This window comes from Arthrobacter sp. AG367 (assembly GCF_007828995.1).
Classification (GTDB): Bacteria; Actinomycetota; Actinomycetes; order Actinomycetales; family Micrococcaceae; genus Arthrobacter.
The window spans coordinates 1-53,686 of the sequence record NZ_VIVE01000014.1 but is presented as its reverse complement, the minus strand read 5'-3'; the positions used below and the strand labels follow the sequence as shown (position 1 = coordinate 53,686).

The window sequence follows — 53,686 nt, the reverse complement described above, 5'->3', positions numbered from 1 at the left end:
CCACCGAATTTCGTTGGTGCGGAAATGCTGAACGCTCCCGTCGCGGCAAGAGCGTTGAACACTTCATCCGGCACCCGGCGTGCCTGATCGCCTTCGCGGCCCTTGGCGATGAGCATCGGCCGCAAACCATCAATCTGCTCGATGATCGACTCGATCTCGGGACGAATACCTGCATTAGACATCTAGAACACTCCTGCTAAGACACTGAACTGGGACACACCGTGGCGTTCATCACAACCTAACAGTATTGCCACCAAGTGTCAATGAATACTGAACAGCCTTGGTACATCACATGGAGGCTCGGGGTGTCGTTCTGCCTGTGGTTCACAGTGAAGATGGGACATTTGCGGTCGCATCCGGCAAGTCTCTTGCGAAGCCACTACGGTAGGCTGAGTACCTGGACTGAACAGTGCTGAAGCAGGAGTAAGCACTACTCGCGCAAAAAACAGCAACGAGGGTGGCGTGACAAACGAACTAGGCGAGGGGATCCGCGCACAGCGGGAACGCAAGGGACTCAGCCTGAGGGCCGTTGCGTCATCGGTCGGAATTTCGGCGAGCATGCTGTCGCAAGTGGAAACGGGAAAGTTGCATCCGTCTGTCGCGACGCTGTACCAGATTGCGTCGTACTTGGATGTTTCAGTTGATGCCCTCCTGGGGCTTAACGGCGCTTCGGAGCATGCAGCGGAACATGCAGCCCAAGGGCATGAGACGTCGCTGCAAGTGGCGGTCGTGCGAGCAGGCGCTGGCCCTCAGGTCAGGCGAGCGAATGGGGTCGTTTGGGAGCGTCTGGCTGCCCAACCGGGCTGGAATGTGGAGTCGATACTGGTGACATACGAGCCAGGCGGCCCGGGTGCGTCGGGCAGGAAAATGACGCGCCACAATGGCGTTGAGTCAGGATATCTGTTGGAGGGCGAGCTGACTTTATATTTGGGGTTTGAACAAACAACCCTCCGGCCCGGTGATTCGTTCAGCTTTGACGCCACAGGCCCTCACCTCTTTGTCAATGAAAGCTCGGAACAAGCCAAAGGAGTCTGGTTTATTGCCGGAGGGCGGGAACCGGGAGGATTAACTCCAACTGACACTTCCCGCACAGACGCGAGCCGCAAGGATCCCCTTCGGGTGCTCCGTACGGGAATATAGGCTCGGGAGCAGTAACGGGCTGGAGCTCCCGGTATCGGCTCTGGCTTAGCGGACTTCAGTGTGAGGCAGGCTGGGGTGTACTAATGCTCGTTGGTACACCCCAGCGAAACTACTGTCGCCGCGTTACTTCGGCAATGGCGCTCCAGTCTCCCTCTCTCAGCTCAGGACGGGCAAGAGCCTCTTCGAAGACGCCGATGAGCGCCGGAAGTGTGGCCAAGTCCAGGTTTGTAGATCTGGCCAGTTCTTCAGCCAATGCTAGGTCCTTCCGCCCCAAGGCGACCGTGAAACCGGGCGGTGAGTACCGTTGTTCCGCAATCAGGGAGCCATAGCCGGAGTAAACGACTCCACCGAACAACGTCGAGGACAGCAGGTCTACAAAGATAGATGGATTGACGCCAACCCGCTCCGCCATTGCAATCGACTCTCCCAGCGCCTGGAGCGCATGGATGATGTTGTAGTTCACAGCGATCTTGACCGCATTCGCAATAGAAGGTTTGGTGCCGAGCTGCCAAACGCGTTTACCCAACACTTCCAAGTACGGGGTAACATCACTGACCGCTTTCGGGTCCCCTGCCGCCAGAATTTGCAGTTGGCCGGCAGCAGCGACTTCGGGGCGCCCCAGAACCGGCGCAGCGACGTACTTGGCCCCGGAGGCCTCGAAGCTATGCGATAGGCGGTCGGACAGGGTGGGGCTGATTGATGCCATGACCACGTGGGAGTTGGCTCCGCAGGCCCTTATGGCTTCATTCGTGAGGACATCTTCGACTGCAGCGTCGTTTGCCAACATCGAAAAAGACACTTCAGCGGAAAGCGCCTCCGACGGGCTGGAAGCCACTCGGGCGCCCAGATCGATCAGGGCTTCAGCCCGCTCCGGCGAACGGTTCCACACGAGCACGTCATGACCGGCGTCTATCAGTCGCTTGGCCATGTCGCCGCCCATGTTGCCCAAGCCGATAAAGCCTAGAGTTGTCATTCTTCCCCGCGTCCCCAAACAGTGTTTTTGTGCGACTGGGGGTCACGCTCGAGATTCAACGGCCCGTCGATCGTGTAGTACTTCTTTCCGGCCACGATTAAGTCTTCTGCGGGGAACTTTGTGATGACCTCACAACCGTTTGCAGTGACGACGACCTCTTCTTCGATCCGGGCGGCACCCCAGCCATCTGCGGACGGCCAGTACGTTTCCAGGGCGAACACCATTCCCTCTTCGATAAGTTCGGGATGCTCGAGCGACGTGAGACGCGAGAAGATGGGCTTCTCCCATATGGAGAGACCGACGCCGTGTCCGTACTGGAGGGCGAAGGCTGCCATTTCGTCTGGGAATCCAAATTCCTCTGCCTTGGGCCACACTTTGACGATGTCAGCAGTTGTTGCACCCGGCCTGACCAATGCAATTGCCCTGTCCATGTATTCCCGGGCGCGCTTGTATGCGTCGCGTTGGGCACTGCTTGCAGAGCCTACGGCGAATGTCCGGTAGTAGCACGTGCGATAGCCGTTATAGCTGTGAAGTATGTCGAAGAATGCGGGGTCACCAGGCCGGATCAGCCGGTCCGAAAACACATGCGGATGGGGCGCGCACCTCTCACCCGATATTGCGTTAACACCCTCGACGTACTCGGACCCCAGATCATAGAGGGTCTTAGCAACAAGGCCTACGGCTTCGTTCTCGCGAACGCCGGGCCGCAGGAAGCGATACAACTCCTCGTAGGCCGCATCGACCATTGATGCCGCTTGGGTAAGGAGTCGGATTTCGTCGTTCGTTTTGATCCGACGGGCCTCCATGAAGACCTGCTGCCCATCGATAACGTTGATACCTTCCCTCTGCAAAGCCATGAGGACCGGCATCTCAATGACATCGACGCCCAGAGGCTCGTTAGCTAGGCCAAATTTCTCCAGTTCACGCTTAATCTTCTTGGCCACATCTTCTGCCATCTTGGCATCGGGAGGAAAAGCGCCGCGGAGTGTCGAAAGTCCTGCACGCGCACCGCTCTCCAAGCGGGGCCTGACCGCACCGTGGTGCGGCGCATGAGGATTGGCGTCCATTTCCGACGTCGTCACATCAAGCCAGGGGTTGTACAGGGCATGATGCTTGGCCGCCGAGCCGAAGTCCCAAACAATAGGGTCGGTGTTCCGCGTCAGCAGGGAGAACCGGATCAGCTTATCCATGGCCCACGTACCGATATGGGTCGCGCTCATGTAGCGAATGTTAGAGAAGTCAAAGGCCAGTACTGCGCCAAGCTCCGACCGATCAAGTTCCGCCTTCAAACGCGCCAAGCGTTCGCTTCTGAGTCTGTCGAAATTGACCCGCTCTTCCCAGTCGATGGCGTTCGTTCCCGTTGTGCCGGTATTCCTCATCGAAACCTTCCTCCAAGTCGGTGTTCACTGCTGTTCAGTTAAGCTTAACACGGTGGTGTGTATTCTGTAGGAAACCCCAACCGACTTTTCGGAGAAGCAAATGTCCACTGAACAAAGTATCGGTACCCGACTCCGGCAGGCACGCCAGGCCCGCGGAGTCAGCCTGCGCAGCGTTGCGCACGATTTAGGGGTTTCAGCAAGTTTGATTTCCCAGGTGGAAACTGGAAAAAGCAAGCCATCCGTTGCAACGCTGTATGCCTTTGCCAACCTCCTCGGTGTATCGCTGGACGACGTTCTTGGCTTGGACGCCGGCGTCCTCCCAGGTCCGCAGGAGAGTGCACTCGGGAAGGTTCCCGAGGTGCAACGTTCCGCCGAAAACCCTGCCATAGAAATGGAAAACGGTGTCCGTTGGGAACGTCTGGCTGGCGGCACAGGAGGTCCTGCTGAATCTTTACTTGTGACCTACGCTCCAGGAGCCTCGAGTTCACCGGATGGTCAGCTGATGCGGCATCCTGGCGTTGAGTATGCGTATGTTCTTGAAGGAGTCATCACGCTGCAGTTGGAAGATGGCGTCTACGAATTGGGTCCGGGAGACTCTCTGCAGTTCGACTCCATGCGTTCGCATATGTTTGCCAACAGGGGAACGGCAATTGCCCGTGGCATATGGTTTGTTGTAGGGCGACAGAGCGGCGGAAACTTGACTGCAAAAGACAGAAGCCGTGCCGGTCTCCGGAGCTCCCCCGTCGATGTTCTGCAACGCATTGACTCGATGGGCCACGATGACGAGATCTGAAAAAGTCTCCCCGTTCGGTGTGGGCGTCGAGAACCGTCATCATGCCCCACGCGGCTGAATCCAAGATGGATATCTACTTGGGTTTGAACTTCGTCATATAACGGCTCCCCGCCTCCCTGTACAGAAAAGCAAGTGTCCGCCCGCTCTTCGCCAAGAAGTACAGCTGCGGACGGACAGCCGCCATCCCCCAATCCCATGTTCGGATACTCCCCGTACCGATGAATTCGGACACCTGGCTGGAGCCAGGGGAAATTTAGACGGCTGCTATCGCATCGATCTCGATTGTCGCGCCATTGTAGAGTGAGTGAACTCCAATGACAGTGCTGGCAGATGGTTCCTCAACCTTCACGATTGCGTCCCGAGTCTTACGCCAGATCATGAGCTTTTCCTGATCAAGTTCCGTGATGTAAACGTTCACTCGCACAAGGTCTTCATACGTGGCGCCGCCAGCCTTGAGCACCCGCTCAAGCTCGGCATAGGTCAGTTCAATTGCCCGTGCGAAGTCTTGGGGGACTGAACCGTCCTCTTCAAATCCGACTTGGCCGGAAATGAAAAGCAGATCACCTGACTTGACCCTGACGGAGTCTGAAATACCGGGGACTACGGGCGCGGGAGTATGTGAAATACGGGCGTTCGACACAAGCGTCTCCTAGAAGTTTCGATGTTCGCGCGTTCTGCGCTTTCTGAGTACAGCACACCTGAACAGTCGAGTACAAGCGAACAAGGAGTTGCGCACGCTAAGGGCGAAGGAGCAACCCAATTCCGTGCAAAAATCGCGTGTCCGAAACGGAAAACGAGCACGGCACCACCTCCCCCTGTTCCATCTGGGCGCTCGTAGTGTCAAGTCACACTTGACACTGGCGGGTGGGCTAGCTGTAGCCTACGTCACATGCTGTAACCGTGTGGCGCCCGCAGAAACATAGACGCCTTGGCGCTGATGTTTGTGGGAAGCGCGGGCTAGCAGTTGGGTCACCATACGATTACCTACGCTGTCATGGCGTCGCGTCGGCCTTTAGTAGGTGTTTCCCTGTTCAAGTTGTCGGTACGGACTGAAGGTGTTTGCAATTGACTAAGAAGGAAAACAAGGGCCAGGCCCTGGGCCGGCGGCCGGTTCTCGCAGCCCTAGGCGCCGGCAGCCTGGCCGCGCTCATGGCACCTGCGGCCGGTGCTGCTACCGACTCAAAGGCAAGAAGGAGTTCGGGGCTAGATGGAGAGCACATCTTTCTCGACTACACGCAGGAATCACTCGATGCCGCCTACAACCAACTGCATTATGCTCCTAACGGGCTGAGTGTTGTCGCACGGTACTCCGAATTGAGCAAAGACGTGCGGGCGTCCCGTAGCTTCACAACGCATTCGTATGGACAATCTGCAGAGGAAACCTTAGATTACTTTCCTGCTGCATCTGCCGGTGCGCCAATCTGTATTTTCATTCACGGTGGTGAGTGGCGCAGCGGTACTAAGGAAATGTACTCATTCCTCGCTCCAAGGTTTGTCGATTCTGGTATCAGCTTTGTCACCTTGGACTTTGCGTCCATACCAAAAGCCCGAATACCCGATATGGCGGAGCAGGTTTCTACCGCCGTCGAATGGGTCTTCCAAAACAGTCGACAGCTCGGAGGGGACCCAAATCGCATTTTCATAGCCGGTCACAGCTCGGGTGCCCACTTGGCGGCAGTGCTCGCAACAAGTGATTGGCGTGGGTCGAGTGTTCCACGTGATGTTATCAAGGGAACGCTTTGTCTGGGCGGAATGTACGACCTCTACCCGGTCTTGCTGAGTTATCGCCGTGACTACGTTGTGCTTTCTGATAAAGAACGCGACAGTCTTTCACCAGCGCTCCATCTGGACTCCATACGTCGCCCGGTCCTGGTCGCGTGTGGCACCAAAGAGACTCCAGAATTTCAACGACACGCTTCTTCGTTTGCTGCAGCTCTGCGGCAAAAAGCATTCGATTTCGTTCAGGTCCAGGACTCGGACCATTTCGAAGCCCTTCTGCAGCTTGCGGATCCCGGATCATCGCTTGCCCGCTCAGCTGTGGATCTTATCCTCACCCAGGCCTGAGGCCCCGGTGTGCACGGACGCTATGGCGTTCCGTTGCTTCTCTAAATATCCCTGTAAACAGTTAGTCCTGATCTAAGGAGTCTTCACGGTGACCCAACTAGGTGGAAACAACCCGTCAATCCCCGCCGGCCTCAAAACAGACTATTCAATCTGGTCCTTGGAATTTTGCCATGCCGATATGCCCCACGATTTCTTCGGCGGAGCCGGACTCTTCAGCAACAAGGGCATAGTCCGGATTCCGATGCTTTACACACTCCTGGTCGGAGGTGAGGTGGGGGGCAAGCAGCACGTAGCCCTTGTCGACTGCGGATTCCGTAACGACTACTGGCTTGACCGCTACGCCTTCTCCAACTGGGAGAGCCCGAAAGACGTGTTGGCGCGGGTAGGCTTCACGCCGGAAGACGTCGACGTCATCCTCGTGTCGCACATGCACTTTGACCACATGGGGAACTTTGAAGCTTTTCCGAATGCGCAGCTCTACGTCCAGTTTGAAGAATACGTCGGTTGGTCGATGGCTGTTAACAACGCAAACCAGATGATGTCTGAGGAAGAAAAAGCGTGGGTCTTCTCCTCCTTTGATCCTCAGGATCTTGCCAAGGCAGCAAAAGGCATCGCCGACGGAAGAATCCGCTTTGTGGAAGGAGATGCAGAACTGCTCCCGGGTGTCACTGCGCGCTTGGCCAAGGACTCCCATACTTTTGGGTCGCAATGGTTCAAGATTGAGACCCAGAACGGTCCGTACGTCGCAGCTGGCGACACCGTCTACTGGTACTCGAATATCGAGAAAATGTGGGCACCCGGCTACGGGCAAGGCAACTCTTTTAACCTCATCAACCTCTACCGCACCCTGCAGCAGGAACTGAAAAGGGAAACCAGCCGTATCATCCCGGGCCATGACCCTGAGATTGCCCTTCGGCACACGTCCTGGCTGACGGACAGCGGCAACTCAATTACCGAGGTGAATCTGCGGGAAAATGATCGCTCCAGGCTTCCCGACCACGCGGCCAGGTTGCTGGGCTAGGCACGAAGCACCAAGCAACAGGACAAGGGGTGGACAGCCGCCGAAACCACGTGAGGACCTTGGGCACCAGAATGCAGTGCCCACCTTCCCGATTCAAACGCTGGTAGAACTCCATGCACGGTTACTGCGGTTGCGAGAGGACCGCAGTAACCGTGCCTCATTGCCAGGTAGGCGCAGAAGAATGACTATGGAAATATTGATCGAAGGTTCTTCGGAATAGTCTCTGCTGAATTTCCACAGGGAAAGCGGCGGCCCCTGGCCGGGAACGGTATTGGCGGCGAGACAAACCGAGAGTTTACCGACCATGACTGTGAAGACGAGAGGGCGACGTTGAGTCTCCGTGATGAGTCGAGCCAGCCCTGGATGGGCCACTGGTGACTCTGGTCACGCTGAGAAGGCCGGCTTGCCTGAAACGCGTAGTAGCACAGGAACCGGTCTTCTGAGCGCGGCGTGGCCGGTCTCTCACTCTTGCCCGGAGTATATGTCCCTGTTGCAATGAGTGTTCTGAGTTCCGGGCTGACCTCAGATCCTTTGGTTTGCTGCTGATTGCTCAGCGTCTGCCGTTATGCGAGCTGTGGTAGCAGAGCAGGAAGGCGGGGGCGGAAAAGCCTCTTAGGGGCTCCAGAGTCGGAGTTCGCTGTCTCGCTCGTACGCCTTTCCTTCCGGGAAGGAGACAAGCTCAAACTGCATACCCCATGGCGAGAGGAAGTAGACCCAACGTTGTCCCCGGCTGGGTCCGGAACTTGATGTTGGTTCCCCCAGGACCTTTATGTCGCGGGCCTTGAGGTAGGTGACTGCGGCATCCAGGTCATTCACGTAGAAGGCTACGTGATGACCACCAATGTCACTGTTTCGCGGTTGCTCTTTGCGCTGGTCGGGGGAGAGGTAGCTGAAGACCTCGAAGTTGGCTCCATTGAAGCAGCGGTAAAATCGTATCTCTACCATTTCGGCCTGCGGGTGGACGTTGAGCTTGCTCATCATCAGCTCAGGGTCCTTGGGAAATGGGCCAAGGGAATAGACATGGTCGCAGCCGATGATGTCCACAAAAAACTCGTGGGCCTGTTCCATATCCGGAACAGTGAAGCCTATGTGGTCGGTTCCCCTTATGCCGGGGAGCCCTTGTTTTGCTGCTGCGGTCGGGTACGGGGCGGCGTGGTCGTTCATAGCTCTCCGAGGGTTGCGACTAACGGTTGAAAATTTCGGGGTGGTCCAGCAGGGATATTCGCGTTTTGCGGATGTGCATGGCCAGGAGTTCCTCCGCAGTGCGGACATCACGCCTTCTGATGGCTGCGAGGAGCATCCGGTGCTCCAGATGGGTTTCTTCCAGCCCCTCAGGCCCAATCAGTTGGACGTAAGCGCGGCGGTAATGCTGGGTTGTGTTCCAAAGACGTTCCACCATCTCCAGAAGCGTTGGCATGTTCGCTTCCTGAAAGGTGAGCAGATGGAACTCTCGATCGAGCTCGACGAAGTCCTCAATGTCCTCGCAGCTTTCCATGTCATTGGCAAGACGAGCGAGCCTATCGATGCAATCGAGTGGGATTCTGTCGATGGCTTGCCCTAATGCAAGGGGCTCCACGCGCTCACGGATGAGATACGTCTCCTGGCACTCGGCAAGATTCATGGAACTGACCCACGCGCCTGTGGAGGCAACGAGGGCCACCAGCCCCCGAGACTCTAGTATGCGCAGGGCTTCCCTAATCGGCAATCGGCTGACGCCGAAGTCTTCTGCAATTTGTTCCTGACGAATCCGTGTCCCGGGCAGAAGGCTTCCGCTGAGGATCTTGCGGCTTAGCTCGTTAGCGATCCTCAAGCTGGCTGCCCCTGACTGTTTTGACATAGCGCGTCCCGTGGTCATAGTTCCAGCATACGAACAAACAGGCATTGGATCCATTCGGGGGCCAAACTAGCCAATCTAGGCTGACTTTGAGTTTGCATTGGATCCATTCGCCATCTACTGTGAAACAAAGCACAAGAACAGGCACGATCCACACGGGAGCCGCAAATGTCGACCAGTACGCCCTTGACCTTTTCAACAGACTGCACGGAGTTGCGTGCCACGCGCGAGGACTGGGACGCAGCACCTCCTGAGCTTCTGGAGTCCATGCTGGTGCAGATGAGTGCTATCCGAATTTTTGAGGAGGCTGTGCTCCAGCTCGCCGGAGAAGGGCTGGTTCACGGTCCGGCACACTCCAGCATTGGCCAAGAGGGCGCGGCAGTTGGATCCGTTCTCGCGCTCCGAGGCAGCGACGGCGTCAACGGCACCCACCGAGGCCACCACCAATTCCTGGCCAAAGGTCTTGCTTACCTGTGCCCCGACGGCATGTCGATCGTGGATGGCATAAAGACCGACGAGATCAAGGACTTCATCCACAAGACCATGTCCGAGATATTGGGCCTCAAAGCCGGCTTCAGCGGTGGACGCGGGGGATCGATGCACTTGCAATGGCTAGAGGCAGGCGCACTCGGTACCAATGCGATTGTGGGCGGGGGAGTGCCCCTCGCAGCCGGGAACGCCTGGGCGCAACGCCACGACGCAGAAGCTTCGGCGGAGGGGCCGAAGGATGGAATGGACGTCACCGTGACCTACTTTGGCGACGGCGCGTCCAATATCGGGTCCACCCTCGAAACGATGAACCTTGCCGCCGCCTGGCGTCTGCCCCTCTGCTTTTACATCGAAAATAATCTCTACGCTGTCTCAACCCACGTTGCTGATGTGACCGGTGAACCCCGGCTTGCAGCGCGAGGCCCCGGCTTCGGGATCAAGTCCTGGCGTGTCGACGGCATGGATCCCCTCTCCGTCTATTTGGCCCAAACCGCGGCTGTGGAATACATGCGCGCCGGCAAGGGAGCAACCCTCATCGAGGCCGAGACCTACCGGTACTTCCATCAAAACGGACCCTTCCCCGGCAGCGCCTTTGGTTACCGGAGCAAAGACGAAGAGAAACAGTGGCGGGACCGGGACCCCTTGGCCAAGGTTTCAGGGGAGATGATCCGCCGGGGACTCCTCACTGAGGAGCAGCTGGCTGACCTGACAGCGCAGATCACCGAGCTCATCACGCAAACCGTTGATGCCATCACCGAGAAAGACCCAAACAGTAACAAAGGTGCCCGCCGGATCCGTCCTGCATTCTGGCCTGATCCAGCCACGGTAGACGCTGGCATCAGGAGCGAACAGCCCCTTACCGGCACTGAGCTTGCCGAACCGCCCCTGTCGAATGCTGTTGAGCGGCGCTTCGTGGATGCGATAGCAGATGTACTGGACCGACGAATGGCTACCGACCCAGGTGTGCTCGTTTTGGGCGAAGACGTACACCGGCTCAAGGGTGGCACGAACGGTGCGACCCGAGGACTGAAGGACACATACCCGGACCGCGTGCTCGGCACGCCGATCAGCGAAAACGCCTTCGCCGGTCTCGCCGGCGGCCTCTCTATGACCGGCCGCTACAAGCCGGTCGTTGAATTCATGTACTCCGACTTCCTGTGGGTCGCTGCCGACCAGATTTTCAATCAGATAGGCAAGGCCCGCCACATGTTTGGCGGTCACTCGACAATGCCCGTCGTCCTACGGTCCAAGGTAGCCATGGGGTCCGGCTACGGATCGCAGCACTCCATGGATCCTGCCGGTATTTTTGCCAACAACCCCGGCTGGCGGATTGTGGCGCCTTCCACTCCGCGCGACTACATCGGGCTGATGAACAGCGCCCTGGAACTCGATGACCCTGTGCTCGTTCTCGAACACGTTGACCTGTACGGGGTCAAGGGAGAGATCCCTGAGGGGGACCTCGATTACCAGTTACCCATCGGCAAGGCTGCAGTGCGACGGGCAGGCGAGGGTGTCACCGTTCTCAGCTACCTGAACATGGTGGACGTTTCCCTGCAAGCTGCTGAGCAGCGTCCCGATCTGGATCCCGAGATCATTGATTTGCGCTGGCTCGATCGCGCCTCCTTGGACTGGGAGACAATCGGAGCATCTATTCAGAAGACCAACAACGTGCTGATCGTCGAGCAGGGGGCCCGGGGGACGTCGTACGGCGGATGGTTGGCCGATGAGATCCAGCGCAGGTTCTTTGACTACCTCGACCAGCCTATCCAGCGGGTTACGGGCAAAGAAGCCGCACCGAGCATCTCAAAAGTCCTCGAAGCTGCAGCCAACGCCGATCTTAACGATGTCCTTGCTGGCTTCGACGAAGTAGCCCGCAACCTCGGACACTCCTGACTGAATCCATCGAAGGACACTTAACATGGCAACAATCATCACCATGCCTGCCGTCGTGGCAGACGCGACTGAGGCTGCTCTCCAGGACTGGCTCGTAGCGGTGGGGGACACCATCGCCACCGGGCAACCCATAGCCGAAATTGAAACCGAGAAGGCAACGGTCGAAATGCAGTCAGAGGCTGCCGGTACTGTGGGTAGGCTTCTCATCGAACCGGGAACGTCGGTGAGTGTCGGAGAACCCATAGCAGTTCTCGTCGAAGCTGGCGAGGATGAAGCCTCAATCGACGAACAGATTGCAACCGCCGGAGGCGTCAGCAGCGCTGCAAACGTCCCAGTCCCCGAAGACACAGAGGCTCCAACCACGCACCGGGACACGCGTTCCACCGCATCGGACTCCACCGAGGCCCAATCCGAACCTGCTGAAGGCACGAAAACCCGCATTTTCGGATCACCGTTAGCCCGCAAGCTGGCCAAGGACCTGGGCATCGAGCTTTCCGTGCTCAATGGTTCGGGACCGAACGGGCGGATCCTGCGAGCAGATGTCGAGTCTGCTTTCGAAGTGCAAGCGGCGAAAGCAGAGTCCACCCCGGTCGCTGGGAAACCAGAAGCCATGCCTTCTTCGGTAAAGCCACAGTCATCACCTACCGTGCAGGAGTCCTTTACGGATGCACCACTCTCCGGGATGCGCAAGGCCATTGCACGAAGGCTCACCGAATCTAAGACCACAGTGCCTCACTTCTACGTCTCAATCGACGTTGAAATGGAAGCCTTGCTGGATCTGCGAAAGCGAATCAATGCTGACATGTCAGCCAGCGGACAGAAAGTGACGGTCAATGACCTGATTCTTAAAGCCCTCGCCGGCGCTCTCATCGACGTCCCGGACGCTAACGCGTCCTGGCAGGGAACGAGCATTCGCCGCTATTCCACAGTCGATGTCTCCGTGGCTATCGCCACCGGGGATGGGCTGCTCACGCCAGTCGTCCGCGGTCTAGAAAACCTCTCCATAAGTTCTCTTGGCAGGGTAATGGGCGATTTCAAAGAACGCGCCGCATCCGGTCGTATTCGGCAGCAGGAACTTGAGGGTGGTTCATTCAGCCTTACCAATCTCGGGATGTTCGGCACACGGGAGTTTTCTGCCATCCTCAACCCGCCCCAGGCCGGAATTCTGGCGGTCGGTGCTGCGGAACAGCGGCCGGTAGTGCGCGAGGGACAGCTGGCAGTCGGCACGGTGATGACCTGCACGTTGTCTGCTGATCATCGAGTCATTGACGGCGCCGTCGCAGCACAGCTGCTGGCCTCGTTCAAGCGGCGCATTGAGAATCCCTTGAACATTCTTCTTTAGAAGAAGCCCATGTCCGGTGTATTCCGCACTCCCAACACGAATCGGTTTAGATCCGCAATAAAGCAAGTCGTGAAGATCTGCCAACCCAGAAGGACGACCGAAGCATGAGCCAAGTGATACTCGCAGAACCCATCGAGCTCTCCTACTTGTCTCCAGGAGACCAGGTCTTCGTATCGCGCCGAGGCCGGGTGTGCTTCAGCGGGACAGTTGAGGAGCTCTCCAGCAAGCTCGAGGTTGTATGGATCCGGGAAAGCGAAATGGGTGAACGGAAACTGTTCTGCCCACCCGAGTACGTGTTCCACAGGACTGACAACTCGCCTCGCCGCCAGCCAGGTCCTGCACCTCAGATCTAACTCGGACACCAGCCGACAAACCCTCTACTGACTCCGCCTTGAAGGCCCCTATTATCATGATTGGAACTCCATGACATCTGCTCTCGTGGAAACCGCTTTGCTCGATTCTGTCCCTACCCGACTGCTGATCAATGGGCAGTGGGTGGACGCGTCCGACGGTGGCACGTTCGATGTGTACGACCCCGCAACCGGGCAGGTGCTCGCCACCCTCGCCTCCGCCACCAGCGAGGATGCGGTCGCCGCGTTGGACGCGGCCGACGCTGCCCAGGCGTCCTGGGCGCGGACCGCGCCGCGTGTGCGGGCCGAGATCCTCCGCCGCGCCTTTGACCTGGTCACCGAACGGGCCGAGGACTTCGCTCTGCTCATGACCCTGGAAATGGGCAAACCGCTGGCCGAAGCCCGCGGCGAGGTGGCCTACGGTGCCGAGTTCCTGCGCTGGTTTTCTGAGGAAGCCGTGCGTGATTACGGCCGTTACATCACGACCCCCGAGGGCAAGAACAAGATCCTGGTCCAGCACAAGCCCGTCGGGCCCTGCCTTCTGATCACGCCGTGGAACTTCCCCCTCGCGATGGCTACCCGTAAGGTCGCCCCGGCGGTCGCCGCGGGCTGCACCATGGTTTTGAAGCCGGCCAAGCTCACACCGCTGACTGCGCAGTACTTTGCTCAGACCATGCTCGACGCCGGGCTGCCCGCCGGCGTCCTGAACGTTGTCTCCTCCTCCTCTGCGTCCGGGATCTCCGGGCCGCTGCTGAAGGATTCCCGGCTGCGGAAGGTTTCCTTCACCGGCTCTACCCCGGTCGGCAAGCGCCTCATGGCCGACGCGGCGCAGAACGTGCTGCGGACCTCGATGGAGCTCGGCGGGAACGCCCCGTTCATCGTTTTCGAAGACTCAGACCTTGATGCCGCCGTCGAAGGGGCCATGGCCGCCAAGATGCGGAACATGGGCGAGGCATGCACCGCGGCCAACCGGTTCCTTGTCCACGAATCCGTCGCGCAGGAGTTCACGGCCAAGTTCGCCGCCGCGATGGGAGCGTTGAATACTGGCCGCGGCACCGAGCCTGCCACCCAGGTCGGGCCTTTGATTGATTCCGGTGCCCGCGACGACGTTCATGCGCTGGTGGCGGCCGCCGTCGACGCCGGAGCAGTAGCCGTCACCGGTGGCGCACCTGTGGACGGGCCAGGCTACTTTTATCAGCCCACCGTCCTAGCCGACGTCCCCAACGACGCGGCAATCCTGAGCCAGGAAATCTTCGGGCCTGTCGCCCCCGTCACGACCTTCCAAACCGAGGAAGAGGCCATCCGGTTGGCTAACGCGTCCGAGTACGGGCTCGCTTCCTACCTCTACAGCAAGGATTTCAACCGCCTCCTCCGGGTGGCCGAGCAGATCGAGTTCGGCATGGTCGGATTTAACGCCGGCGTCATTTCCAACGCAGCAGCACCCTTCGGCGGCGTCAAACAATCAGGCCTCGGCCGCGAAGGCGGCGCCGAAGGCATCGCCGAATACACAACCACTCAATACATCGGGATCGCCGACCCTCATGCGGTCTAACGCAGAACACTAAGTCGCTTTTCAACTAAGAAGGAGAAATACCATGGCAGAAGTAAGCATCATCGGTACTGGCAACATGGGACAGGCCATTGCCGACATCGTCGCCAAGGGCGGCCATGGTGTGCAGTTCATAGCACACGCGGACAAAGACAAGACGATTACAGGCGACATCGCGGTCCTCGCCGTACCGTACCCGGCCCTGTCCGAAATCATTAGCAGCCGAGCGGATCAGCTGGCCGGCAAGGTGGTTGTCGACATCACGAACCCAGTGAACTTTGAGACGTTTGACTCCCTCACAGTGCCTTCCGACAGCTCCGCCACCGCGGAATTAGCAGCAGCACTACCTGACTCCCACGTGGTGAAGGCGTTCAATACCAATTTCGCCGCAACACTGACCTCAGGCCTGGTAGGGGGCGTGCCCACTACCGTCTTCATTGCTGGTGACAATACTGAGGCTAAATCCAGTGTGTCTGATGTGATTACTGCCGGCGGCCTTACTGCAGTTGATGCCGGTTCCCTAGCCCGGGCCAGGGAACTGGAAGCTATGGGTTTCCAGCAAATCGCCCTGGCCGCCAGCGAGAAGATTTCGTGGTCCGCAGGATTCGCGCTCCTCTCCTAAACGGCTTCCACCACCCACGCTGCAGGAACTATCCCCTTCACCAGCCCGCTAGAGCCGCCGCTTGTGGTGGTCCGAGGTGGATCGGTTCGGCGCTTTGGCGCCATTCTCTTGGGCAACCCGGGAACGCCAAGACCGCTCGACGTGAGGAGCGCCGCCGTCTCTAGGCGGCGATGCAGAGATACCCAATTCGGTTCGTCCGGATCCCGGCTCGGTGCGGCAGATACTCGTCTATCCGCCGCACCGATGCGACCTGGAGAGAAGGAACCGGCAGCCAGGGTCTCTTAGCGGCATCCGCCGTGCCGGTATGCACGGTTTAGAGAGCCTTTCTCGGCACAAGCTGTCGTCCTTCGACACGGTTGACCGTGCTGGTAGCCGCTCATGGGCTACCGCCCGGATGCAGGTGTTGGCGGCATTTACGCCTGGCTTCCGGGTTCCGGCCCTTTTATCGGTCCTCTCAGTTGTCTGAGTAGCCAGTCCTCCTCGACCCGCGTTGTTCGGTACTTGTGGGAGCCACGAATACATACTTACGCCGGTGAAGTCGGGATTCGACAAGGACAGTCCCGAGTTCGTCGGCCACTTGCTGACGAAAGGGTCATTGATAATGGCAGGTTCAACTGCGGGTAAGACGCTCGCTGAAAAGGTTTGGGCGGCACATGTGGTGCGCCAAGGTGAGGGCGAAGGTGCCAATGCCCAGCCGGACCTTCTTTTCATCGACCTGCACCTTGTCCACGAGGTCACGTCACCGCAGGCGTTCGAAGGCCTGCGCCTGGCGGGGCGTAAGCTGCGCCGCCCGGACCTGACCATCGCCACGGAGGACCACAACACCCCCACGTTGGACATCGACAAGCCGATCGCCGACCTGACCAGCCGCACGCAGATCCAGACCCTGCGCAACAACTGCGCCGAGTTTGGTGTGCGTCTGCACTCTCTTGGGGATGCAGAGCAGGGCATCGTCCACGTGGTGGGTCCGCAGCTGGGCCTCACCCAGCCGGGCATGACAATTGTCTGCGGTGACTCGCACACCTCCACCCACGGTGCCTTCGGGGCCGTGGCTTTTGGCATCGGCGCATCCGAGGTGGAGCACGTGATGGCCACCCAAACGGTCTCGCTGAAGCCGTTCAAGACCATGGCCATCAACGTTGAAGGCACGCTGCGTCCGGGTGTCACCGCGAAGGACATCATCCTGGCCGTCATCGCCAAGATCGGCACCGGCGGCGGTCAGGGCTACGTCCTGGAGTACCGCGGCTCGGCCATCCGTGCACTGTCCATGGACGCGCGCATGACCATCTGCAACATGTCCATCGAGGCCGGCGCCCGCGCCGGCATGGTGGCGCCGGATGAGACCACCTATGAGTACATGAAGGGCCGTCCGCACGCGCCGCAGGGCGCTGACTGGGACGCCGCCGTCGAGTACTGGAATACGCTGCGGACCGACGACGACGCCACCTTCGACGTGCAGGTGGACCTTGATGCCGACACGCTGGAGCCCTTTGTCACCTGGGGCACCAACCCGGGCCAGGGTGTGTCCTTGTCTGAGTGCGTGCCGTCTCCGGAGGACTTCGGCGACGAGAATGCCAAGGCTGCCGCCGAGCGCGCCCTGCAGTACATGGGCCTCGAAGCCGGCACACCCATGAAGGACATCCGGGTGGACACCGTCTTCCTGGGTTCCTGCACCAACTCCAGGATGGAAGACCTGCGGGCCGCTGCGGACATCATCCGCGGGCGCCAGAAGGACCCCGACATCCGCATGCTGGTGGTCCCGGGCTCAGCACGCGTCCGCCTGGAAGCCGAGGCCGAGGGCCTGGACAAGGTTTTCAAGGATTTCGGTGCCGAGTGGCGTTTTGCCGGCTGCTCCATGTGCCTGGGCATGAACCCGGACCAGCTGGAAGTGGGGGAGCGCTGCGCCTCCACCTCCAACCGCAACTTCGAAGGGCGCCAGGGCAAGGGCGGGCGCACCCACCTGGTCTCACCGGTGGTGGCCGCAGCCACCGCCATCCGCGGGACCCTGAGTTCGCCCTCCGACCTTGATCCGGACCCGGTGGTCGAGTCTGCCGGAGCCCCCATCCGCACCGACGCAGCCTAGGACACGCCATGGAAAAGTTCACCATCCACACCGGAATCGGCGTCCCGCTGCGCCAGAGCAACGTCGACACCGACCAGATCATCCCCGCGGTCTACCTCAAGCGCATCACCCGCACCGGGTTCGAGGACGCCCTGTTCTCTGCCTGGCGCAAGGACCCGTCCTTCATCCTCAACCAGGAACCGTTCAACGCCGGGTCCGTCCTGGTGGCAGGTCCGGACTTCGGCACCGGCTCCTCCCGCGAACACGCGGTATGGGCGCTGAAGGACTACGGCTTCAAAACCGTGCTCTCGTCCCGCTTCGCCGACATCTTCCGCGGCAACTCCGGCAAGCAGGGCCTGCTCGCCGCCCAGGTGGCGCAGGACGACATCGAACTGATCTGGAAAGAGCTCGAAAACGCTCCCGGCACCCAGGTCACCGTGGACCTCGTCTCCAAAACCGTGGTTTGCGGCAACATCGTCGCGCCCTTCGACGTCGACGATTACACCCGCTGGCGCCTGCTCGAAGGCCTGGACGATATCGGGCTGACGCTCCAGCACGAGGCGGACATCACTGCCTACGAAGCCACGCGGCCCGCCTTCAAGCCCCTTACCATCCCCGGGAAGAGCTGACCCACAGCGGAACGCGGAACAAACGCAGGACTTCCCTGGGCGGGTCTTCCGAAAGGAGACAGCTCCCCAAGAAACCTAAGATTCCGATTTCTTGGGGAGCTGTTCGCGGTGGTAGCGGCGTCTACCTCGGCAGAATCAAGGCTTCCTAGCCTTGACCAGTTCCTAGCCGTTGAAGTGTGAGAGGTCCAAGTCATCGGCGAAGACGTCGTCAGATGTTTCCAGAAGACTCAAGGCTTCCTCCGATCCTTCGATCAGATCAGTCTCTCCCACCTCCAAAACGGTGAACTTCACGCCATGCCGGTCTGCAAACATCTTGGCGCGCTTGCGGTAGAGAGGCATGCCGTGCTCATTGAGCAGGCCGTCATGAACTGGAATTGCTTGGCGGGGCCGGACGGCAGTGATGAAGTCAACCATCTCCGCCATCTTGTTCCAGGGGGCATTGATCGGGACCAGAAGTGTGTCCGGGGCCGGGCCGGAAGGGACGATGAAACTGTCTCCGGGGTGATAAACAAGGCCATCAACGATGTAGCCCGTATTGTCGACGACCGGGATGTAGCCGTGGATGACCGCGTGCTGTCCCCCCACGGTCCGAACTGAGAACCCTGCTGAATCGAACTTTTCGCCTGCGCCTGTCGGAATGATTCGGGACGGGTCGACGCCTGCCTTCGGGGCGGCTGCGGCCAACCGGGCGGCCGGTACTTTCGGAGCCCTTACCGTGACCGCCGGATTGGCTGTCAGGTACTCAAGGACAGGCTCTTCATACAGGTGGTCCGGGTGCTGATGCGTGACGAGGATGTGTTCGGCTCCCTCGAGGGCTGCAGGCACATCGGTGTAGTTTCCGGGGTCGATAACGATTCGCCTGCCGTCCTTTTCTAAACGGACGCAAGCGTGGCCAAACTTGGTCAGGGCAATCTTGATAGTCATTGGCACACCTTATCTTCGAATGGCCCTGTTTGTTAAGCAGCAACGAACAACGTTAAGAAAACTAGGGCTGTGACAACTTGTAGCTCGAGCTTGTCCAAGCATGAAAAGGCCCTTCTTATGCAGGAGGTTTCAGCGGACAGGGCTTCCATTGAGCGCAGTGCGCTGGTATCACTGTTGTACAGTGCAGATGAACTGCCGCATCGGCCCTGCTCTGAGTCTTTCCGCTTCAGCCCGACTGTCCCCGGAAACCCCCGCCTCAATGTCAAACAGCGATGGGGCGAGGTAAAGCGGGAGCGGCAGAAGCAAGTCAGTCTGCTCATGCTCAAATTGCCCGTAACGCACTTACCAAGTCCAAGGTGAAACTCTATGGCCCTGCTCAATGACCTGCTCAGCTCCCTTTCTGCCGGCAACATCGAAATCGTCGATCTGACCAACAAACTTTCGGCGACCACCCCTGGCCTGACATTGCCCGAACCCTACGCCAGCCCACACCCGTTTGAACTGGAAGAGCTTGCGGCCTATGACGACCGCGGCCCCGTCTGGAAGCAGCACAACATCCATGTCGGCGAGCACACCGGCACCCATCTGGACGTACCGATTCACTGGATTACAGGTCGTGATGGCTCCGACGTTTCAGAGTTACCACTGGGGCGCCTCATAGGGCCGGCAGTCGTCCTGGATTTCAGCGCTGAGGCTTCGGCGAACTCCGATTTTTTGTTGGAAACCTCGCATGTGAAGGCTTGGGAAGAAAAGCATGGAGAGATCCCGGACAATGCGTGGCTGCTACTCCGCACCGGATGGGATTCCTACGCCCAAGATCAGGACAAGTTCCTTAACGCTGACGAGACGGGCCCTCACACCCCGGGTATCTCGGCCGAGTGTGCCAAGTGGCTGGCTGAAGAAACTAAAATTTCCGGAGTCGGAGTGGAGACTCTCGGCATCGATGCGGGCCAAGCGCATGGGATGGACCCGGAGATGCCCATGCACTATTACCTGCTCGGAAACGATAAGTACGGAATCACTTCCCTCCAGAATCTAGCCAAACTGCCCAGCACCGGTGCTGTCATCGTTGTGTCCCCCTTGCCGATTGTCGGTGGCACAGGAAGTCCGGCTCGGGTTTATGCGCTGGTAGATCGCAACTGATTCAGGGCTTCCCACTTCACCCCTGTTCCATTGTTCAAGATTCGGTCATCCTCTGAGCAATGGGGCAGGGGTCACTTATAAGCAGGGCGGTATTCGAGGTGCACCAAAGCGGCAACCGCCGTAAAGGACCTTCGGGGCTCTGTTGAGGGGATATCCGGCTGATGCATGGAATCCAGAGTCGGCGAAGCAAGTCCCGGACTGACACATAGACTGCTGGCGTTCAGTATTGATTGACATTTTGCGCCCACCCTGTAATCCTTTAGCGAACGGTCCTGATGTAGTCCAGGTCACAAATCAGGAGCATCGGATCAGTGTCGTGGCGGATAAGCATAGTCCGGTCCCCTTTACGAGGCGAAGTCAAGGCGTTCAACAGAACTGTACGGAGGAATCCGCGTACAGGACAAAGTTGCTCAAACGTTGCGTGACGAGCGCTCGGCAGGGAAAACGTTCCAGCAGGACACTAGGTGTGCCGAGATGCTCGCTGCACTGGGGTGCTGGTCAGCCGGACCTTTAGCCAGGAGAACCCCGGCCGGCAGGCCAGTGTCCACCGGTTCCTCCACAACTGTGAGCAGCCGTGAATACCGCAGTCTCAAGAGCCTCACAACCGCGGTGGCTCCTCATGTAAACCGAAATGCGGATCCAACTCACTGTTGGAACCGTCAATGATTGCCCATCAAGACTTCAGCCGCTGAGAACGCCGCCCCGTCCCCGAAAGGGCGGGCTTCTGCGGTTGACCGCTCCAATCCCTGACAGTTTTACGAAGATCGGAATTTCAATGAAAAAGTTCACCGCCCCGAACGGGAGCACAAAGATCATCCTGGCGGGCGCTATCGGGGCATCTTTGATTCTCAGCGGATGCGCGTCCACAGGTGCCTCCAAGACCGGCAGCGCGGCGGGCAAGGATCTCTGTTCCGCAGGCGCCATCACCATCGGTTCGGCGAAGGCGCTCAGCGGTGGTTTCTCGTTTTACGATGCTGCCGGCAACAACGCCGAGCAGATGGCCGTTGACGAGGTCAACGCAAAGGGTGGCATCAATGGTTGCCCGGTCAAGTTGGTGACGAAGGATACAAAGTCCGATCCCGCTGTCGGAAGCCAGGTAGCTCGCGACCTCATCCGGGACGGTGGGCAGGTTCTGCTGCCACCGGCCGACTCGGGCCTTGGGACTCCTGCAGCCATGGCGGCCCAAAGCCAAGGAATCTTCAGCATGGCCGGTGCTTCCGGTGATGACTACGCCCCAGGCGTAGGAAAACTTTTCGCCACTGGGGGCAGTATGGCCGGCCAGAACGGCAAGACCGCTGCTGCTTTCGCCAAGGAGCAGGGATACGACTCCGTTTACTACGCCACATTGGACGCCTTCCAGTACTTCACAGTTAACGAAGACTCGTTCAAGAAGGACGCCGGGCTCAAGGATCTGGGTCGATCGGTGCTCAAGCCCGGACAAACCGACTTTGCTGCGGTCGTGAGCGACATCAAACGCTCTGTTAGCTCAGGCGCCAAGCCCGTGATCTTCCTCGCGTCAATGTACCCGGATGCCCCAACGTTGATCACCCAGCTGCGCAAGGCCGGGGTGGACACCCCGGTGATTGGCAACGCTACGTGGTCCACGCGCAACCTGCTCAAGGCACTCGACGGCAATACCCAGGGCGTCTTCTATTCCGGCGGGGCGTACACAGAGGGCGATGATGCCAGCCCAGCAGCGCTTGAATTCGTCAAAAACTACAAGGCCAAGACGGGGAACTACCCTGAAAACCACCAGGCGCAGGAAACCTACTGGTCTGTGTGGGCCCTCTTTGACGCAATCAAGACGGCCAATTCCGTTGACGGAGCAGCAATCGAAAAGGCACTCTTCGCTCAAAAGGATCTGGAGCTCCCGATGCGCACCATCAAGAAGTGGGAAAACGGTCAAAGCCTGGGAAGCACGGTCATTGTCGGATTCACCCCTTCAGGACAGTTCCAGCAGGTGAAGACCTACAACTTGACCGGCGAGGGATGAGGACATGTTGAAGGAAGCCCAACCCGTGGTGTCGATCCGCGGAGTTGAGATGTCCTTTGGGCATCTCAAGGCGCTTGCAGGCGTCAGCTTGGACCTGGAACAGGGGGCATGTACAGGCCTGATCGGACCCAACGGATCCGGGAAAAGTACCTTGGTCAACTGTTTGTCCGGTCTGCTTTCGCCATCCGCTGGCAGCATTGTCTTCGAGGGAAAGGACATTACAGGTTCCTCGTTGCGGTCCCGGGCCAAGACAGGATTGGCCAGGAACTTCCAGAACCTTCGGTTGTTCGACGACCTGACAGTGCGTGAAAACATCGCCATGTCGGCAGGACTTGCAGGTGGCTGGAAGCGGGCCTCTGAAAAGTCCGTGGCAGAAGTCGGTGCGCGATTCGGGCTGGAAGCCGATCTCGATGCCCGCGTTGGCGATCTTTCATGGGGCCACCGGCGCCGGGTGGAGCTTGCCCGGGTCTTGAACGGGGAGCCACGTTATGTGCTCCTGGATGAGCCTGGAGCCGGCCTGGACCTGTCCGAGCGCAGGCGGTTGCCGGGCATCATTGCCGAGTTGACGGCGCACGGCGTAGGCACCCTCTTGGTGGACCACGATATGGCCCTTATTTCAGATGTGTGCCAGCGGGTGCTGGTCCTTCGCCAGGGCCAGCTAATTTTCGACGGACCTCCGGCTGACGCGTTTCGTGACGCTGCTGTTCTGGAGTGCTATTTGGGAGAAAGACATGTCAGTGCTTAAGGCAGTGGACCTGGTCGCCGGCTACGGAGCCGGAGACAAGGTGCTCCACGAAGTGAGCTTGACCCTTGCCGCCGGGCAAGTAACCGCCCTGACCGGGGTCAACGGGGCAGGCAAGAGTACGCTTGCGTCCGCGCTGGCGGGCCGTTTGATCCCCTCGTCGGGAAAGATCAGGCTGGACGACACCGATGTAACCCGCATGTCGATCCAGGAACGTTCACGGCGCGGGATTGTTCTTTGTCCTCAGGGGCGTGAAGTCTTCGCGGGTCTTACCGTCGCCGAGAACATTCGTCTGGGTGCTTTGACCCGGCCTTCGTCAGCAAGGAAGGCCGCGGTGGAATCCATCTTTGAGATGATCCCCGTTCTGGCCCAGTTCCGAAGCAGCCGCGCAGGGGGCCTCTCCGGCGGGCAGCAGCAGTTGGTAGCCCTTGGAAGGGCACTGGCAGCGGGCCCCCGGGTTCTGATCGTTGATGAGCCCTCGATGGGCCTGGCACCGGCCGTGGTTGATTCCGTATACGACCTCCTCGGGGAGTTGAAGGAGACGGGCGTGGCGCTGTTAGTGATCGAGGAATCTCCGCTGCGCCTTGTCGATCTCGCCGATCACGTTGTGGTTTTGCGCGGCGGGGAAGTTACTACGTCAGGTGGGTCTGAGCTTCTTCGCGACGAAGGAATCCTTACCGCAGCACTGTTGGGAGAGGGGGCGATGGCAAAGTGATTCAGCTCTTGCAAGCACTCTTTGACGGTATCTCCCAAGGCGGCGTATTCGCCGTTCTCGCGGTGGGCGTGGCGTTGGTTAGTTCTGTCATGTCATTCCCGAACTTCGCCCACGGTTGGTTGGTCATGTGGACCGCGTCACTGACAGTCTCACTTAGCACAACCGTTCCGCTGGCACTCGCTTTGGCCATCGCAACGGTCATAGTTATTGCCATCACCGTGGTGGCCGGCCGGCTGACATTCCTGACAGGCAATTCGGCCAGCAGTGAAGTCCTGATGCTGAAGTCGCTGGCCCTTGGCCTTGTTCTTCAAGCAGCTGCCATCCTCTTCTTCGGTGACGCGCCGCGGCTGTTCCCCTCGCCGGCGTGGTTCGGGGGAGTGAATACCCTGGGCGAGCTCCGGATCAGTACGGCGAGCCTTACGAGCCTTGCCGTGGCAATTGTGGCGGTCGGAGGGCTTATAGCCTTGCTCCGTGGAACAGATCTGGGTCTGAAAATGCGGGCTACTGCGCAGAACAGGTCAACCGCGGAACTGGTGGGCGTCCGATCCCAGCGTGTGGTGACGACGGCACTGGTGATCGCCGGGGTCATGGCGGGTATAGCGGCCTTCCTCTGGTACGCGAAAGCAGGAAACGTGTCGCCAAGGACAGGCATGGAAATCACGATGGTTGCCTTTGTCGCCCTTGTACTGGGTGGGTTGCGGAGTGTCGGAGGCGCGGTTCTGGGTGGTCTTTTGCTCGGCCTGGTCAATGCCTTCATGGCCACCTACCTGCCCAGCCAGATGCAGGGACTAACCCAGGGATTCACCTACGCCCTGCTGATCGTCGTCCTTATTCTTCGGCCCGACGGACTTCTCCAACGCAAGGTGGTGCTTACCAAATGAAACTCCCCTTTACTCTCGCCCAGGACCGCATCCAGACCCGCCGGGGCTTTGGCGCTGCAGTCGCGGGCCCCACCTCCATAGCCGTTGTGGTGGTCGTCATCGCCATACTAATCAATGAATTTAGCTTGGGACGGTTTGAAGACGTCTTGCTCTCAGCAATGGTCTTTGCGTGTTTGACGGTATCGTTGCAGGCCCTCATGGGCAACACCGGGCTCATCTTCTTCGGTCAGTTCGCATTTGTTGCGGTCGGAGCCTACGTTTCCGGTGTTCTCACGGTCCCGGCCTCCGCCCGTGGAACTCTGCTCCCGGACCTTCCTGACTGGCTGTCAGGCATCGAATTGGGATTCTGGGCAAGCGTCGTGGCTGGGGCATTGGCAGCAGGTGTCGTGGCACTCATCGCCAGCCCCGTGCTGGTCCGGGTTTCCGGGCTTGCCGCGGCAGTCGTCAGTCTCGGGCTCATGTTCATCGTTTCGGACCTTTTGCGTGAAACTCCTTCGATAACCCGCGGGGCGCAGGTCTTTTCCGGCGTTCCCTATGACACCACCCTGCTGACGGCAGGGATCGTGTTGACGGTAACCACTCTGGCTGCTGCGGCTTTCAAGTTCTCCCGCTGGGGCCTTGAGGCACGGGGCGGGCGCGATGATTCGGTGGCTGCCGAATCCTCCGGGCTCTCCATGGCGCGCGTTAGGACTCCCGCCTTGTTGCTTGGCGGCTTGCTTTCCGGAGCGGCTGGAGCTGTCTGGGCACATTACCTCACCGCGTTTTCGCCCGTTACTTTCGGTATCGACCCGGCAGTAGTTGTGGTCATCATGGCCGTCATCGGCGGGGTGAACAGCGTCAGCGGCGCTTTGGTCGGTGCAACCATCATTGCCGTATGGCAGGAACTTGCCCGCCAGGTTGAGGGGGGCTTGGTGGTCTTCGGCCTTCAGCTTCCAAGGATGCCCGAATTCAGTGCACTGACACTGGGCGTCGGACTCATCGTCGTACTGGCGATTCGTCCACGCGGACTCCTGGCATCGCGTGAACTGCAGTGGTTCCGGCCCCGGGCTCCCCAACGAGCCGCGGCAATTGAGGAGCCGGCACGCGAATCAAGCGCTGAAGCCGAACCAACTGAGGTCCGTGCCTAGCTACGCGGCCAAACCGATCAACCGGTCTCTTCATCAGGACCACATTCAAGAGAACCAGGAGGGGCCATGGGCCTTTTTAAGCACAAGGCGATAGAAACGGTCGAAGAAGCCAATCGTCGAGCCAAGAAGATCCTGCCAAAAGACGTGTACACCGCACTCCTGGCAGGAAGCGACAGCGGGGCCACCATGCGGGGAAATCTCTCTGCCTTCGAGGAGATAGGCCTTATCCCACGAGTCGGGGTTGAACTCCCATCTAAACTCGACATGAAGACGAGTTTCATGGGGCAACCCATCGAGCTGCCGGTTGTCATAGCGCCAGCGGCAGCTCAAGCCATGCACCCGGATGCAGAACTTGGTGTAGCACGGGCAGCTCGCCGGGCTGGTACAGCGATCGGTCTCAGCAACTTCGCGTCCTTGCCGTTTGAGGACGTGGCACGGGAGAACGCCAATGCATTTGCCCACGTTTACCTTTCCGGTGATCGCGACATCGTCGCCGGTCGTGTCGAGCGATTCCGCAAGGCCGGGGCAAAGGGGCTGATTTTCACCCTTGACCTATCAGGCGGCCGCACTGCCTTCCAGCCCAGGGATTGGGGGTCACCTGTGTATCCGGATGGCCTTGACTTGGCTGCCATGATCCGCTACGCGCCCATGGCACTTGGGAATCCCTCGTGGTTCTTCCGTTATCTCCGCCGGGGCATGATCCCGGGGCTGGACGCTCCAAATATGAGCAAGGGCGACGGCGTTGTGCCTACTCTCGTCGGCGGATTGTATGAATGGATGGCAACTCCGGTCCCCACTTGGGATGACGTGGCGTGGCTCCGCGAATTGTGGGGTGGCCCTTTCATGGTCAAAGGCATTCTGACCCCGGACGACGCCCGCCGAGCCGTGGACGCCGGAGCTACTGCTATTGGCGTATCCAATCACGGCGGCAACAACCTTGACACAACGCCTTCTCCGCTGAGGTTCTTGCCGGGAGTCGTCAAGGCGGTAGGGGACCAGGCTGAGGTTACTTTCGACAGTGGCATCCGGCGCGGAGCCGATGTCGTAAAGGCTCTCGCGCTGGGGGCACAATCTGTGATGATCGGCCGTCCATGGTTCTACGGGCTTTCGGCAGACGGTGAACGAGGCGTCTACGAAGTTCTGGAATCTTTCAGGATCACCATTGAACGCACACTCGTGGGACTTGGCAAGTCCTCCATCCACGACCTGAGTGCAGATGACTTGGTGGTTCCCCCCGAGTATTTCCTCAACCTAGGCTCATCGAGGTCCGCAGGGATAGTCCGAGGCGAGGCAGCTGCCTGAATCGGGCATCCAGCTGCCGTGTTATCGCAGCCACCCTGCCCGAGGTAATCAAAGGTCTGCGGCAGCTCCGTTCTTCGGCGCTGCCGCAGCATCTTCTGGCTAGAACCCGATATTGGAGTCTTGGAGAGACATGAGGAGAACAGCGTTCGGCTCGTTCCGTAACCAAAGCGACTTGAGCGTTGTGGCAAACCTGCCGACGACGCCACCGGACGTGCGCATCATGTACGATCCCCATCCTCTGACTTTCGGAGATCTTCGTCTGCCAGATACAGAGAACCGCGAACCGTTGCATCCTCTGGTCATTTTGATACACGGAGGAGCTTGGGAGTCAAGCTTCAGCTTGGGTTATATGGAGCAGCTGGCAGAGTTATTCACGCAGGCGGGTATTGCCACTTGGAATATCGAGTTCAGGCGTCTTAACAACCCAGGCGGTGGATACCCAGGAACCTTCCTCGACGTGGGCAGAGGAATCGACTACGCCACCCAACTCGCGCAGGACTACCCCATCGACCTGAACCATGTAGTGTTGCTGGGCCATTCCTCCGGGGGGCATCTGGCCACGTGGGCTGCGGGGAGGAAGAGAATTCCGAAAGGCAGCGAACTCTTCGTGCAAAACCCCCTGAATGTCTCTGGCGTTGTGGACCTCGCCGGCGTCCTGGACCTCGGGTGTGCCTATCGCGCCGGGCGCGAGGATGTGCGGCAGATCCTCGGGGCCGCTGATTTGGACGAAATCATGGATAAAGCCCGGACCGCATCCTCTATTAGCCTGTTGCCGATGGGCGTTCCGCAGACGCTCATCATTGGCTCGAAGGATAATCCGTGGAGGCTCGAGAGCCACGGGCGGTACCACGATATCGGCACAGGCGCAGGGGACAAGATCGATCTCGTGACTCTCGAGGGAGCCAACCACTTTGACGTGCTGGACCCGTCCGGCCCCGCATGGACTGAAATCGTCCAGGCCGTTTTCAACTACTTGGGAATGCGTGTCAGCCCGGACGTCCTCGGCCTTGGCGCACGCACCCATACAACTGGAGCCCCAGCTTCGCGCCCTGAGGTACGGACCCAAGCCCCAATTGTTTAGTTATACTGAACACGTAGATATAACGTGCGTCCGGCGTTGACCGGAACCGGCAGGGTGGATACACCCACAGCAATTCATACCCCCAGGAGATCCCCTTGTCTTACCCACCCCAATCCACGGCCAAGGACGAAGAATCCAAAGCAGAGCCAAATGGGCCCGGGTCACCCGCCGAGGGCGGCGTCCGCGAAAGCGACCGCTGGAACCGCAGGGTCCTTTGGCTCCTGATCGGCCTGACCTTTGGAACTGGAATCGTGGACGCCCTGGGCTACCTGGCCCTTAACCACGTCTTCATCGGCAACATGACAGGGAACATCGTCATCTTGGGGATGGCACTGGTGGGTGCGGACAAGCTGCCTGTCTTGGGGCCCCTGCTCGCCATGCTCTGCTTCAGCTTGGGGGCCTCCTTCGCCGGGATTGCTTTGAGGGCTAAACCCTCCACTTGGCCGGGAACTGCCACCGTCATCCTGCTTTTGGCGGGCTCTCTGGTTGTTTCCATGGGGGCCCTTTCCCTCGTCGTGCAGGATCGCCCGGATACTTCGGCGCAGCTGGTCATGTCATCGCTGTCGGCGGTGGCCATGGGCATGCAGGCTTACGTGGCACGAAAGCTTGCGGTCCGTGACGTCACAACCGTAGTGGTCACGTCAACACTTACGGCATTCGCCGGAGAGCTTTTCGTTCGCCCCACTAAGAAGAGCCTGATGAACCGACGCGCGGCTGCGATTTTAGCCATGTTGCTTGGCGCAGCCGTTGGAGCAGGGATGGTCCATTTGAGTACCGGATTCGCCTTGCTCTGTGCCGGACTGATCATTGTTGTGGTGTCCCTTCTTGGCCACTTTGCAACGAAGTCCGCTCTTGTCCCCGCGAATTCCAGCCGTTGAGCCAAGGAACTCCCGTGCTGACGCAGCACTCAGCAGTCCATTCCCCACGTACCCGGGTGAGCACGATGCTTCCTGCAATTGACACACCTTCCGAGCGCGTTGTCGTGGCGGTCATCCTGACCTGGCGCGGACGGATCGCCCTCTTCAGGCGATCACAGCATTTGCCGCACGACGGCGGGCGTTGGCACTGCATTACCGGATTCGTCGAAGCCGGCGTCAAGCCCTCGGATCAGGCCCTCGACGAGCTCGCAGAGGAGACCGGCCTCCGGACGGAGGATATTATTTCTCTCCATCCGGGGGAGGCGCTGACCATACATGACAATTCGGGACAGCCATGGCTGGTTCACACCTACATAGCCGAGACGAGCATGCGCCGGCTTACTTTGAACTGGGAGCATGACTGTTATCGCTGGACCCAAGCCAATAAGTCGCGACGCTTCGCTAATCGAGTCCAATGGCTGGACCTCATCATTGAAGCTACCTCCGGTCAGCACGGGTCGGGCCGTCAATGATGTCCTGACCCGCCAGCTGACCGCGGCTTCGACGCCCTCAGCTGGCGGGGTTCAGCGTCGAGTTCTGTTTCGAGAATCTCTACGAGCTGATCGAGGACTTCGTCTGCATTGTGCTCCTTTGAACGCAGCCCGACGACTTCGCCGTGGGGAAATTTCCATTCCCGTCATTGGTTTCTCCGGAAATTCGCCGCGGCATTATTGACGCGGACGCCTTGCGGTGGCCGCGGCACCTTGTGCAGATGCCAAGTGACAACAAACATGAACCCAAATTAAGGGTCCCGTGGAACCCGGCCTCGCCTGGGGCTGCCAGTGACATATTCAGCCCAATGTGGTGCGGTCAGCGGAGGGAGTTAAGTCTGTCCAGCATCGGGCAGGTAGAGGGTTCAGCACGAGAAAGATCATCCGAACTTGGTTCACTGTGTTCAGGGGAGCTGAACAGCACGTTGCATGTTAGGCAAATGGTGGATAGGCTTTGTTTAGCAGGCATTAAGCCTGAAAGGATTGTTACTCTCAAAAGAGGCAAGACCTGAGGTACACGGTGACGTGTGGCTCAGGTCTTTTTTTATGCCCTTGAGCCGGTAATGGACAGAAAGGACTGTCATGGCTTCTCTTGATCACAAGTCACTGGCTGCAGAAATCTTGAAAGAGGTGGGCGGCCAGGAGAACATCGCCAGCGCAACCCACTGCGCTACCCGCCTCCGGTTGAAACTCCACGACGAAAGCAAAGCCAATACAGCCGCCGTCAAACAGTTGCCCGGAGTCATCACCGTGATGAAGGCCGGCGGCCAGTACCAGGTGGTCATCGGTAATGACGTACCGACGGTGTTCGCCGAAATCGGAAAGATTAGCAAGATCGGTCAGGACGCAGACGCGACGGTAACTTCGTCCCAGGGCAACCTGTTCAACCGCTTTATCGACTTGGTGTCCTCGATCTTCTCGCCGATCCTTTGGCCGCTGGCCGGTTCCGGACTGCTGAAGGCGTTCCTCAGCATGGCCGCTACCTTTGGCTGGGTTGCAAACACGAATCAGACGTTCGTGATCTTGTCTGCAGCGGCGGACGCATTGTTCTATTTCCTGCCGATGTTCTTGGCTGTCACTGCCGCGCGGAGGTTCAGGACGAACCAGTTTACGTCCATGGCCATCGCCGGCGCTCTTGTTTACCCGAGCATTGTGAAGCTTGGCGACGCTTCGGAGCCGGTGGCTTTCGCTGGGATTCCTGTGGCGATGATGCACTATGCCAGTTCGGTGATTCCGATCATCGTGGCCGTGTGGCTTCAGGGCTACGTGGAGCGTTTCCTGCAGAAGGTTCTGCCCTCGGCGTTCCGTAACTTCCTGACGCCCTTGTTGTCGATCGCTGTCATGGTCCCGCTGATTCTTCTTACAGTCGGGCCCCTCACCATCTTCGCTTCGCAAGGAATTTCCGGTGGAATTGCCGGGCTGTTTGGTTCCGTCCCGTGGCTGGCTGGCGCCCTAATGGGAGGCTTGTGGCAGGTCTTTGTGCTCTTCGGCATGCATTGGGGGTTCATCCCGATTGTGACCAACGAGTTGGCTACTTCCGGTCATTCCCTGGTGATGGGTCCTCTGGTCCCGGCCGTCTTGGCGCAGGCCGCCGCGATGGCAGCGGTCGCGGTCCGTACCCGCAGCGCGAAGCGCCGCCAGGTGGCCGCGCCTGCCGCGTTCTCCGGCTTCCTGGCCGGCGTAACCGAGCCCGGTATCTACGGTGTGAACCTGCCACTGAAGAAGCCGTTCTACTTCGGCATCGTCGGCGGTGCCGTCGGCGGCGCGATCGCGGCGATCGGCGGAAGCGCGGCGAGCACCTTCGTTTTCATGTCCGTTCTGGCGCTGCCGGCCTACGCGTCCGTGGGCAGCTTCGCGATGCTGCTTGCCGGCACCGGAGTGGCCATCGCCATCGCCTTCGTGCTCACCTTTGTGTTCGGTCCCCGCGAGCAGCCCGATAACGACGCGGCACCGGTAGCCGCCGACGCGCCCTCCCAAGGTGCAACCCCAGCTGCCGGAACCGTTAAGGTCCTTGCCCCCGTGTCCGGCGCCGTAGTCGCCCTGTCCGAGGTGCAGGACAAGGTCTTCGCTTCGGGCGCCATGGGTAGCGGCATCGGCGTCGTTCCCGAGGATGACAAGGTTTACGCCCCCGTTTCCGGCACCGTGCATGCCGTCATGAAGACCGGCCATGCCTACGGCATCAAGACCGATGAGGGCGTCGAGGTCCTGGTGCATATCGGCATCGACACCGTCCAGATGGACGGCGAGGGTTTCGAAGCCGCCGTCACCCGGGGCCAGCGCGTGGAAGCCGGCCAGTTGCTGGCCACCGCGGACCGCGCACGAATCGCGGCAGCGGGCTATGACAACACCACGCTCATGGTGGTCACCAACACCAAGAACCTCACCGCCGTCGTTCCCGTGGGCGACGGACACATCACCCACGGGGTCCCGGCGCTCGACGTCGAACTCTGAAGAAGCTCTACGAAAGGACACACAGCATGAGCCAACCTACGGCCAAGCCTGCCACAGGACCCTTCCCCGACGGGTTCCTCTGGGGCGGCGCCACCGCCGCGAACCAGCTGGAAGGCGCGTATGCCGAAGGCGGCAAGGGCCTGTCCATCCAGGACGTCATGCCCCATGGCATCATGACCCCGCCCACGGAAGGACCGACGCAGGAGAACCTCAAGCAGGTTGCCATCGACTTCTACCACCGCTACGCGGAGGACATCGCGCTCTTCGCCGAAATGGGCTTCAAGGTGTTCCGCTTCTCCATCGCGTGGAGCCGCATCTTCCCCAACGGGGACGACGCCGAGCCGAACGAGGAAGGCCTGGCGTTCTATGCCCGTGTGCTGGATGAGTTGGAGAAGCACGGCATCGAACCGCTAGTGACCATCAGCCATTACGAAACCCCGCTGAACCTGGCCCGCACGTACGGCGGATGGACCAACCGTGCACTGATCGGCTTTTACGAACACTACTGCCGGGTGCTCTTTGAACGTTTCGGCAGCCGGGTGAAGTACTGGCTGACGTTCAACGAGATCAACTCGATCACCCATGAACCGTTCATCTCCGGCGGCATCCCCGTCCCTCGGGCCGAACTGACGGAACAGGACCTGTATCAGGCCGTTCACCATGAGCTGGTCGCCTCCGCCCGGGCCACCCGCTTGGCCCATGAACTGATACCGGACGCCCGGATCGGCTGCATGATCGTCGCCGTGCCTGTGTACCCTCTCACGCCGTCCCCGGACGATGTCGTCAAGGCCATGGACCTCGCCCACGCCAGCTACGCCTTCGGTGACATCCACTGCCGGGGCGCCTACCCCGGCTACCTGCTGCGCCACTTCAGGGACAACGGCATCGAACTGGACATCACGGACCAGGACCGGGAAGACCTGACCCACACCGTGGACTTCGTCTCCTTCAGCTACTACATGAGCATCTGCGAATCGGCCGATCCCCGGGCGGAGAAGGGTCCGGGCAACATCATAGGCGGTGTGCCGAACCCGACACTTGAGGCCTCGGAGTGGGGCTGGCAGATCGACCCCCAGGGCCTGCGTGTGATCATTAATGACTACTGGGAACGCTGGCAGAAACCACTCTTCATCGTCGAGAACGGCATCGGCGCCAAGGACGTCCTGGTGGAGGCTGAGGGATCTCTGACCGTGGAGGACGACTACCGCATCGACTACATGAACGACCATCTCGTTCAGGTCCGCGAAGCCATCGCAGACGGCGCCGAGGTCCTGGGATACACCTCATGGGGCTGCATCGACATCGTCAGCGCTACCACGGCGCAGCTGAGCAAGCGTTACGGTTTCATCTATGTGGACAGGAACGACGACGGCACGGGTACCTTGGAGCGGTACCGGAAGAAGTCCTTTGGCTGGTACCGGGACGTCATCGCGAGCAACGGTGCAGTAGTGGACAACGGCGTAACAGTCGCCTGATCTCCAACAGGACGGGGCATCCTGCCCCGTCCTGTTGTTCACTTACAGAGGCAGGAGTTACAACGACGTGGAAATTCTGCGCGTCTTCAACAACAACGTCGTTCTTTCACGGGATCGGAACGGCCGGGAGGTGATACTCACCGGACGGGGCTTGGGTTTTCAAGCGAAGGCAGGCCAGGTCGTGGACCCGGCGAAGGTGCTGCGCACCTTCGTACCGGAGGACGGCCGGGATCCTGACAATCTCGGTGCCATGGTTGCGGCCATTCCTCCTGAACACCTCCTGCTCGCGGAACAAGCACTCGAAGCCGGCCGCGACGAGATGCACATTCCCGGAAGCACGGTACTCTCGGTGGCATTGGCCGATCATCTCAGCTTCGCGATCAAGCGGCGCCGGATGGGCCTGGATTTCGACTACCCTCTCCGGACAGAGGTGTCGCATCTCTACCCGCTGGAACTGCGGGCGGCGCAACGCATACTCCAGTTCGTGAATTCACGGCTGGATGAGCCGCTGGATGACAATGAGGAGGTGGCTATCGCCCTGCATTTGGTCAATGCTGGCTTCGCCACGGGAGACCTCTCTTACACGTACCAGATGACGGGACTCTTCACCCAACTCTTCGAGGTGCTGGAACAGGCCTACGGGCGCGGCTTCGACCGGAATACGGTCAATGCTGCCCGTTTCATCACCCACTTGCGCTACTTCTTTGTTCGCGCCAATTCCGGAAGACAGATCGAAGAGAGCGCCGGCAAACTCCGTGCCGCAATCAATGACTCCTACCCGGATGCCTACGCCACTGCCCTTAAGCTTCAGACTGTCCTGGAGCTCAGGCTGGGAGAGCCCCTCACCGCCGACGAAGTCACGTACCTGACTCTCCATGTGGCGCGGATGGTTAACGAAAACCGTCTCTGAGCCAGGTATCCACTCAGCAGCCGCGGTGGTGGAGTTCCGGCCAGGTCGCACGACCGGAACTCCGGAGCCGGCCCCAGGATCACCGAAATTGGCAGGCCGCGGCTCCCCGCATGCGTCAGCCCGCGTACAGCTCAGGACGCGGACGCAGCGTCACCGAAACTGCAGCGCCGGTTTCCAGTGAGTCTATGCAGGAATCCGTGACTGCCGCTGCAGCATAGCCGTCCCAAGCATTCGGTCCCGTCACTACTCCCCGGACGGCGTCTTCTGCCCAAGCGGAGAGCTCACGGCGGTAGGAGTCGCCAAATCGCACTGTGAAGTCCTTCTCGCGAACACCCGACTGCTGAAAATCAAGGCTGACCGCAACCGGGAGGTCGTTCGTCAGGCGGGCAACACCCCTGCGGCCAACAACGTCACAGCCTATCTCGTAGCCGTAGCCCGCACGAAGGAAGACCTCCGTGTCCACGATGACTCCGCCAGCGGTGCGGAAGGTGAAGAACTGGGGGTCCAGCCAATCCTGCACACCGGTTCGTCCGCCTACACCGACTACCTTGACTTCGACGACCTCGTCGTCGAGCAGCCACCTGGTGCTGTCCACCTCATGGACCACCGCTTCTGTGGTGTGCATGGTTGAGGTGAAAAATTGCGGCACGTCAGCGGCTCGATGAACGCAGTGCAAGGCAACGACTTCGCCGAGCTTCCCAGTGTCGACGGCAGCCTTGAGATCTACGAACGCGTTATCAAAGCGACGCATGAAACCGACCTGTACAAAGCGGCGGCCAGCAGCGATTTCAGCATCGAGGATCTGCTCACAGTCTGCGCCTGTCAGCGCCAGAGGCTTCTCGCAGAACACGGGTTTCCGATTTTCGATACAAGCCAGGACCAACTTCAGGTGGGTGGACGCACTTGAAGCAATCACCACCGCGTCAACCTCGTCTGAGGTGATCAACTCATCTGCGCTGCTCATGACGCGCACGCTGCCGGGTAAGCCATCGGCAATCAACTTGGCCCGTTCGGTATCAATATCGAAAACCGCGACCAACTCGCCTGCAGCGACCGATTGGGCGATCGTCGCTACCTGCGCAGATCCCACCATCCCCAGTCCTATGGCCCCAATGCGGAGTCTGTTCATATTCCTTCTCCATTCGATTGCGTGATGAACCGCTACTGATTTCGTACCCGGTGCCATCCCCGGAACCTTTGCCATTGAAGCCGCGGAGCGACCGGGGTAACGTGAATAGCCGAAACGCCCGTAAAGTGCAACTGCACGGACCCGCCTTGTGGACGGCCAGAATTCACTATAGCTTTACATGTGTCGCGCCGCACAGTGTGGAGACGGGATGTCGCGTCGGAGCATACGGTGCTCATGTTGACCGCGCCTACCCAGTTAGAAAGCTCAGAAGGAAGGCTGAAGAACGGTGCTCCAGCCTCCTGCTGGCTTTCTGAAAGTCGGGTCCGTATAGGCCGGCTGGTCATGGGGGTTTAGAAATACTAAATAGGCTTTCGGACGTTAACCGAGGATTCAGCAAGGAGACCCATATGACTGTCCACCCCGACGCCCGGAGATTCCTTGAGATTGTCTCGGACGCGCCTCCTCTGGACACTCAGACAGCGGAACAGAACCGTGCAGATCTGGATAAGGCGATTCCGCTGACCGGGACGAAGACGGAAGTGTTTGTGGTGGAGGACCTGTCCATTGAGGACATCCCAGTGAGGGTCTATCGTCCGGTCGAAGGGAACCACCCGCTGCCGGCGGTGGTCTATTTTCACGGCGGGGGCTGGGTCATGGGGGATATAGAACTCGCTGACACCGCCGCCCGCGACCTGGCGACGGGATCGAAGGCTGTTTTGATCAGCGTCGACTACCGTAAGGCACCAGAAGACGTTTTTCCGGCGGCATTGGAGGATGCGGTCGCCATTGTGTCGGCGGTTCTAGATGGACGATCCGGGTTCAATATTGACACACAGCGCGTGGCTGTAGCTGGTGACAGCGCCGGCGGAAACCTCACGGCGGTTGTGGCGCAGGAGTTACGCGGCCACCACCCCTCGTTGGTGCATCAAGTTCTGATATACCCGGTCACTGATCTGGCCGCTGGCGACAACGACAGCCGCAGGGATTACGGCGATGACCACTTTTTGACCACCCGTGATCTGGAGTACTTTTACTCGACTTACGCCCATGGCGCGAATCGCACGGACCCGCGACTCTCGCCGCTGCGAAACGCTGACCTGAGTAATTTGCCCCCGGCTACGGTAATCACAGCGGAGTGTGATCCGCTGCGGGATGAAGGGGAGGCCTACGCGCGTGCCATGGCTGAAGCTGGGACACCCGTGACATCAGTTCGGTTCAACGGCCAAGTACACCCCTTCTTCTACCTTGCAGGAGTGATTGGCGACGCCCACGTGGCGCGAAGGTTCGTCGGGTCACAATTGGCCGCAGCCTTTTCACTCGTTGATTAGCCTTTGCACTGACGCAGGCCCGCGGCGATGCATTGGGACCACAAACCCTTTGTTGCCTCACCTTGTTTGAAACTCATTGACTCATGCACCTGAAGGGGAGAAATGGACCTGGTCATCGCTCTTGGAGCGGGCGTCATTGTCGGTCTCGTATACGCAGTCTTGCAGGTGCGTAGCCCTGCTCCACCACCAGTAGCGCTTTTGGGTCTCGCTGGGATGCTCATGGGATACGGAGCATTGGAATGGTGGCTGGCTTGAAAAAGCTTGGAAAGTTTATGGGATCCTTCGCGGCCGGAGTAGTGGCCGGCGCCGTCTACTTTGCACTCCACACGCCAACACCTGCCCCACCTTGGCCAGCCCTTGCCGGATTACTTGGGATACTTTCGGGCGAAGCAGCGGGCCGATTTGTAATCAAAAACTTCCGCGGCAGTAAGCAGTATTCAAACCGGAGTCAGCACACTGTCTAGTCGTCTTCTTCGTGTCCCCGCGCCAGCAATTCCTAGAGTCCCCGATGGTGTGCTTGCTCTAGTACTCGTAGCTGCACTTGATTTCTGTGATCCAAGAAATTCCAGATGCATTGACGGCGGACGGGCTTCCCGGAGGAAGCAATGCAGAAGCGTCCGCCGAGACTCCACCTTTGAAGCAGCCTTACATGGGATTCAATGTCCCGAATTCGCCTCTGATCCTGAGTAACGGGTGAAACAAGCCATTAGCCGCGTGCGAAAGACTTTTGAGACAAGGAATTTGAGCTGAGTTCAAAGAACAGGCACCTTCACAAGAACAAGGAGCATCAAAGTGCCCACCTCGGCCAGCGCGAACACAGAGAATCCCGTCTACGACTATGCGGTGATCGGAGGAGGCATCGTCGGTGTGGCCACCGCCTGGCAGCTGCTCCAGCGGTTCCCCAACGCCACAGTCGTATTGTTCGAGAAAGAGATCGGCCTCGCTAAGCACCAGACCGGTCACAACAGCGGGGTAATTCATGCTGGCATCTACTACGAGCCGGGTAGCCTGAAGGCGGAATTTTGCCGCATCGGGGCTGCTTGGACAAAACAGTTCGCCACCGCCCACGGCATCGCTTTCGAAGAATGCGGCAAGCTGCTCGTTGCAACTAATGCCATAGAAATGGAACGAATGGATGCCCTGGCAGAGCGAGCGAGAGTAAACGGGATCCGGGCACGCAAGCTGACCCAGATTGAACTAAGAGCAGAAGAACCCAACGTTTCCGGACTGGGTGCACTCCTGATCGAAGACACCGGGATCATCGACTACAGGGAGGTTACGGAGGCAGTAGCCAGAGAAGCAACAGAGCGGGGCGCGCGGATTCTGCTGAGGACCGAAGTCCGTTCGATTGACGAGCAGCAAGATTTCGTGGACGTCCGGACAAATCGGGGACTCTACCGGACCCGGAAAGTCATTGCCTGTGCCGGGCTCCAATCCGACCGTGTGGCCCGCATGGCCGGACTAGACAACGATTTCCAGATCATGCCATTTCGCGGGGAATACTACGATGTCGTCCCCGGGCAGCGTAGCCGCGTGCGTCGTCTGATCTACCCTATCCCGGACCCAGACCTCCCCTTCCTTGGGGTCCATCTCAGCCCCACGATCGATGGCGGCTTAACCGTCGGTCCCAACGCCGTGCTCGGGCTGGCGCGCGAGAAGTACGGCAAGTTCTCGGTGAGCCGTAGGGATGTGTGGGAAATGCTAACCTTCCCCGCCCTCTGGAAGGTAGCGATGGCCCATCTTCGTACTGGCGCCGCCGAAATCTGGAACTCAATCAATAAGCGGGCTTACCTGCAAAGGGCCCGAAAATATGCACCCAAACTGCGGATGTCTGACTTGGTCCCAAGGGAAGCAGGAATCAGGGCACAGGCGGTCATGCGCGACGGGAAATTTCAGCACGACTTCCTCATTCGACAGACGACCCGCACCGTCCATGTCCTAAACGCCCCCTCGCCTGCAGCTACATCGGCAATGCCTATCGCGCAGCACATTGTTCAAACGGCAGTCGACGGCGTCAAAGGGCAGGCTAACCAGCAGGCCAAATAGCTTTACTCCCTCGTCGTTGTGGAGCGAACGGGGACGACACGATCACAGGCAGCTGCATCCTCCGCTTTAGATGTAAGCCAGCCCGCATATCAAAGTCAGACCCGCCGAGATGTCTGGCGGAGACAGGGCTTTCTGCGTTGTCGCCCATATCTGAACTGTTGCCGTCTGCGCCCCTGCACACTTCCTGCTAAACAGGCACTCCGCTCGGGCCCGACGCATCACCGATGTCACGAGTACGGGGCACGTAGCCCAGTCAGCTGAACAAGAACGGCCATCGAAACGTCTTTGCGCCCGAAGGTGCGCGGGCGAGTCGAGCCTAGTACCCGAGGGCGCGTCAAACTCCGCTGACCTTCCGCCTCCTTGCCAGCCGGCAGCCTTGCGAGCCCTCCCGCTGATGGCACTAGCCCGCCGCCCGCAGGCAGTTTTTGTTAAAAGTACGCCCTCCGGGCTACAGAGCAGCGAACCCTTCCAAGTACGGCATACCGTAGCGTTCAGTATTACTTGACAGCGCGTTAAGTTCCACGTGTAATAGAGATCACGCTGATTACCTGCTGAACTTGTTCGACAGAGCATGACGCAATCGCCACAGGTACCGCTCCGACGAAGGAAAAGCAGATGAGCATCCACCACGCAGCAAACAAGAAACTCCTCGACCTTGCTAATTACTCGCTTTCCCAGCGCGAGCGGCGCATCGCTGAAGAACTACTTTTGAGCCTGGACTTGGGGTGGCCGCATGCAGAAGACCTTGCCGAAGCCAACGCGGCATCCATTGAAAGGTGCCCTGAGCAGACTCTCCTGACCACGGGTGCCACCACAATTGAATCCAGCCAACCATGGCTGGGTTATTGGTGAATAGCGCGAAGTTTCGACGGTGAACGCCACGCCTCTGCCCCCATACCGTGCGAAACTGCGGGCATTTAGTACTCGAAGAGCCCCGGTAAAGACGAAATAGCCTGACATGGCCAATGGGGCTCACCACGATCCTCCCGTTGGATATGCGCCTCCGGCTAAAAAACCGATAACAAAGATATGTAAAGCTGGCACTTCCGGCGACTAGATAGAAGCTCCAAAACGGGCCGCAAATACCATCACTTGCATGACCATAGGGACCAAACCATGTCGACCGCCGCGCCAATAATCATCGAAGTCCAGGACCGGGCGTCACGCGATGACCAATTAGAGCAGGCCACTAACCTGCTGAAAGACCTGGCAACAAGTTGCGGCATCCTCATCACACGGCACAGCTTCAGCACATACACTGCAGCATTGAGCGTGAACGTTGAGTACGGGCGCATCCAGGAAATGGATTTGCTGTGAAGACGGGGTTCCCCACGGCCGGCTTAGTGACACTGAAGCGCCGAAGGACTTCGTTCAGTCGGTTGCTCGCGCCCTTCGTATCCTCGATGTTGTTGCGGGCTCGAAAGAGCCAGTGCGGGCACAGTGGATCGCGAGCGAGGTGAACCTGCACCTCGCAACCACGTCGCACTTGCTGGCAACACTGGTCCATGTCGGCTACCTCGAACGTAACGAGCGCACCTACAAACTGGCTTCAGGAAGAATCCTCGAACTTAGCTCCCGATTGGAACAAGACTGGCGTCCCCTCGCATCTGTCACTGAGTCTTTTGAAGCGCGTGGTCGAGGCCACCGGTGAGAGTGCCCATCTTTCTGCTTGGCGTGATGACACCCGTAACTGTGGTCGCCGTTGAGCAAGGCAGCTAGCCTGTCCGTGTGGCGGACCTCAGGGTCGGTGTCTCCGGTCATATTCACGCGCGCGCTTCCGGAAAAGCTCTCCTCGCCTTTGGTCCGGAAGCACAACTGGAACGGGTTCGGCCGATAAACGGCCAACTCGCACGGCGAACCGAGCACACTATCACTTCGCTGCCTTACTTGCTGGCTGATCTCGAGTTGATCAGGTCTCGTGGTCACGCACTGGACCACCAAGAATACGTCCTGGATGTTTGCGCCATAGCAGTTCCAATTTTCGAAGGATCGCCGCGCCCCCGCACCGCCTTGTCGATTACAGTCCCCGTTCATCGCTTCACAAATCCGGAGCACTTTCAGCGATGCCTCGATGCGCTTGTGGAAGCCCGCGGCAGAGGGGAGTAGTCATGATCATGGCATCATCAATTGCTGTATGGCTGCTGTTAGCCGTCGTCTGCAAAAGGATCTGAGGTCGGCTGAGCATGGAACTCTTAGGGCCCTGACGAACGTCCGCCGGTTTCAGGAGGTCGACTGCCTTATGGTCAGAGCCGCGCCTCCGTTTTAGGCACTCGCCACCATGAGCCAGGAGGAGTACCGCCAGCGCTGCTGTCGCCAGTCGGAGATTGGGGCCGGCGGCGGCTGGGGGAGATGCACGTGGTCTCGTCGTATACCTTCGCCGCCGGCCCGGCTGTCCACGGTACGGCCGCAGGCCGAAAGGCGCCCGGGTAGCGGCTAACCCGATTTCCGCGAACGCATTTATCCGTCGGGTGGGCGTCAGCCGGTGGATCAAGGCCGTCCGCCTGACAGGGCGGAAATGGCCTGTGCCCGTTCCTGATTCGTTTCTGTTCGGGGCAAGCAAAAGGACGCGCCCCGTTCGCTGGGCGCGTCCTTCGCTGTGGTCTGGTCAGTCCTTCTTGAAGGCGTCCTTGACCTTCTCGCCGGCCTGCTTCAGATCGCCTTTGGCCTGGTCGTTCTGGCCCTTCGGTCCGCAGGCTCTCATCACCTGTGGCAGCGCCTGCCGCTTCCTTGCCCTTACCGCCGGCCTTCTCGGCGGCGTTTTCAATCTTGTCGCCCACTCCCATGGTGTTTCCTCCTCTGGTTGGCAACGTTCGCATGCGGCTACAAACATCATAAGCATGCTTAGGATCTTGTTTTCAAGTGCACGCCTGGTTCTTGTGCGTGGAATCATGCGTCAGCTGACTGGAGCGCCTCAGCATCACGGCAGAAGGTATCGCGACGGGTAGGCACAGATTCCGTCTGAAGAACCCGGCTTTCCCAGTGGAAACGGGAGCTTCCATAGCCCCTTCTGCTAGCGGATTTAAAGAGCCGATAGTTGATATTATGTAAAGTAAACCCCTTCGTATTGCATCAGATGCATCATCCAGGGGCCTTTCCGGCCGCCGGCGAGGTAATTATTCCCCGGCAGCAACGCGGGTCCTTGACGTCAGGAGGGTTACCGACGTCGAGCCGAGAGTGTCAGCCTTCGCACTCGATGCAGTAGGACTGGCCGTTGATTTCGCGGGCGATCTGGGACCTGTGGCGGACCAGGAAGCAGGATGAGCAGGTGAACTCGTCGGTACCCTGCGGGACGACCTGGACGATGAGTTCCTCGGAGACGATTTCGCCGCCGGGCGTCAGCCCTTCGTCGAGGGCGTCAGCTTCGTCCAGCTCGGTGACGACGCTGCGGGCATCCGGTGCGCTGGCGGACTTCAGCGCTTCCAGGGAACTGTCCTGGGATTCCTTGACGTCGGAACGGACTTCGTCGTAATCGGTAGCCACTGTGATGGTCCTCGTTTCTGCAATCTGTTGCTTGTTGTCTGACCAGAGAGCAACCTACACCACCCTGAGGGCTCTTCCTGCAGGGATACGGCTGCCGCCCTTCGGGATAAGCCATATGTCCGCAAGGCGGCGGGTCTTGACGCGTCCCCAGCGCGCGCCGACACTCGTTACCACACACCGACAAACGGGAGGCCGCCGTGAACGGTCAGCGCATCGGCTACGTACGGGTCAGCACCGTGGACCAGAATGAGCTGCGCCAGCTCGAGGGCCAGGTCCTGGACCGGGTCTTCACCGACAAGGCCTCCGGCCGGGACACCGCGCGTCCGCAGCTGACCGAGCTGCTGCGGTTCGTCCGTGACGGTGACACCGTGGTCGTGCACAGCATGGACCGGCTCGCCCGCAACCTCGATGACCTGCGCGCCCTGGTTCAAGGCCTCACCAGGCGCGGAGTGCGGGTGGAGTTCCTCAAGGAACAGCTCGTCTTCACCGGCGAGGACTCCCCCATGGCCAACCTCATGCTTTCCGTCATGGGTGCCTTCGCCGAGTTCGAGCGGTCTCTTATCAGGGAACGCCAAAAGGAAGGTATCGCGCTGGCAAAGCAGCGCGGCGCGTACAAAGGACGAAAGAAGACCCTGACGCCTGAGCGTGCGGCCGAGCTGGTCCAGCGCGCCGGCAACGGCATCCCCAAAGTCGCTCTTGCCCGCGATTACGGAATCAGCAGGGAAACCGTCTACCAATACCTCCGCAACGCCAGGTTGGAGCCAACCTAGCCACTCCCCCTGACCCAAAACCCCGTCCAGCGACCGATCACAAAGTCGTAGAGACCGCCGCCGGTGCTCCCAGCTAATCTCCACGTTCACCCGGCACTGTTGGCTACGGAACTTCGGCCAACCGCTATTTGGCCGGAGTTTCGCCACTTTGTGCTAAATCCGGCCTTTTGGAGAAGTCCCCGTTCTGTGCCGGTCTCGAGGCTGCACCCGACAGTCCCGCTCTACCCCGGCTGATTCAGCGCATGAACGGTGGCCAACCCTTCCAACCGCATTTCGACACTCAACAGCTTCCGAGTCAGCCCCGTGAGTCACTAGGGCCATTGGCGGCTAGCACCGACAGGCATTCGTGCGCAGGTTTCGAGGCAGAAACTTGTCGATTTCCTCGTCGGAAAAGGTGAGATCTTCCTGTTCCTTCAATGCCCGTTGAGCCAAGCGATAGGCTTTGGAACTGGTGTCTGGAGCTGCCCGATACACCTCCTGCGCCCGAGCACTTAGCTCCTCTCTCCGTTCCCTAATCTCTTTGCCGGGCACCGCGTGCGCCTTTACATCCGCCAAGAGGTGAATGTAGCTGTCGCGGATCCTGAGTAGGGATTTCGCCGCTTCTCGATGCTCAACAGCTTCTTGCGTCGGATTGAAGCTGAGTTGATACAGCGTGTAGCCGGCAGTCAGGGTGGCAAAACCTAGGGCCACGTACAGAAATGCCCGGTTCTCACTTTGGAGGCTTGTCAGCACTCCGCCGAAGGTCAGCGCGTTAAGGACGATATTGACCCATTGGGAGACAGCCGCTTTGCGGCTACATTGTTCCCGGGCCTTCTCGTGAGTCTTGTGCGTGTAGGCAACACGTCCAAACTCCTCCCGAATCAAGTCCAAATTCAGATCTAGTCTCCTTCCGGAGAACCCTCTACCTAACAAAGCCCACCCAATCTCAAATAGTGACGTGCCGCCTCGGCCCAGGACGCATCTCTGATTGGGTGTGCGACCTGGGCCGGGAGAAGCTTATGACTCAATTGAAGCCGTTCGACCGCGGGGGTTCGGCTTGATACCAGGCACAGGATGCAGCAAAGCTGCCTGGGCCGCCGTGGACTCGGCGCCCGGGCCGTCCCCAAGCCACAACCCGACGCCCTTCCACATCTCGTAATGCAACAACCACTCCGATGCCCATGGCAGCGTCGTATCCACCAAGAGCATCCTTGAGGACCACTGCCCGGCCATGTTGAGGCACAGTGATCCGTCGTCCCATATGTGGGGAAGGAGGCCTTGAGTGTCTGGTTCCAACAGTGGGTGCACCACGTTCACAACAGGGGTCTGTCCGACCCTCAGGGAGATCTCGATGGTGTACTCCCGTGACAACGCTGCAGGTTTCAGTCGGCCCCGCCAGACCAGCCTGTTCGGGCCAATCCGCACCGAGCTGTCGGGGTAAACGCTTTTCAGTGCCAGTGCTTGTTGACCGAGGTTCAGCCGACCCGAACTCACATCCGGCCTCCGTGGAAGGTATGGTCCCGGACGGATCGTGTGGTGCTGACTGCACCGGCAACCGCCAGTGTCGCGGTGCCGTTCTGAGCACGCAGATCTCCGGCCTGCCGGGCTTCAACCAACGGGTTGCTAAGCGCGCGGGCTCCGGCCACGGCTGCACTCTCACCGAGCACCATCCGTACACCCTTAAGGACGTTGTCGTTGCCACCGCGAGCAGCGATTCCGTTGATGTCGCGGGACACCGCTTCTGCCCACTCGAACAATGCCGCGGCCCGCCAGCGCTCATTGGCCCAGCAATCCGCGAAGTTCTCTTCAGGCATCACGGGGTTCGCGATCACGTACTGTCCGTTGATCACTTCAATGTGCTCGACAAAGCTGCCAGCGATACCCCGCAAAACGTCGAAAAGAGTCTCACCCCGCTGATAGGCACGTGCGGCCAGAGTGGTGATCACGATTGAAGAAGGTCGCTTATCCAAACGGCCAGTGAAATAGATGTCCCGGTGGCGCTTGAGTGCTTGGACAGCGAGCTGCAGGGTTGTCTTGCTGGTCCAATCCGGAACCGAGTCCACGTCAACGCCCCGTTTCGCCAGAAGCGCTTCCTTCAGCAACACCTCTTCGCGGGCCACTTGCTTGAACCACGCAGCGTACCCACGGGGGTCAGAACGTTGCCAAGACCTCACATCATGATCCGTTATCAGAATTCCGTCGTCGGACCCCCGCTCCGGAGAAGTATCAGGAACGGCCGGAAGGATATCCATGTGCATGCCAGAGTATTCGAGCGTCCAGCACCGCTCGCTTTCTACCAGCGACGGTTTACCCTGTGACGCCGCTACGAACTTTTGGAGACCCGCGCCGGTGTCCTTCTTGAGATCGTCCTGGGTAGTCGAGTAGGCCTGAATTCCACGCAGCACCACAAGATCGATGTCGACGTCGTCATTGCGGTGAAACTTCCGAGTCATAGTGCCGAGGGCAAATGAGCCCTGGACGTACACCTGGTTATTGGCCGTGGACTCTGCCCAGTGCTCGTTGAGGATCGCCCCGACCTCTTGATAGCGGGAGGTGACCAGGGCCTTCTCCTTCGCAGTGATGTCCAGCGAAGAGATGCCAGCACCCAGAATCTTTTCGAGGTCCCGGAACCCTGCCCGTTCAAGTGCAATTGTCATACCACTCCTAAGAAATAGGTGTGGCCGCCGAAGTATCCGACTCGCCGAGTAATTTCTTGAGCAAGTCTTGAGGATGTAAGCTCTTCTCATCCCGGTCGCAAGGGAATGAAAACAGCCTCAGTCGGTAGCCGCTAACCTCAAGGCGGGATTACCCTGAGGCTTTTTCGTGCCGTTAGGACACAACACTGACACTACATGTAGTGCAGACGCCTCTTTGGAACCCCAAGATGATGTATTACAAGTATGTCATTTAGTCCACCGGCTATCCACAAGGCAGGAGGCTCGGAATGTACGTGATTCCGCCAAAACGAGATAAAGAATCCACACCCTGTGGAGTACTAAGCCACATCTGGCCCCTCGGCGTGTCGCCAGCTATCGGCGTGTCGCGACAGTCGAATGGCGCTTTCCTTACCGCTCCGCAGCCCCCAGCCCGCCACCGAGGGTCCCAGCGTTTCTATGCACCGTCCCGGCTGATCCCATACGCCCGGCCGATCTTGTCCCAGAAGACGCCCGCCGCCCTAACTGCGGCGACGGCGTCGTCGAGCTGGGGGTTGAGATTCTTCAGGCTCCGGCTCGGGGTGCCGACGGTGTGCAGGTACAGGTCCGTCGCGATGTCGTGGTCCCCCACCTCCAGGAATACCGGCTCATGGTCTTCCCGGTCGCTATCGGTGGAATCAGCGCTGGCCGGCGGACCGGCGTACCGCGATATTTGTCGTGCATGCAATGGAACGTGGCCCATAAGGACGCACGGAACAAGACCCACTCCCTGAGGAAATCCCTCAGCTTTACAGAACGTCGGCTATCGGTCAGAGACGTTTTCTTAGCCGAGGCAGGGGAGTGGCTGCCTTCCGATCCTGGGCGGTCGCAGCCCAGGATCGGAAGCAGCACCTAGCGCTTTCCGTATTTACGGTGGACGGCTTGCTTGCTCGCGCCCAGGCACAGCGCGATGGCTTCCCAGGAAAGGCCGGCCTGCCGGGCCTTCCTGACCAGTGACGCTTCTGTTCGCCCGACTTCCTTCTGCAGCTGGGCGACCGCCTGCAGGGCTTCAGCCGGTCCTTTCCCGTCCATGGATGCAACCAAAGTCTTCATCCGATCCACCTCCATGCGTCAACATTAGTTGACGCCAGGGGGTGGGTCAACATATGTTGACGACCTGCCGAGCACTGAGGCTGTCTCGTGAACCCACGAGGAACGTGCGCGTGGACTGGACACCCGAGAGCAGGTGATCACTTCTGTTGGATGCCGGGCGACATCTTGCGCCGGCAAGCGGTCCCACGAGAAACTCGAGGAACGCGCGCTGAATTGATGAAAATTTGGACGGCGGGATACCAGGGAAAACGGAGGCAACGATGCCGCCGCTCCTGTCTGGCGGCAAAGATGCCGCCACAAGATCCCGCAGACGAAAGGATCGGAATGGCAGGAATGTTCGAACTATTTATCGACACCGAATCTGCGTTCAGGTTCCGGCTCACAGCACCAGATGGAACTGTCATGGCAGTGTCCAAGCCCTTCGATACCAAGACCGACGCCGTTGCCGGCATCGCCGCCGTGCGCGAATATGCCGGCATGGGACTGATCACCGACCACAGCACAACAACCACAAATGCGGCACCGCCGGCCACCTGGACTGACCCCGGCAGTCAAACTGACGATTCCCCGCGCATGCCAAAAATCGACTTCCACACCCGCGCCAGGGCGGTCCGCCGGGCCGTCTCGGGCCCCCGCTGGGCCGGGGCAATCCACAGCCTTTCCTGAACCGCCGGGGAGGGGCGCGGGGACCCCTCTCAGCGCCAGCTTTACACAAGATCAACTATCGGCCCTTAGGCCTTGATCAGAGTCAGCTGCGTCCGTCGCCCTCTTGTCCCAACATACGAAGAAGGTCAAGGGTGGTCATCCTCAGCTCCTCATAGGCGTGCTGGTCAAAGAGCGGCGTCAGGTGGGCCAGAGGAGTCCTGTCGAGTTCTCGGACCAGCTGCCGTGCCTCCCCAATAACCTCCCCATCGTTCCGGGAATCTGGTTCAGGTCGCGGGTTCGATCCATATAAACGGGCCGTCAAGGTACCTACCCCTACTTCTTCGTCATCCGATACCGTTCGATCTGCCGCAGCCGCCGCAGGAGGCTGTCGCGCCGCGGGTGCGGGACGGCGTCGGGCCCTTCCGCGGTGAGGTCGATGTGCTTGGTGCCGTACTGCCACAGGAGGAGGTCGTCCAGGAGCCGGTCCGGTCCGGGGGAGTAGCGGTGGTCCAGGGCCTTGCGGACCTCCGTGATGCGGTTGGCACTGAGCAGCCCGGCCAGCTGCATGGTCTGGTTCAGGCCGTGCGCGGCGAGGAGTTCGGCGGCCCAGCCCCAGTCGTCGTCCACCTTGCGGTCAACGTGGGGGAGCAGCGTGCGCCACACGTCCCGGATCCGGTTGGGCGTGAGCGGCGCGGCCCCTTCGCCGTCCACGTCCCAGAAGCTGCGGACTTCCTCATACCGTTCGTGCAGGTCGGCGAAGGCCGTCTCCACGGTTTCCAGCATGGCCGCGGTGGCGGTGAACTGCCGGTCGAAGTGCGGGGTCCAGGCGCGAGGGTCCTCGGCCTTGAACCGGATGTCGTGCTCGATCTCGCTCCATGCGTGGGCGAAGATGGTGCGGATCTGGCACTCGAAAAAGTAGCTGCCGTTGGGCTGCAGGTCCGGGTTGAAGACCTGCTGGTATTCCTTGACGGCCTCGTTCTGGATGGTGCGCAAGATGAGGTGGCGGCTGGAATACCCGTATGTGCCGCTCTCGATGGAGCCGATGTCCTTCTCGCGGTCGCCGCGGCAGTCAAACAGCTGCCGTTGGCGCTTGATGATGTTGGCCACGGCGGCGTTCTCGGCCGGCAGCTTGGTGATCACCCGGATGCCCACCATGTCATTCAGCGTGCGGAACGGGTCCGGAAACTTCAGGAGCCGCCGGCCGCCGGGTTCCAGCGGCTCTTCCGTGCGGGAGATCTTCTCCTTGAACGATTCCACAGTCTTGGTGCGGCCGGTGACGAAGAGCGGCGTGACCTCGCTGTCCTTCAGCATGTCCCGCAGAACCAGCAAAACGTCCCGGGTAACCAGCTTCAGGGCAGGCCGGACGCGCTCATAGATCTCCACGTTGTGCTGCACCGACTCACGCAGCGGCTCGTCCAGGTTTTCCCAGTTACTCGGCATGGTCCCAGCTTACGGCGGGGGTCCGACAGGAAGCCTTTGGGCCCCCTACGTTTCGGCGGCCGACGTGGACCCGCGCACCACCAGGGAGCTCTCGAGGATGAGTTCCTCCTGCTCCAGCGGCCGGCCTTCCATCAGGCGGCGGAGCTGCTCCCCGGCCTTCAGGCCCAGCAGCGCCGCGGGCAGGTGCACGCTGGTCAGGCCCGGGCTGCTGGTAGCGGAGTACGGCAGGTCGTCGAAGCCGGCAACCGCCAACTCCTCCGGAATCCGGACCCCTTCCACCCGGGCTTCCTGCAGCACACCGTAGGCGTGGGTGTCCGTGGCACAGACGACGGCGGTCACCCCCTGGCGCTGCCAGTCCGGCCACGCTGCGGCAAAGGCCGCCGCGGCTTCGCCAACGTCGATGGTGGTGGCAGGGATATGCTGCGGATCCACCGCCATGCCCCGGGCGGCCGCTTCGGCCAGGAACGCCTCGCGGCGGATGGCAAAAGTTTCGGTTCCGGTCACGCTGTCCAGGTAGGCCACGCGCCGGTGCCCGGCCCCGGCGAGGTGGGCGGCCAACTCCCGGGCGCCCTGCGCGACGTCCAGATTGACCGCGGGAGCAACCGATTCCAGGCCGGGTGCGTCCAGCAGGACCAGGGGCCCGGCCACGGACAGATCGGCCAGGAAGTCCGCGTTGGGCGCGTCAACCAGGAGCCCTGCCGGCCGCAGGGACATCAGCTTCCGGACGTCGTCGGCCTTGGGGAATTCGCCCGAATCGGTGACGGAAAGCAGCAGCTGGTAGTTGGGCCCCAGGGATTCCCGCACCCCGCCGATCACCTTGGCGAAGAACGGGTTGGAGATGTCCGGCGCCACCAGGATCACGATTGAACTGACGCCCTTGGCCAGCGAGCTCCCGATGCCGTCCACCACGTAACCCAGCTCGGCGATGGCCTCCCGCACCCGGGAAATGTTGTCCTCGGACACCCGGCCCGCCGTCTTGCCGTTGGCCACCAATGACACCGTGGCCACGGAGACGCCGGCCCGCGCCGCCACCATGGCTGCCGTCACCCGCCGGGGCCGCGCCCGCTGCTGCACCTGTTCCCCGGAATCCATACTTCGATCCTATCCGCCGCAGGGAACACCAGGGGCAGCAACGCATCAAGCGTTTGACGTGCGGTAATACCTCCCTAACGTTAAGCGTTTGACGTTAGGCGCAAAAGCCTGCCATGATCACTCCCGGAATACTGAATCCCTGCCTCCCCGGCAGGCCCCAATGACGTGGAGAACCATCGTGGAACTAGATCCCCGGCCCGTAGACAGCCACCCAAAGCCCCGGAAGATCATCCTGGACTGCGACCCCGGCCATGATGACGCCGTGGCCCTGCTGCTGGCGCACGGCAGCCCGAACATCGAACTGCTGGCCGTCACCACGGTGGTGGGCAACCAGACCCTTGAAAAGGTCACCCGCAACGCCCTGGCCGTCGGCACCATCGCCGGGATCACCGGCGTCCCCTTCGCCGCCGGCTGCCCGCGGCCCCTGGTCCGCAGCATCGAAACCGCGCCGGACATCCATGGCGAGTCCGGCATGGACGGCCCCGCCCTCCCGGAGTCCACCATCGAACTGGACCCGCGCCACGCCGTCGACCTCATCATCGACACTGTCATGGCGCACGAGCCCGGCACCGTCACCCTGGTCCCCACTGCCGGCCTGACCAACATCGCCATGGCCGCCCGCAAGGAACCGCGCATCGTGGAACGCGTCCGGGAAGTGGTCCTCATGGGCGGCGGCTACCACGTGGGCAACTGGAGCGCCGTGGCGGAGTTCAACATCATCATCGACCCCGAGGCCGCGCACATCGTCTTCAACGAGAAATGGCCCGTGGTGATGGTGGGCCTTGACCTCACCCACCAGGCGCTCGCCACCCCCGAGGTCGTGGAAAAGATCGCCGCCATCGGCACCAGCCCGGCCAAATTCGTCACCGAACTGATGGACTTCTTCGCCCACACCTACAAGGACGCGCAGGGCTTCGATCACCCGCCGGTCCATGATCCGTGCGCCGTGGCCTACGTGATCGACCCCAGCATCGTCAGCACCCGCAAGGTGCCGGTCAACATCGAACTCCAGGGCGCCCTCACGCTCGGCATGACCGTGGCGGACTTCCGCGCCCCCGCCCCCGCCGACTGCCACACCAGCGTGGCCGTGGACCTGGACCACGCGCGCTTCTGGGACCTGGTCACCGACGCGCTGGAACGCATCGGCGAGCCAATCACCAAAGGCAACGCGTCCGACGTCGAACGCCACGCCAGTGCCTCCCTCACCGCCGGAGGGGTCAAGTAAATGACTGCCACGATGACCCAAACCAAGACCGGCCGCGGCAACATCGCCGCCCTCATGACCGCCCTGCTGGCGGCCTGCGTGGCCTTCCAGCTCAACGCCTCCATGCTCAGCCCCGCCCTGGTCACTATGGGCGAGGAGCTCAACACCGACCAGGCCGTCATCGGCCTCTCCCAGACCTGGTTCTTCACCGCCGCCGCCCTCTTCTCCCTGTTCCTGCCCCGGCTCAGCGACATCGTGGGCCGCAAGAAGGTCCTGGTGGGCATGATGGTGCTGATGGCCGTGGGGTCCGTCATCGCGGCGCTCGCCCCGGACGTCACGTGGCTCTTCGTGGGCCGCATCATCCAGGGCGTCAGCGGACCCACCGTGCCGCTGTGCCTGATCATGCTGCGTTCTGCGGTCAGCAACCCGCGGAAATACGGCACCCTGATGGGCCTCATCACCGCGGTCAACGGCGGCGTGGCCGGCGTGGACTCCTTCGTGGGCGGCTACTTCGCGGAGCACTTCGGCTTCCGCAGCATCTTCTGGCTCATGGTGGTGCTGGCCGCCGCCGCCACCGCCCTGATCATGGTCCTCGCGGCGGAAAGCAAGCCTGCCGCCGGCACCCGGATGGACTGGCTGGGCGTGTTCTTCATCGTGGTGGCCGTCGGCGCCCTGCTGACCGCACTGAACGAGGCCTCCAAGCTGGTGGGCGGCTTCTCCGCCACAACGCTGATGCTGAGCCTGGCGCTGGTACTGGTGTCCGCCGTCGCGTTCTTCGCCTTCTGGCGCACCGAACAGCGCGCCGCGCAGCCCATGGTGGAAACCGTGCACCTGCGCCAGCGCTCCACCTGGGCTCCGCTGCTCACCACCACGCTGACCATGACCGGCATCTTCGCCGTCATCAACGGCATCGTTCCCGCCTACGTCCAGGCCGCCAACCCCGGGTTCGGCGTGGGCCCCACCGAAATGTCGCTGATCATCCTCACCCCGTACGCCCTGCTGGGCTGGCTGGTGGGCCCGATCAGCGGAAGACTGGCTCCGGTCCTTGGCTACACCAGGGTGCTCCGGATCGGCCTCCTGGGCAGCATCGCGGCCCTGGCGCTGATTGCCTTCCTGGGCCTGGACAGCCTGCCCCTGATGATCGCCGGCACGGTCTTGCTGGGCATCATGTACGCCGGTACGGTCAACATCATGCTCAACGGACTCGGTGTTGTCCTCTCGCCCGCCGGAAACCCCGGCTTCCTGCCCGGCATGAACGCCGGCGCGTTCAACCTGGGCGCAGGCCTCAGCTTCCTGATCCTGCCGGCCGTGCTGGTGGCGACGTCGGTACTTGGCGACGCGACGGCCTCCTACCTCACCGTCGTGGTGGTCGGCTTGGCACTGACCGTCGCCGCCTTCGCCGCGTCCCTGCTGATCCCCAAGCCGGTTGAGGCTGAGGTGGCTGAATGAGTACCGCGGCCGGCAGCACGGGCCGGATCGTCGTCGTCGGCTCCCTCAACGCCGACCTCACCATCTACTGCGAACGCCTGCCGCAGCCGGGCGAAACCGTCCAGGGCAACGGCTTTGCCGTGAACCCGGGCGGCAAGAGCGCCAACCAGGCGGTGGCCGCCGGCCGACTGGGCGGCCACGTCAGCCTGGTGGGTGCCGTGGGAAAGGACGCCAACGGAGCCATGCTCGAGGCCTCGGTGGCAGGGGCCGGCGTGGATGTGGGGCACGTGCGGACCTCCACTGAGCCCACCGGCGTAGCGGTCATCGCCGTGGACGCCCGTGGCGAGAACAACATCATCATCTCCGCCGGGGCCAACGGCACTCTGTCCCCGGCCGACGTAGCGGACGCCGGGGACGTGCTGGAGGAGGCCGCCGTGGTGAGCCTCTGCCTTGAGGTCGGCATGGACACGGTGCTGGCCGCAGCCCGGGCAGGGCACGACGCCGGCGCAACGGTCCTGCTGAACCTCTCGCCTTACGCGGAGATTCCGTCAGCCCTGGCCGGATTGGCTGACGTATTGCTGGTCAACGCCCACGAGGCCGCGCTGTTCCTTGGTGTTTCCGTGCCGGGTGCCGGCGCGCCAGCCGACGAGTGGGAAGCGGCGCGGGAGCGGTTTGCCGCCCGGGGCATCCAGCAGGTATTGGTGACGCTCGGTTCGCAGGGCTCCGTGGTGCTGGACTCGCTGGCGTCTCCCGGCTCCCGCGTGACGTCCGTTCAACCCACCCAGGTGCACGCGGTGGACACCACCGGTGCCGGGGACGCGTTCACGGGAGCAGTTGCCGTGCGGCTTGCGGCGGGGGATGCGCTCGCCGATGCCGCCGCCTTCGCCTCCGTTGCCGCGGCCCTGGCAACCACCCGCAAAGGGACCCAGGCAGCGTACCCGGACACGGCCGACGTCGAACGCCGCCTCCGCGCGTCCTGACGCCGCCGGCGGGGCCAGCCGGTGAGGCTAGGTGTACTGCCCAGGCAGGTTGGTTAAGCGGCTGATGGGCGGGTGGCCTCCGATTGCGGTGTGGGGCCTGTGGTGATTGTAGTGGTGCAGCCATGCC

52 protein-coding genes and 1 pseudogene are annotated in these 53,686 nt (G+C 60.4%); 37 read left to right on the top strand and 16 right to left on the bottom strand.

Annotated features, from left to right (window positions below; genetic code table 11):
• A partial coding sequence (locus FB478_RS20565; RefSeq protein WP_222430074.1) for a hypothetical protein occupies positions 1 to 182 on the bottom strand: 182 nt, incomplete at its 3' end.
• Positions 183 to 462: 280 nt separating this feature from the next.
• On the opposite strand from FB478_RS20565, the gene FB478_RS21565 reads away from it, so the two are divergent.
• The gene (locus FB478_RS21565; RefSeq protein WP_144601495.1) at positions 463 to 1,140 is read left to right on the top strand and encodes a helix-turn-helix domain-containing protein; all 678 of its coding nucleotides are present in this window, start codon (positions 463 to 465) and stop codon (positions 1,138 to 1,140) included.
• A 109-nt stretch (positions 1,141 to 1,249) separates the two neighbouring features.
• Here FB478_RS21565 and FB478_RS20555 read toward each other — a convergent pair whose 3' ends face one another.
• Positions 1,250 to 2,113 carry an NAD(P)-dependent oxidoreductase gene (locus tag FB478_RS20555; protein ID WP_144601494.1) on the bottom strand — a complete coding sequence of 288 codons (864 nt, stop codon included), beginning with the start codon at positions 2,111 to 2,113 and terminating at the stop codon, positions 1,250 to 1,252.
• Positions 2,110 to 3,492: a Xaa-Pro peptidase family protein gene (locus tag FB478_RS20550; protein ID WP_144601493.1), complete on the bottom strand. Its 1,383-nt coding sequence runs from the start codon at positions 3,490 to 3,492 to the stop codon at positions 2,110 to 2,112. The genes FB478_RS20555 and FB478_RS20550 overlap by 4 nt, the downstream gene beginning before the upstream one ends.
• 100 nt (positions 3,493 to 3,592) lie before the next feature.
• Here FB478_RS20550 and FB478_RS20545 point away from each other — a divergent pair, with 100 nt between their 5' ends.
• Positions 3,593 to 4,285: a helix-turn-helix domain-containing protein gene (locus FB478_RS20545; RefSeq protein WP_144601492.1), complete on the top strand. Its 693-nt coding sequence runs from the start codon at positions 3,593 to 3,595 to the stop codon at positions 4,283 to 4,285.
• 253 nt (positions 4,286 to 4,538) lie between these two features.
• Here FB478_RS20545 and FB478_RS20540 read toward each other — a convergent pair whose 3' ends face one another.
• On the bottom strand, positions 4,539 to 4,925 hold the full coding sequence (locus FB478_RS20540) for a RidA family protein (protein ID WP_144601491.1): 387 nt from the start codon (positions 4,923 to 4,925) through the stop codon (positions 4,539 to 4,541).
• Positions 4,926 to 5,350: 425 nt separating this feature from the next.
• On the opposite strand from FB478_RS20540, the gene FB478_RS20535 reads away from it, so the two are divergent.
• Together FB478_RS20535 and FB478_RS20530 are read left to right on the top strand one after the other, a co-directional pair.
• Complete coding sequence (locus tag FB478_RS20535) at positions 5,351 to 6,349, top strand: alpha/beta hydrolase (protein ID WP_144601490.1); 999 nt, start codon at positions 5,351 to 5,353, stop codon at positions 6,347 to 6,349.
• An 88-nt stretch (positions 6,350 to 6,437) separates the two neighbouring features.
• The gene (locus FB478_RS20530; RefSeq protein WP_144601489.1) at positions 6,438 to 7,370 is read left to right on the top strand and encodes an N-acyl homoserine lactonase family protein; all 933 of its coding nucleotides are present in this window, start codon (positions 6,438 to 6,440) and stop codon (positions 7,368 to 7,370) included.
• 612 nt (positions 7,371 to 7,982) lie between these two features.
• On the opposite strand, the gene FB478_RS20525 is transcribed toward FB478_RS20530, so the two are convergent.
• On the bottom strand, positions 7,983 to 8,534 hold the full coding sequence (locus FB478_RS20525; protein ID WP_144601488.1) for a VOC family protein: 552 nt from the start codon (positions 8,532 to 8,534) through the stop codon (positions 7,983 to 7,985).
• A gap of 19 nt (positions 8,535 to 8,553) precedes the next feature.
• Complete coding sequence (locus FB478_RS20520; protein ID WP_261377488.1) at positions 8,554 to 9,225, bottom strand: GntR family transcriptional regulator; 672 nt, start codon at positions 9,223 to 9,225, stop codon at positions 8,554 to 8,556.
• 147 nt (positions 9,226 to 9,372) lie between these two features.
• Between FB478_RS20520 and FB478_RS20515 the strand changes: the two genes are divergently transcribed.
• The 7 genes from FB478_RS20515 to leuD all read left to right on the top strand — a co-directional run bounded on the left by FB478_RS20515 (position 9,373) and on the right by leuD (position 18,140).
• The gene (locus FB478_RS20515) at positions 9,373 to 11,586 is read left to right on the top strand and encodes a thiamine pyrophosphate-dependent enzyme (protein WP_144601487.1); all 2,214 of its coding nucleotides are present in this window, start codon (positions 9,373 to 9,375) and stop codon (positions 11,584 to 11,586) included.
• A gap of 25 nt (positions 11,587 to 11,611) precedes the next feature.
• Positions 11,612 to 12,928 (top strand): dihydrolipoamide acetyltransferase family protein, encoded by a 1,317-nt coding sequence (locus FB478_RS20510; protein WP_144601486.1) that lies wholly within the window; start codon positions 11,612 to 11,614, stop codon positions 12,926 to 12,928.
• A gap of 104 nt (positions 12,929 to 13,032) precedes the next feature.
• The gene (locus FB478_RS20505) at positions 13,033 to 13,281 is read left to right on the top strand and encodes a hypothetical protein (RefSeq protein WP_144601485.1); all 249 of its coding nucleotides are present in this window, start codon (positions 13,033 to 13,035) and stop codon (positions 13,279 to 13,281) included.
• 70 nt (positions 13,282 to 13,351) lie between these two features.
• Entirely contained in the window at positions 13,352 to 14,830 is a 1,479-nt protein-coding gene (locus tag FB478_RS20500) for an NAD-dependent succinate-semialdehyde dehydrogenase (RefSeq protein ID WP_144601484.1), read from the top strand.
• Between the two features lie 43 nt (positions 14,831 to 14,873).
• Complete coding sequence (locus FB478_RS20495; protein ID WP_144601483.1) at positions 14,874 to 15,449, top strand: NADPH-dependent F420 reductase; 576 nt, start codon at positions 14,874 to 14,876, stop codon at positions 15,447 to 15,449.
• A 601-nt stretch (positions 15,450 to 16,050) separates the two neighbouring features.
• Entirely contained in the window at positions 16,051 to 17,532 is a 1,482-nt protein-coding gene (leuC, locus tag FB478_RS20490; RefSeq protein WP_144601482.1) for a 3-isopropylmalate dehydratase large subunit, read from the top strand.
• Between the two features lie 8 nt (positions 17,533 to 17,540).
• A complete protein-coding gene (gene leuD / locus FB478_RS20485) occupies positions 17,541 to 18,140 on the top strand; it encodes a 3-isopropylmalate dehydratase small subunit (RefSeq protein ID WP_144601481.1) in 600 nt (199 codons plus the stop codon).
• Positions 18,141 to 18,302: 162 nt separating this feature from the next.
• Here leuD and FB478_RS20480 read toward each other — a convergent pair whose 3' ends face one another.
• Positions 18,303 to 19,064: an MBL fold metallo-hydrolase gene (locus FB478_RS20480; protein WP_144601480.1), complete on the bottom strand. Its 762-nt coding sequence runs from the start codon at positions 19,062 to 19,064 to the stop codon at positions 18,303 to 18,305.
• A 366-nt stretch (positions 19,065 to 19,430) separates the two neighbouring features.
• On the opposite strand from FB478_RS20480, the gene FB478_RS20475 reads away from it, so the two are divergent.
• From FB478_RS20475 to FB478_RS20415, 13 genes are all read left to right on the top strand, one after another.
• The gene (locus FB478_RS20475) at positions 19,431 to 20,207 is read left to right on the top strand and encodes a cyclase family protein (protein WP_144601479.1); all 777 of its coding nucleotides are present in this window, start codon (positions 19,431 to 19,433) and stop codon (positions 20,205 to 20,207) included.
• Positions 20,208 to 20,982: 775 nt separating this feature from the next.
• Positions 20,983 to 22,200 carry an ABC transporter substrate-binding protein gene (locus tag FB478_RS20470; protein WP_186447858.1) on the top strand — a complete coding sequence of 406 codons (1,218 nt, stop codon included), beginning with the start codon at positions 20,983 to 20,985 and terminating at the stop codon, positions 22,198 to 22,200.
• A gap of 4 nt (positions 22,201 to 22,204) precedes the next feature.
• On the top strand, positions 22,205 to 22,945 hold the full coding sequence (locus FB478_RS20465) for an ABC transporter ATP-binding protein (RefSeq protein WP_144601477.1): 741 nt from the start codon (positions 22,205 to 22,207) through the stop codon (positions 22,943 to 22,945).
• Positions 22,893 to 23,657, top strand: a complete 765-nt coding sequence (locus FB478_RS20460; RefSeq protein WP_144601476.1) for an ABC transporter ATP-binding protein — start codon at positions 22,893 to 22,895, stop codon at positions 23,655 to 23,657. The genes FB478_RS20465 and FB478_RS20460 overlap by 53 nt, the downstream gene beginning before the upstream one ends.
• Entirely contained in the window at positions 23,654 to 24,538 is an 885-nt protein-coding gene (locus FB478_RS20455) for a branched-chain amino acid ABC transporter permease (protein WP_144601475.1), read from the top strand. The genes FB478_RS20460 and FB478_RS20455 overlap by 4 nt, the downstream gene beginning before the upstream one ends.
• Positions 24,535 to 25,665: a branched-chain amino acid ABC transporter permease gene (locus FB478_RS20450; RefSeq protein WP_144601474.1), complete on the top strand. Its 1,131-nt coding sequence runs from the start codon at positions 24,535 to 24,537 to the stop codon at positions 25,663 to 25,665. The genes FB478_RS20455 and FB478_RS20450 overlap by 4 nt, the downstream gene beginning before the upstream one ends.
• Positions 25,666 to 25,731: 66 nt before the next feature.
• Positions 25,732 to 26,967 carry a pre-mycofactocin synthase MftD gene (gene mftD, locus FB478_RS20445; protein ID WP_144601473.1) on the top strand — a complete coding sequence of 412 codons (1,236 nt, stop codon included), beginning with the start codon at positions 25,732 to 25,734 and terminating at the stop codon, positions 26,965 to 26,967.
• Between the two features lie 130 nt (positions 26,968 to 27,097).
• Positions 27,098 to 28,048 carry an alpha/beta hydrolase gene (locus tag FB478_RS20440; protein ID WP_144601472.1) on the top strand — a complete coding sequence of 317 codons (951 nt, stop codon included), beginning with the start codon at positions 27,098 to 27,100 and terminating at the stop codon, positions 28,046 to 28,048.
• Positions 28,049 to 28,143: 95 nt separating this feature from the next.
• The gene (locus tag FB478_RS20435) at positions 28,144 to 28,926 is read left to right on the top strand and encodes a YoaK family protein (protein WP_261377487.1); all 783 of its coding nucleotides are present in this window, start codon (positions 28,144 to 28,146) and stop codon (positions 28,924 to 28,926) included.
• Positions 28,927 to 28,940: 14 nt separating this feature from the next.
• Positions 28,941 to 29,438 carry an NUDIX domain-containing protein gene (locus tag FB478_RS20430; RefSeq protein WP_144601470.1) on the top strand — a complete coding sequence of 166 codons (498 nt, stop codon included), beginning with the start codon at positions 28,941 to 28,943 and terminating at the stop codon, positions 29,436 to 29,438.
• A 600-nt stretch (positions 29,439 to 30,038) separates the two neighbouring features.
• A complete protein-coding gene (locus FB478_RS20425) occupies positions 30,039 to 31,907 on the top strand; it encodes a beta-glucoside-specific PTS transporter subunit IIABC (RefSeq protein WP_144601469.1) in 1,869 nt (622 codons plus the stop codon).
• A 26-nt stretch (positions 31,908 to 31,933) separates the two neighbouring features.
• Positions 31,934 to 33,382: a glycoside hydrolase family 1 protein gene (locus FB478_RS20420; protein ID WP_144601468.1), complete on the top strand. Its 1,449-nt coding sequence runs from the start codon at positions 31,934 to 31,936 to the stop codon at positions 33,380 to 33,382.
• Positions 33,383 to 33,449: 67 nt separating this feature from the next.
• On the top strand, positions 33,450 to 34,292 hold the full coding sequence (locus FB478_RS20415; RefSeq protein ID WP_144601467.1) for a PRD domain-containing protein: 843 nt from the start codon (positions 33,450 to 33,452) through the stop codon (positions 34,290 to 34,292).
• Between the two features lie 115 nt (positions 34,293 to 34,407).
• Here FB478_RS20415 and FB478_RS20410 read toward each other — a convergent pair whose 3' ends face one another.
• Entirely contained in the window at positions 34,408 to 35,421 is a 1,014-nt protein-coding gene (locus tag FB478_RS20410) for a Gfo/Idh/MocA family protein (protein ID WP_186447856.1), read from the bottom strand.
• Between the two features lie 407 nt (positions 35,422 to 35,828).
• On the opposite strand from FB478_RS20410, the gene FB478_RS20405 reads away from it, so the two are divergent.
• The 8 genes from FB478_RS20405 to FB478_RS21545 all read left to right on the top strand — a co-directional run bounded on the left by FB478_RS20405 (position 35,829) and on the right by FB478_RS21545 (position 40,901).
• Complete coding sequence (locus FB478_RS20405) at positions 35,829 to 36,749, top strand: alpha/beta hydrolase (RefSeq protein WP_144601465.1); 921 nt, start codon at positions 35,829 to 35,831, stop codon at positions 36,747 to 36,749.
• Positions 36,750 to 36,851: 102 nt separating this feature from the next.
• Positions 36,852 to 37,004 (top strand): DUF1427 family protein, encoded by a 153-nt coding sequence (locus FB478_RS21560; protein WP_144601464.1) that lies wholly within the window; start codon positions 36,852 to 36,854, stop codon positions 37,002 to 37,004.
• Positions 36,989 to 37,213, top strand: a complete 225-nt coding sequence (locus tag FB478_RS21555) for a DUF1427 family protein (RefSeq protein ID WP_144601463.1) — start codon at positions 36,989 to 36,991, stop codon at positions 37,211 to 37,213. Before FB478_RS21560 ends, FB478_RS21555 begins: the two co-directional genes overlap by 16 nt.
• Before the next feature lie 328 nt (positions 37,214 to 37,541).
• A complete protein-coding gene (gene lhgO / locus FB478_RS20390; RefSeq protein WP_144601462.1) occupies positions 37,542 to 38,795 on the top strand; it encodes an L-2-hydroxyglutarate oxidase in 1,254 nt (417 codons plus the stop codon).
• A gap of 615 nt (positions 38,796 to 39,410) precedes the next feature.
• Positions 39,411 to 39,647 carry a hypothetical protein gene (locus tag FB478_RS20385; protein ID WP_144601461.1) on the top strand — a complete coding sequence of 79 codons (237 nt, stop codon included), beginning with the start codon at positions 39,411 to 39,413 and terminating at the stop codon, positions 39,645 to 39,647.
• A 264-nt stretch (positions 39,648 to 39,911) separates the two neighbouring features.
• Positions 39,912 to 40,112: a hypothetical protein gene (locus FB478_RS21205; RefSeq protein ID WP_186447854.1), complete on the top strand. Its 201-nt coding sequence runs from the start codon at positions 39,912 to 39,914 to the stop codon at positions 40,110 to 40,112.
• Entirely contained in the window at positions 40,075 to 40,446 is a 372-nt protein-coding gene (locus tag FB478_RS21550) for a helix-turn-helix domain-containing protein (protein WP_144601460.1), read from the top strand. The genes FB478_RS21205 and FB478_RS21550 overlap by 38 nt, the downstream gene beginning before the upstream one ends.
• Positions 40,447 to 40,523: 77 nt before the next feature.
• Positions 40,524 to 40,901 carry an IclR family transcriptional regulator C-terminal domain-containing protein gene (locus tag FB478_RS21545; protein WP_144601459.1) on the top strand — a complete coding sequence of 126 codons (378 nt, stop codon included), beginning with the start codon at positions 40,524 to 40,526 and terminating at the stop codon, positions 40,899 to 40,901.
• Between the two features lie 499 nt (positions 40,902 to 41,400).
• On the opposite strand, the pseudogene FB478_RS20370 reads toward FB478_RS21545, so the two are convergent.
• Positions 41,401 to 41,578 (bottom strand): annotated as a pseudogene (locus tag FB478_RS20370) (CsbD family protein).
• Between the two features lie 394 nt (positions 41,579 to 41,972).
• Positions 41,973 to 42,275 (bottom strand): DUF4193 domain-containing protein, encoded by a 303-nt coding sequence (locus tag FB478_RS20365; RefSeq protein WP_144601458.1) that lies wholly within the window; start codon positions 42,273 to 42,275, stop codon positions 41,973 to 41,975.
• A 197-nt stretch (positions 42,276 to 42,472) separates the two neighbouring features.
• Between FB478_RS20365 and FB478_RS20360 the strand changes: the two genes are divergently transcribed.
• Entirely contained in the window at positions 42,473 to 43,045 is a 573-nt protein-coding gene (locus FB478_RS20360) for a recombinase family protein (protein WP_144601457.1), read from the top strand.
• Positions 43,046 to 43,372: 327 nt separating this feature from the next.
• Here the strand turns inward: FB478_RS20360 and FB478_RS20355 are convergent, their stop codons facing one another.
• From FB478_RS20355 to FB478_RS20340, 4 genes are all read right to left on the bottom strand, one after another.
• The gene (locus tag FB478_RS20355; RefSeq protein ID WP_222430072.1) at positions 43,373 to 43,909 is read right to left on the bottom strand and encodes an SLATT domain-containing protein; all 537 of its coding nucleotides are present in this window, start codon (positions 43,907 to 43,909) and stop codon (positions 43,373 to 43,375) included.
• Between the two features lie 605 nt (positions 43,910 to 44,514).
• A complete protein-coding gene (locus tag FB478_RS20350) occupies positions 44,515 to 45,681 on the bottom strand; it encodes a nucleotidyltransferase (protein ID WP_144601455.1) in 1,167 nt (388 codons plus the stop codon).
• A gap of 454 nt (positions 45,682 to 46,135) precedes the next feature.
• Complete coding sequence (locus FB478_RS20345; protein WP_261377485.1) at positions 46,136 to 46,420, bottom strand: hypothetical protein; 285 nt, start codon at positions 46,418 to 46,420, stop codon at positions 46,136 to 46,138.
• 149 nt (positions 46,421 to 46,569) lie between these two features.
• Complete coding sequence (locus FB478_RS20340) at positions 46,570 to 46,785, bottom strand: AsnC family protein (protein ID WP_144601454.1); 216 nt, start codon at positions 46,783 to 46,785, stop codon at positions 46,570 to 46,572.
• Between the two features lie 135 nt (positions 46,786 to 46,920).
• Between FB478_RS20340 and FB478_RS20335 the strand changes: the two genes are divergently transcribed.
• Positions 46,921 to 47,436: a YegP family protein gene (locus tag FB478_RS20335; protein ID WP_395858369.1), complete on the top strand. Its 516-nt coding sequence runs from the start codon at positions 46,921 to 46,923 to the stop codon at positions 47,434 to 47,436.
• 312 nt (positions 47,437 to 47,748) lie between these two features.
• On the opposite strand, the gene FB478_RS20330 is transcribed toward FB478_RS20335, so the two are convergent.
• Complete coding sequence (locus FB478_RS20330; protein ID WP_018770343.1) at positions 47,749 to 48,855, bottom strand: GTP pyrophosphokinase family protein; 1,107 nt, start codon at positions 48,853 to 48,855, stop codon at positions 47,749 to 47,751.
• 45 nt (positions 48,856 to 48,900) lie between these two features.
• Positions 48,901 to 49,890, bottom strand: a complete 990-nt coding sequence (locus FB478_RS20325) for a LacI family DNA-binding transcriptional regulator (protein WP_186447859.1) — start codon at positions 49,888 to 49,890, stop codon at positions 48,901 to 48,903.
• 217 nt (positions 49,891 to 50,107) lie between these two features.
• Between FB478_RS20325 and FB478_RS20320 the strand changes: the two genes are divergently transcribed.
• The 3 genes from FB478_RS20320 to FB478_RS20310 are packed head-to-tail and all read left to right on the top strand — an operon-like array spanning position 50,108 to position 53,559.
• Entirely contained in the window at positions 50,108 to 51,172 is a 1,065-nt protein-coding gene (locus FB478_RS20320; protein ID WP_144601452.1) for a nucleoside hydrolase, read from the top strand.
• Between the two features lie 12 nt (positions 51,173 to 51,184).
• Entirely contained in the window at positions 51,185 to 52,600 is a 1,416-nt protein-coding gene (locus FB478_RS20315) for an MFS transporter (RefSeq protein WP_395858368.1), read from the top strand.
• On the top strand, positions 52,597 to 53,559 hold the full coding sequence (locus FB478_RS20310; protein WP_018770339.1) for a ribokinase: 963 nt from the start codon (positions 52,597 to 52,599) through the stop codon (positions 53,557 to 53,559). Before FB478_RS20315 ends, FB478_RS20310 begins: the two co-directional genes overlap by 4 nt.
• Positions 53,560 to 53,686 lie beyond the last annotated feature (127 nt).

Bases quoted from the DNA above. Each gene is read 5' to 3' on its own strand.
- FB478_RS20555 (WP_144601494.1), bottom strand. From the start codon at position 2,113: ATGACAACTCTAGGCTTTATCGGCTTGGGCAACATGGGCGGCGACATG.
- FB478_RS20550 (WP_144601493.1), bottom strand. From the start codon at position 3,492: ATGAGGAATACCGGCACAACGGGAACGAACGCCATCGACTGGGAAGAG.
- FB478_RS20545 (WP_144601492.1), top strand. From the start codon at position 3,593: ATGTCCACTGAACAAAGTATCGGTACCCGACTCCGGCAGGCACGCCAG.
- FB478_RS20525 (WP_144601488.1), bottom strand. From the start codon at position 8,534: ATGAACGACCACGCCGCCCCGTACCCGACCGCAGCAGCAAAACAAGGG.
- FB478_RS20520 (WP_261377488.1), bottom strand. From the start codon at position 9,225: ATGACCACGGGACGCGCTATGTCAAAACAGTCAGGGGCAGCCAGCTTG.
- FB478_RS20515 (WP_144601487.1), top strand. From the start codon at position 9,373: ATGTCGACCAGTACGCCCTTGACCTTTTCAACAGACTGCACGGAGTTG.
- FB478_RS20510 (WP_144601486.1), top strand. From the start codon at position 11,612: ATGGCAACAATCATCACCATGCCTGCCGTCGTGGCAGACGCGACTGAG.
- FB478_RS20505 (WP_144601485.1), top strand. From the start codon at position 13,033: ATGAGCCAAGTGATACTCGCAGAACCCATCGAGCTCTCCTACTTGTCT.
- FB478_RS20500 (WP_144601484.1), top strand. From the start codon at position 13,352: ATGACATCTGCTCTCGTGGAAACCGCTTTGCTCGATTCTGTCCCTACC.
- FB478_RS20495 (WP_144601483.1), top strand. From the start codon at position 14,874: ATGGCAGAAGTAAGCATCATCGGTACTGGCAACATGGGACAGGCCATT.
- leuC (WP_144601482.1), top strand. From the start codon at position 16,051: ATGGCAGGTTCAACTGCGGGTAAGACGCTCGCTGAAAAGGTTTGGGCG.
- leuD (WP_144601481.1), top strand. From the start codon at position 17,541: ATGGAAAAGTTCACCATCCACACCGGAATCGGCGTCCCGCTGCGCCAG.
- FB478_RS20480 (WP_144601480.1), bottom strand. From the start codon at position 19,064: ATGACTATCAAGATTGCCCTGACCAAGTTTGGCCACGCTTGCGTCCGT.
- FB478_RS20475 (WP_144601479.1), top strand. From the start codon at position 19,431: ATGGCCCTGCTCAATGACCTGCTCAGCTCCCTTTCTGCCGGCAACATC.
- FB478_RS20470 (WP_186447858.1), top strand. From the start codon at position 20,983: ATGAAAAAGTTCACCGCCCCGAACGGGAGCACAAAGATCATCCTGGCG.
- FB478_RS20465 (WP_144601477.1), top strand. From the start codon at position 22,205: ATGTTGAAGGAAGCCCAACCCGTGGTGTCGATCCGCGGAGTTGAGATG.
- FB478_RS20450 (WP_144601474.1), top strand. From the start codon at position 24,535: ATGAAACTCCCCTTTACTCTCGCCCAGGACCGCATCCAGACCCGCCGG.
- mftD (WP_144601473.1), top strand. From the start codon at position 25,732: ATGGGCCTTTTTAAGCACAAGGCGATAGAAACGGTCGAAGAAGCCAAT.
- FB478_RS20440 (WP_144601472.1), top strand. From the start codon at position 27,098: ATGAGGAGAACAGCGTTCGGCTCGTTCCGTAACCAAAGCGACTTGAGC.
- FB478_RS20425 (WP_144601469.1), top strand. From the start codon at position 30,039: ATGGCTTCTCTTGATCACAAGTCACTGGCTGCAGAAATCTTGAAAGAG.
- FB478_RS20420 (WP_144601468.1), top strand. From the start codon at position 31,934: ATGAGCCAACCTACGGCCAAGCCTGCCACAGGACCCTTCCCCGACGGG.
- FB478_RS20410 (WP_186447856.1), bottom strand. From the start codon at position 35,421: ATGAACAGACTCCGCATTGGGGCCATAGGACTGGGGATGGTGGGATCT.
- FB478_RS20405 (WP_144601465.1), top strand. From the start codon at position 35,829: ATGACTGTCCACCCCGACGCCCGGAGATTCCTTGAGATTGTCTCGGAC.
- FB478_RS21560 (WP_144601464.1), top strand. From the start codon at position 36,852: ATGGACCTGGTCATCGCTCTTGGAGCGGGCGTCATTGTCGGTCTCGTA.
- FB478_RS21555 (WP_144601463.1), top strand. From the start codon at position 36,989: ATGGTGGCTGGCTTGAAAAAGCTTGGAAAGTTTATGGGATCCTTCGCG.
- FB478_RS20385 (WP_144601461.1), top strand. From the start codon at position 39,411: ATGAGCATCCACCACGCAGCAAACAAGAAACTCCTCGACCTTGCTAAT.
- FB478_RS21205 (WP_186447854.1), top strand. From the start codon at position 39,912: ATGTCGACCGCCGCGCCAATAATCATCGAAGTCCAGGACCGGGCGTCA.
- FB478_RS20350 (WP_144601455.1), bottom strand. From the start codon at position 45,681: ATGACAATTGCACTTGAACGGGCAGGGTTCCGGGACCTCGAAAAGATT.
- FB478_RS20345 (WP_261377485.1), bottom strand. From the start codon at position 46,420: ATGGGCCACGTTCCATTGCATGCACGACAAATATCGCGGTACGCCGGT.
- FB478_RS20340 (WP_144601454.1), bottom strand. From the start codon at position 46,785: ATGGAGGTGGATCGGATGAAGACTTTGGTTGCATCCATGGACGGGAAA.
- FB478_RS20335 (WP_395858369.1), top strand. From the start codon at position 46,921: ATGCCGGGCGACATCTTGCGCCGGCAAGCGGTCCCACGAGAAACTCGA.
- FB478_RS20330 (WP_018770343.1), bottom strand. From the start codon at position 48,855: ATGCCGAGTAACTGGGAAAACCTGGACGAGCCGCTGCGTGAGTCGGTG.
- FB478_RS20325 (WP_186447859.1), bottom strand. From the start codon at position 49,890: ATGGTGGCGGCGCGGGCCGGCGTCTCCGTGGCCACGGTGTCATTGGTG.
- FB478_RS20320 (WP_144601452.1), top strand. From the start codon at position 50,108: ATGACGTGGAGAACCATCGTGGAACTAGATCCCCGGCCCGTAGACAGC.
- FB478_RS20315 (WP_395858368.1), top strand. From the start codon at position 51,185: ATGACCCAAACCAAGACCGGCCGCGGCAACATCGCCGCCCTCATGACC.
- FB478_RS20310 (WP_018770339.1), top strand. From the start codon at position 52,597: ATGAGTACCGCGGCCGGCAGCACGGGCCGGATCGTCGTCGTCGGCTCC.